Raw genomic sequence first — 57,671 nt, forward strand, 5'->3', positions numbered from 1 at the left:
GTAGGCAAAAGTATAGATTTTAGAAATAAGAGCTTAGAAATTAGATATTGGAAAGCATTATGCCGTAGGCTAAATACTTCAGGCAATCACTCATCACTCAAAACTCATCACTTATCCCTCGCCGTAGGCAAAAGGCTTAGAGCTTTATACAACAACTCATTACTTGCTACTGGCAATTTAAAACAATTGGTTCAACTCCTAGTTGCAGGCTTTAGTCCTGTAGCTACTAAACAAATAAATTATTAACAACTTTAAATTTAATTTTTATGAAAAAAACAATTATCAATTTAGCCGTATTCGCCGCAGTAGGCTTGAGTACACAAGTGTTTGGACAGCAAGAAAAAACACAAGGAGTCGTAGGGGTTAACATAGACAAACCGCACGCAACTTTAGAAGTTAAAACTTTTGATGAGAACGGAACCAGTGTAGAGGGTGTTTTGATCCCAAGAGTGAGCCGCCAAAGAGCCGCTAGTATGGGAACTACTGTTGCAGAATCTACGCTTATTTATGTAGACGATGTATCCAACGGAAGCCTTACTGGTACTACTTCTCTAGTAAATGAAAAAGGGTTTTATTTCTTTAAAGAAAAAGTTTGGCAAAAATTAGGAGGAAGTCCGTCTAATACTCGATATGTGTGGAACACGCGAACAGATAACGGAACCACTGTAACAATACTTCCTACTGATGATTTAGTTCGTCTAACCAATAACCAAGGAGGAACTATCAATATGCCTGATGTTATGAGTAATAAAGGAAGGCAGATTTGTTTTTATAATCAGGGTAACGCTAATTTTAGATTTGTGCCAGATATAGCGGTGGGACAATCACAATCAGCAGAGGCAACACTTTCATCTTGTTATATTTCAGATGGTACTAATTGGGTAAATATCACGGCATATTAATAAAATTTGAAATTAAAAATTATGAAAAAAACATATATTTTAATAGGAATATTGGGAATAACTTATTTTACCCAAGCACAGATAAGAACTAACGAAAATGTTAAGGGTGGAACGATAAATACATCTTCTTCTTTTCTAGACGCTTCTTCATCCACTACATGGAATGGTAGTCTAAATTTAGGAAAAGGTCTTGTATTTCCTCGTACAGATTTAGTAGCATTAACTACATTAGTTCAGTCGGGACCTAATGTGGCTAATAATTTTCCTACTCGTATGGACGGTATGGTGGTCTATAATACTGCGACGGGAGTTTCTGGGATTGGGAGTGTACAGGTGAAGCCAGGCTTTTACTACTACGAAAACAAAAGCAATAGTCTTAACGGCGGTACTTGGAAAGCCATGGGAGAAGGAGTAAGTGTAAAAGGAGAAGATGGCAAGACTTTGCTAAGCGGCACAACAGCTCCAAGTACAAGCACTGGAAAGATAGGCGATTTTTATATCAATACCACAACAAACCAAATCTACGGACCTAAAACTTCTTCTTCGTGGGGAGCTTCCACAAGTTTGATAGGACCAAGAGGTGCGACTGGTGCTACAGGAGCTAGAGGACCACAGGGCGTTGCTGGTCCAGCAGGACCAAAGGGCGATAAAGGCGAAAAAGGCGATGCAGGACCAAGAGGTTTAACAGGTATACAGGGTCCGCAAGGTCCTCGTGGAGTAGCAGGCCCTGTAGGAGCACAAGGCCCAAAAGGAGAGAGAGGTGCGACTGGAGCTGCTGGGGCAAGAGGTCCACAAGGTGTTGCTGGTCCAGCGGGTCCTAAGGGAGACAAAGGAGAGCCAGGAGCTAAGGGTGCTACTGGAGCCAGAGGCCCAGAGGGGCCATCAGGGGTGGTAAATGCTACTAGAGGGATTACCTACGACGCTAAAAGCAAAACCGTATCCTTGCCAGCTGGAACGAGTACAAGCCAAGTCTTAAAATGGAATGGCTCTACATGGGCACCAGCGACTGATGCGAATACCATTGTAGGAGCTGCGAATGGTTTAACCAAAAGTGGAAACAATATAGAGTTAGGCGGAACGCTTACGAAAGAAACGACCATTTATACAAATGACAAGCAATTGATTTTTAAGAAAAATAGTAGTGAGAAAAACAATCTAACTATTACTCAGAGTAGTATCATTTTTAATAATAATACTGGCTCGGATGTGGTAGCGTTAACTAAAATCACTAATGGGATATTGTTAATGAATTCACTTAAAAGCAGTATTAAATTAGAGCAGGAAAATATATCATTATATGGCAATGTAGGAATAGGAACAGACACACCAACTGCAAAGCTAGATGTAGATGGAAATATGAAGGTAAAGACGGATGCCGGCTCTTGGCTTACAGGGAAAACAGGAACTTCTGGGATTACGGGGTCAGGTCAAACTTCTAGTTCGTATCATCCATTTTTAAGACAAAAGACCTCTAGTGGACATGTTGTAAATATAGGCGGTTTGGGAGATGTGTTTGGTTTTTATGGCTATGATAAAGGAAGAACACAAAATGGCTATGACTATACAATGGTTATGAATTTAGCGAACGGAAACATAGGTATAGGAACAGATAAACCTTCTGAAAAGTTAGAAGTAAACGGCAAGATAAAAACCACGAGCCTCAAAGGTACTGGTGACCGCGTCGTGATGGCAGATGCTAATGGGGTGTTGAAAATAGGTAATGCGAGTTCTTTAGGTAAAACCTATACCGCGGGTACAGGTATTCAGATAAGTAGTTCAAATGTTATCTCTACAAAAAGTCCAGTAAGAGTAGTTACAGGTAGTACTACATTATCGGCTTCTGATAATGGGGGCTTTGTTTATGTTAACAGTTCTGCAGCAGCTAAGGTTACTGTACCATCTGCATTGCCTATTGGGTTTAGTTGTGTGGTAGTACAAGAAGGCGCAGGGCAAGTTACTATTGTAGGAAGTGGTGTTACACTAAGAACGGCACGAGGTACTAAAACGAGAACCAGATATTCTGCTGTAGGTGTAATTAAATATACCGGAAATGCAGCAACCGTTACAGGAGATGCTATTAAATAACAAATAATGACTTATGAAGAGATTAATATATATAGTAGCTTTGTTTTGTTGTGGTTTTAGTTCGGTAAAAGCACAAGTGGTGCTGGAGGCGTTGGATGCTCCAGATGCGGAATTTATTGTCCCAGACGGATGGGATGTTAATGTACAGCCCGTACGATATTTAGCCTCTGTTTATGATGATAATTATTATCCGTTTAATTCGCTTGATTTAAGTTCTCAGCCTGCCACGGCACAATTAGGAAAAAAAGATGCTAATGGCAAGAAAGATCCATTGCTCAATTATCAAGGGAAAATAGGGGACTTTAGAGGAGGGAGTGGTATTACTATGTTTACGCCAAATGAAGCATTACAAAAACATGTATACGCTGTAAATGTGACTTTCACTGCAAGCTCATCCAATGCAAAAGAATTAGAAATTCCCTCTACGATTGCCACGGCAAGAATACCAGCTAAGTATATAAAAAATTCCGATACAGATGTAGAAGTATATTTAAAATCTTATTTTTCTACAGAACCAACATCTCAAAATTCTTTAAGAGCTTCTGGCGATATTAGTATGCTCCTTTATATATCGGCTGAAAAGCCTATAGATCTTGTTCAGTTAGATATGAATAATGGCATAGGTAAAGATGGAAAAGGGATTCTATTGACTACTTTTGAAATTCCTAGATTAAATGAAACCACTACAACACTTGAAGATGTATTGTTTAACAGAAAATTAGAAGTAAGACTACTACCAGGGATACCAGACAGATATGCTAATCAGAAAACTAGAGATTATGCAGGAAATAGAGCGGAAAATGCTTATGAGCATGATATGTTTTATATGCCAATTTTAGGAACGGACGGAAAAATATGGCTTAATAATAATTTAGGTGCGAATTATTCTAAGCTAGAGGAACCTGTGTTTTATCCTTTTCAAAGAGCTAAAAATATTAGAGATAAAGATGCTTTTGGTTCCCATTTTGAGTGGGGGCGTATGCCAGATGGACATGAGTTATTATCTGGCTTAACTGATGAGAATGAAATTGAAGCGAAACTAAAAAAAATTGGATGGATTAAAAAGGAAGATTTAAAGGAATTTCATAACCCTTGTCCTACAGGCTATCATGCTCCGTCTATAAAAGAATACAAGACATATGTATATAGAGGTAAGATAAAAACAGTGTGGGATTGGCACGAAGATGTATTTAAGGGAAGTGGAAATGGAAGATTTGAAGGTCCTTTTTTCAATAGATACTTTCCTTATGTTAGAGATTTAGTAGGTGAGCTATATTTATGGACATCATCAAATGATTATGAAGATAGTTATGATAATAATACAGGGACTAAAGATGGGAGACATGCTGTAGTTGTTGCTTATTGGAATCTGGGGGGAGTCGTTAGGCATATAGTAAAACATGGTTGGCAGCCAAAAGATGCAGGATACGGCATACGTTGTATTAAAGATTGATAGTTTAACGTCTCTGTGAATAGTTATTTTTCTGTGGGGATAACCATTACTCGCTCTGCGTACGCAAACTCACCTACAGCTCGCTCAAGCGAAGCCTTACCGAGCAAGAGATGGGCAGTAGGCGGAGTGGTGCGCGTCCGAGGGATAAGCCTAGGGAGAAAGGGAGGCAAGCCCGTGTAGTCCTACGGTACGCAGTAGCCCATTTCACTTGCTCTTGATTTTTTTGCAACTTTTTTCATCAAGGAAAAAAGTTGGTTGAAAGAAGAAGTCTGCAAAAGTGGATTATGTGGAGCAAGCGTAAAGAAATGAGGAAAGTACCCCATGGGAATTAAGAAACAAAAAGAAGAATTATGAATATGAATTATAAATATAAACAATAAAATTATGAACAACTTAAAAGCATGGCTTCGTCCTAATCTTTTAACCAAAGACGACAAGGCAGATTTTATTGCCGTGCCGCTGATGAACGGGAGTCTTGGGCTGAAAGAAGTGGTCGAGGCGCTACAAAAAGAGGGTATGGAAATCCAAACCGAGACTGCCATAGACATCATCACACGCTTTAACCGCAAGGCATCGGAATTGGTACTCAATGGGTATAGCGTAAACACAGGCTTGGTGTATATGCGCCCAGCCATCAAAGGGGTGTTCTATGACAAGTCTTTTGACAAGGAAAAACACTCGGTGTATGTAAATGTAAACCAAGGGTTGGAGCTTAGAAAAGCCAGCGAGGACACCAAAGTAGAAATCCTTGGTGAACAAGCCAGCCCGATGAGCCTTTTCAGCATTACCGACAAGGCAACAAACAAAACCGACGGTACCCTCACCAAAGGTAAAAACGCCGAAATCAAAGGGACTTATATTAAGGTAGAGGGCAGCGACCCTAAAAATGGTGTGGTGTTTAAAAACTTAGACAACAGCCAAGAAACCAAGCTTCCAATGGAAAACATCGTTCTTAATGAGCCTTCAAGATTATTGATATTAGTTCCTGCAGATTTAGCGAGTGGTAACTATGAGGTGAGCGTAACCACGCAGTTTAGTAGTGGCAAGACGGTTCTAAAAACCCCACGCACGGAGACTTTATCTACTCCTGTAGTAATCGCTTAGAAATTGGGGAGGATTCTTACAATAGAAAATTTAATAAGGTTAATAAGTGAATTTCGGCTTTGGTCGTACGACCAAAGCCGAAATTTTGTTATCTATAGGGTTGGGTTTGCAGGATTATACGGGTAATTATGACCGTTAGTCCATTGGTTATTAAAGCTTTCAATTAGAGGTTAGTTTGTAAAGGGTGTCTTTGTCGTACGACAAAGACACCCTTTGCTTGCCGACAAACGATGCGTTTGTCGGTAAGCAAAGTCTCTAAGTGGAAAAATATAGGAGTATGCAGTAATGGATAGAAACAAAACCTTGCGCCACCACAAACTCTAAGCTTTTTTACCCGCTCTATTTAAGTGAAAAAATCCCCAGACCGCTTTGCGTCTGGGGATTTTTGGAATTTATATTATGGAAGATTATTTTTGTAATTCTTTCAAGAAATCTTCGTGAGAGATTTTTTCTTCTTTTTTAGTGGCTTTTTCTAAGATCACATCTTTTAACTTAGCCATAGCAACTTCAGAAGAAATTTGTCTTACTTGCTCTTGGTTTTTCAACATTTCCACAGCATATTTCTGAATTTCTTCATCAGATAAATGGTGGATACCATAGATCGCCAATTGGTTTCTTACCAACTGTTCTGCTTGGGCAAGTACATCGGCATAGTCAATAGTAATACCATTATCGTTCATCAATTTACTTTCGATGATTTGATATTTAATTTGGTCTTTTTCAGCATCGAAAATTTCTTTTGCTTGTGCCTCGTTGGTAATGTTTTGGTTAGAGAACATTAACCATTTTACTAAAAAGGCTTCAGGAAGCTGGACTTCTTCTTTTTCAGTAATTTGTTCTAATACTTTGTTTACAAAGTGAACATCGGCATTTTGTTGGAAGTACTCGTCTAACTCTGATTTTACTTTTGCTTTCAATTCTTCTTCAGATTTTACGGTATCTTTACCATACACATTGTCGAATAAGTCTTGATTCAACTCAGCAAGATTCAATTTATAAATGTCTTTTACGGTAACTTCCACTTCATTGTGGTGTAGGTGTTCTGCTTCGTCTTTAGAGAGTCCTAAGCCTTTAGCCAATTCTTCGTCTTTAGTTAAGTCTTCTTTAGATACTTTTACGCTTTCGTCTTTTTTAAGTTTTTTAACTAAAGCGAAAGCAGGTTTATTTTCAGCGTTGATTACTGCATGCTTAGGTGCGTGGTTATGCTCGCCTTCTGCGTCTTCTTCTACCACTTGTTTTACCTCTACGGCGATGTAAGAGTCTTTAGTCGCTTTATCTTGAGGATCTCTTTCTGCAAATCGCTTCTGCATATTTTCTATGCTGGTGTTGATTTCCTTATCAGAGGCTTCAATATTATAGTGTGGTGCTTCGTATTTTGCCAAATCAATAGTAAATTCAGGCTCGAAACCTACCTCAAATGGTAGTTCAATTTGCTCTTGGTTGGTATCCAATTCTTCTACTGGAACAGGTACTGGCTGACCTACCAATCTTAGTTTTTTCTCAGTAATATAGTTGTTAAGACCTTCTGAAACTTGCTTATTGATTTCTTCGTAAGTAAGTCCCGCTTCATACTGTCTGCGGATCATTCCTAGAGGGGCTTTCCCTTTTCTAAATCCAGGAATAGTCGCATTCTTTGCGTAGTTAATCAGTTGTTTTTCAACTTTGTCTTTATAGTCTTTCTTATCCAAAGTAACGGTAAGCAATGCACTTACCTCGTCGTGATTTTTAATCGTAACCTTCATTAGTTCATTTTTTTATGAGTGCAAAAATAAGAAATTTTTATGTTTTTATCAGTATATAATATAAAAAATCTGCTCCTTAAAAAATAAGAAGCAGACCAACAAATAAAATGTATTATGGAATTTTATTTGATATTATAAACTGCGTTGATGTCTTCTTCGCCACCTTTAGCGCTTCCAGCTTCGTTGCCATTGGCATCGGCTACACTTACAGATGCAGGTTTGTGGTGAAGTTTAATATTGACTTTAGCGCCATCTTTCGGTGCAGAATTTACAGTCCATTGGGTTTTAAGTCCAATTTTAGTCCCATCTTTTCTCGTGGTATTAGCATCGTCTGTTCTTTTGATATTAACGCTCACCTCAGCAAAACGATAAGTAAAGAAGTGGTCTTCTTTTTCCTCAATGATTTCTTCGGTAACATTGTGGGTGTGGTCCTCGTGCGGCTCTTCTAGAGAAAGGGTAACATCATAAACATTTCCATTTTTTAGGATAATGTCTTTGCTGGCATCTTCTCCTTTAAATGTGGTCACTTGTACATCGTTAGCATCAGCTTTGTTGACGATAGTTGCCGTTAGATACTGTACTTCATCATGATTGTGAACATCTTCTGGAATTTTGTGGTCATCGCTTCTACAAGAGTTTAATGCGAAAACTGTAGCTAATGATAATGCGAATGGTTTTAAAAATGATAGTTTCATAATGTTTGTGTTTTTTAATTAGTTTAATGTTTGTTTTAAAAATGATAATTAATGGTAAGGGTTACATTTCTACCCAGTGCATCAGAGAAAAACCTTAGTCGATTAAGATAATCTCGATAAACGGTATTGAATAGATTGTGAACCCTTAGATTCAACTTAAGATGTTGGTTAAAAGCGATTCCTGTATTGAGGTTTACCAATTGATACCCCGCTGGTGGTGTACTTAAATCTAACCATTCTGTGCGTACGGTATTATTCTCGTAAACATCATAGGGAATAGCTCTTAAGGGAAATCTTTGTTGTTTAAATATAATTAAATGCTCTACGCCGATATGCCAAGGGTTCTTAGTTTTAGATTGATAAGTCAATGTATTTTTTACCTGCATTGGTGGCATCAAAATTAAAGGTTCGTTGTGGGTGTCGTCTTGTCCGTAGACATAACTAAACGCTGCATTCCATTGCCATTGAGGATTTATTTTTGCAAAAGCCTCGGCATCTACACCCCACATTTTGGCTTTAATTTGCTGATACTGCCATACAGGAAAATTCCCTTTAATGGTACTTTGCACACCATTAGGCGTTTGATTAATAAACGAATCCGACCATAAGATATAAGGACTCACGCTGACCCCTAGTTTTTGATTATTAAAATCTAAATGTAATTGGGCTTGATAGGTGTTTTCCTTTTGTAAAGAAAGGTCGCCTTGTTCTATAATCGCTGCCGCATGGTGCAAGCCATCGGCGAAAAGTTCTGCCGCATTGGGCGTTCGGCTATTGTGTACGATATTCAACTTAGCATTGAGGTATTTCATCATTTGATAATGAACTCCCACCGATGCCGAAATATTATGATAATACAACTGTGGATGGACTAAAGTTTTAACGCCTTTTTCTTCTAATACAAACTGAGGATAGCGAGAACTAAACTTTGCCCAGTCTTTATTGAGATAATATTTATACGCATCATAATAGTTGAAATCGTACCGAGCCCCGATTTCTGTATGCCATTTTCGTTGATGGTATTTTAAAATCGAGAACACGCCTGCTTCATACTTTTCGTAATCGGGAATTAATCGAGAACGCTCGGTTTTTGGGTCGGGATAGTTGACTTGATAACCACCAGATACACCGCTTTCTAATGTCCAGCCTTGTCTTTGTAACAAATGTGTTAAACTAAGATTTTGGGTGGTCAATAGTAAATCCGTAGCGGGTTTTGGGTTGTAATGGCCTCTACGAATATCAAATTCATAGCGGTGATTTTGCTGATAAGCATATGCCAAACTGAATTTTCCCCAAGCGCCAAAGCGTTTATAGGCCTCAATTTTAGCCGTCTGATGGCTGACTTCTTGTTTAGGGTTTTCAATGTTATAACTGAAGTTTCCCGTATAGAACGCCAATCCATGATTGATGGCATCGGCAAAATTGCCTGCATTGCTGATGTGTGCCCCTTTATAGATTCCAAAATTTTGGTGGATTAGGCTGTATTTAGCACTTATGCCATATTCATATTCCTTTTTTTGGATGGCAATATGGAAGGCATTTTCTTCCGTTCCAGTATTTTGTAAACTATAATGTGGGGTTTGCAAATCGCCTAGCTTTTTGGCAGACCCTTGCGTCCGCACCGACCAACCATTTTGCCAGGTTTTTGCTACATCAGTATTTAGGGCTAATCCTTTACCATTACTAATTCCAGAAAGGCTAACTTTACCTATAATAGTATCTTTTTTTGGATAGTTTGGCGATTCCAAAAGCACTGCGCCACCTATAGCATCGCCACCGTATTTTAAGGCTTCGGCACCTCTTACTAAGTCGATGTGTTCATAGGCGTTTGTATCTACATTAGGCGCGTGTTCTACACCCCATTCTTGTTCTGCCATTCGTACGCCATTATTCAAAACTAAAATTCTACTGCCATAGAGTCCATGGATAACAGGTTTAGAAATATTATTCCCCGTTTTCAGTGTATGAACCCCAGAAATATTGGATAATATATTCCCCAAATTTTCTGTCGTTTTTTCCTCTAATGCTGTTTTATCTAAAGTTTTAATGATTGCCGTACTTCGGTTTTGATGGAGTCCGTGTAATACTACGGTTTTTATCTCTTGGGTATGGTGTTCTAAATAGATATTGATGTGTAGCGATTGGGCTACACGAATGGTTTTAGTATAAGGCTGGCACTCACTATGGGTAACATGGATTTGGTATTGTCCTTCTTTTGCGGAAAAACTAAAAAATCCTTTAGTATTCGTGTGTGCGACTACTTTTCCATCAAGTTGAATGGTAGCATGGCTTAGTGCGGAATTGTCGTGTAAGTCTTTGACTTGACCTTCCACACGATACTGCTGTGCGTAGAAACTATTACTCCATACGAGTAACAGACCTATCCAAAAAAGTTTCATTGAATTAATATATAAAATGTTAAGAACCCTTGTCCTATTGAAATAGAACAATATAATTATTGAGTGATATTAGGCTATCGTAGGTGGGGCTCTTAGCGAGAAATAGATTTTTTCTGATACTAAATGTTCTAAAGTATAGGCATCAGAAATTTTATGATAAGCGACGACTTCTAAAGTATTGAATTCCGTTTTTTCAGGGATTAAAGAATGCCCAGTGGAAAAAAAGTGACAAATTAAACAGTCGTCTAATGTTTTAGATATTTGAGTCTTTACCGCGTGGGTATGGTCTTTAGTGTAAGATGCTAATTCTAAATTGTCAATGCCACTATCGTGATGCTGGTGCAAAACACTAGACAATACCAACAGCAATGCATAGAAACTAGAAAGTACAATGCTCACCTGGTTTTTAATATGTCGTGTTTTACTAAACATCTGTGCAAAGGTAGAGAATGCATTTATAAAATCTAAATACTTTAACATTTTTTATAATTAAAGTAATGGGACGATTTATGTTCAAAGATAATATTTGAATGTGAAAATTCCGCACTTTATCAAAAATTAAGCCAATTTTTTTTACATTTGCAGTTAGAGATTTTAAAATACAATGGAAAAACAAACGATAAAAGACATATTAAGCGATTACAAAAGTTTATTACATCATGATATTACCGTGCAAGGATGGGTAAGAGCTTTCCGTTCTAACCGATTTATTGCACTTAATGATGGTTCTACAATTAACAACCTTCAAGTGGTGGTAGACTTTGAACAATTTGATGAAGATACCATTAAGAAAATTAATACCGCAGCTTCGCTAAAGGTAACGGGCGAAGTTGTAGAAAGCCAAGGCGCAGGGCAGTCGGTAGAGATTGTGGCGAAGAAAATAGAATTATTAGGCGACCATTATTTTGATGAGCTGCAGTCAACGATTCTTCAGCCTAAAAAACACTCTTTAGAAAAATTAAGAGAGCAGGCACACCTTCGCTTTAGAACCAATTTATTTTCTGCCGTATTTAGAGTAAGAAGTGCGGTGAGTTTTGCGATTCATCAATTCTTTAATGAAAATCAATTCTATTATATCAATACACCCATTATCACAGGCGCCGATGCAGAAGGAGCAGGTGAGATGTTTGGGGTGAGCAATTTTGACCTTAACCATATTCCAAAGGATGAAAATGGTGCGGTAGATTATGCTCAAGATTTTTTTGGTAAAAAAACTAACCTTACCGTATCTGGTCAGCTAGAGGCAGAAACAGCGGCAATGGGCTTAGGTAGAGTGTACACTTTTGGACCAACATTCCGTGCGGAAAATTCTAATACTACGCGCCACCTTGCTGAATTCTGGATGGTAGAGCCAGAAGTGGCTTTTAATAATTTGGATGATAATATTGATTTAGCAGAGCGTTTCTTAAAATATGTGATTCAATATGTGCTAGACCATTGTCAGGATGATTTGGCATTTTTGGATAAGCGTTTTGCAGACGAGCAAAAACAAAAACCAGAAAAAGATAGAGCGAAAGAAGGCTTAATAGAAAAGCTTGAAAATATTGTAAAAAAACGCTTTAAGCGCGTAAGTTATACCGAAGCGATAGAAATTTTGCTTCACTCTAAAGAAAATAAGAAAAAGAAATTCCAGTTTCCTGTAGAGGAGTGGGGCGCCGATTTACAATCGGAACACGAACGCTATTTAGTAGAAAAACACTTTGAGTGTCCAGTAGTATTATTCGATTATCCAAAAGATATTAAAGCATTCTATATGCGTTTGAATGAAGATGGCAAAACAGTAGCGGCGATGGATGTACTATTCCCAGGTATTGGCGAAATTATTGGAGGTTCGCAGAGAGAGGAGCGCCTAGATGTTCTAAAACAAAAAATGAACGAAATGAATGTAGATGAACACGAACTTTGGTGGTATATGGATACCCGAAAGTTTGGTTCTGTACCGCACGCAGGCTTTGGCTTAGGCTTGGAACGCTTGGTACTTTTTGTAACGGGAATGACGAATATCCGCGATGTGATTCCTTTCCCTAGAACCCCTAAAAATGCAGAGTTCTAAATTATGCTGAAACAAAACTTACAAATGAAATTGGGGCAAAAATTAGCCCCTCAACAAATACAACTGATGAAACTCATCCAGTTGCACACCCTTGATTTTGAAAAAGAACTGGAGCGAGAATTGGAGGAAAATCCAGCCCTAGAAAAAGATGGGGACGAGGAAGCATCAGAGGATGATTATGCAGAAATTTCAGAATTAAATGATGAAGATTCGGAAACCATAGAAACGGATTTTGATGTAGACGAATATCTTTTTGACGATGAACCGTCTTATAAAACGGCATCTAGCAACTATTCCCCAGATGATGAGGAATTTGACCAGCAAAGTTTGCTTACCGAAGGACAAACCATCTACGATTATTTGATGGAACAAATTCACCTAAGACGCATTTCTGGGGACGATTTAAAAATTGCAGAATACATCATCGGTAACTTGGATAACGACGGCTACCTTCGTAGGGAAGTAAAATCTTTGGTAGATGATTTGGCATTTTCTCAAGGAATTTACACTACGGAGGCGCATGTCTTAGATATTTTACTTAAAAGGGTTCAGAAGTTAGACCCGCCAGGGGTTGGGGCAAGAGATTTGCAAGAATGCTTATTGCTTCAAATTCGATTTAAGCTCAATACCAATCCTGATGAGTATACCGAACTGGCAGAGGAAATATTAGAAACCCAATTTGATGCGCTGACGAATAAACATTACAAAAAGATAATGCAACGCCTCAGTTGTTCGGAAGAGGAACTGAAAGAGGCGATTGATGAAATCAGCCACCTTTCCCCACGATTGGGCGGTAATTTTGATACGCAAACCATTACCATTAACCAAGAAATTATTCCAGATTTTACCATTCAGGTTAAGGATAATAAGGTGATTCCATTACTCAATAGTAAAAATGCACCACAATTGCGAGTATCCAACGAATACCGCGATATTTTGGATACCTATTCCCAAGATAAAGATTCTAAAGAGCATAAAAAAGCGGCGTTATTCATTAAGCAAAAGTTGGATGCGGCTAAATGGTATATAGATGCCGTTAATCAAAGACAAAATACGCTGATGCAAACCATTTCGGCGATTATTAAATTGCAACACGACTATTTCTTAACGGGCGACGATAAGTCTTTAAAGCCGATGATTCTAAAAGATGTAGCCGATATTACTGGGTTTGATATTTCTACCATTTCTCGTGTGGTAAAAAGTAAGTATGCGGATACTCCAAACGGAATTTTATTACTAAAGGATTTATTTTCGGATAGTTTGACCAATGAAGATGGTGAGGAGGTGTCTACTAAAGAAATAAAAACTTACCTTCAAGAGGTGGTAGACAACGAAAATAAACGCAAACCTTATACCGATGATGCTTTGGTAAAAATTCTAAAAGAAAAAGGCTACAATATTGCCAGAAGAACTATTGCCAAATATAGAGACCAACTGAATATTCCAGTGGCAAGATTAAGGAAAGAGTTGTAAAAATTTAAAAAGCCAGTTCAATAAAATATTGAACTGGCTTTTTGGTAGTAATTACATCCAGTATTTACTACTATCATGAGGTGCGTCAAAGGATTTATCCCAATCATCAAAGGCTTCATCATAAGAGATGTTAAATTCTTTAGCAATATCTTTTACTAAGTCTTCCGAAGTATAGCCTGTTGAATCCCCGCCTGGGTGTTCCCCATAGACTCTTACTGGGATTTTGATATTTAAATCCTGAACCCCTAATATTCTTTTGCTTGGGTTATAGAATGGATAAGGGTTACCATTATCGTCTAGTTTAGACCCTTTTATAACATGTACTAATACTACATTTAAGTCATATTGTAGATATTTTTCTTTAATAGTAAAGTACCCTTTTAAACCTATTGGATCTTTCTCGTCTCTAAGTTGTCCACCGAATCTGAACATTTGATCCCAAGGATTGGTATCTCTATATAAATAGTCTAAAAGAGTATTGGTAGGTTTTTCTACCCCTTTCCCTTCTAAAGTTTTAATGTTTTTAGCCATAAAAAAATGCTGGTGAATAGGTGCCATTTCTGCAGTTACAAATTCTCCATTGATAGCTTCTCCTTTTTTATTGTAATAAGTGATTTCTAAAGCATATTGTGTATCTTTTATAAAGCGAATAGGCTGGTCAGTACTTACTTTAAGATCACCTTTTTCATCTACCTCGTACGAGATTTCTTGTACCGATTTAAAGTATTTTATTTCTGGGTTAATCGGATCGCCATGGAAATTTTTCCCATGTAGATGTCCTTTTGTAAATTTAAAAGTAACTTTAGACCACTCTTCGTGTCCTTTATCGGTTACTTCATTTGTGGGCTTTATAGGATCGTCATCTCTATTACAAGATTGTAACCCTAATAAACTTAGTACAGTTAGTAGTACTACGAACAATTGGTTTAAAGAAATTAATCTTTTCATAATGTAAAAATTTATAAAGTTAAAAATTAATGATTGTTTTAAATTGTATATCCAGTCCTTTACCATGTATAAAATAGCGGTAGTGATCGGTATAATTTTTATAAAGTTGATTCGTTAGATTATCTATTTTTAATAGAAAAAAGCAAGTATTCTTTTTATTATAATAAATTTCGGTACCTATATTTATTCCTAACAAATGGTATGCGTTTGGCGAATCTGTTACCAAATCTTGTTTCTTATCAAAACGATTTTGTTTTGCTTGATAATAATGGCTTAGTGCTATATAGAGGTCTTTAGTTTTGTTATTTGGAATATTCCAAGTAAAATTTTGATTGATGGTTAATGGCGGAATCATAGGTAGATAGCCATTGGTTTTTGTATCATTAGCCATTACTAAAGATGCATTGGCTTCATATTTAATATTACGAATAGGCGTCCACTCTAGAGAAATATCTCCACCTCTAAAGTAAGCATTTGTTTGTTTAGTTTGAAATAGAGCTGCTGGTCCAGAAAATAATTGCTTATACTGTTTATTCGGTACATGATAAATGTAATTTTTAATAGGTTGAATAAACACTGAAGCACCTATGCCGAAAGTTTCTGCTTTGTACTCTATTTTATTAGTGATTTTTAACCCTCTTTCTGAATCCAGTTGCTGGTCACCTATATAATAAATAGGAAGCCCATGTTGTTTACCATTAACATATAATTCATAGGGTTCTGGACTCCTCCATGCCATACCTATATCTGCAAAATACTGCCATTGATTATTAATTTGATATTTTACAGCGAGTTGATAAGAGGTATTGGTGAATTTTCTCCTACTTCCATATAATTGCCCTAGCCAATTGTACCCCAAAGCATTAGTAGTTCTATAATCATAGCGAGCTCCTAACGAGACTCCAAGTTTATTAGTTTGGTATTCTGAAATAAGGAATATACCATAATTATGTAATTTATAGTTGGGAATGGAAGGAACAACACCAGTACCAGGCTTATTATAATTATTTTGATATTGGTACTGAATTCCAATTTTGGGACTAAACCATTGGTAATGATGTGTCCATATTCCTTCGATAAAATGGGAGGTGAGTACCATATCTTGTGCAGGTATTTCGGTTCTATCCATTCTTCTAACCTCAAATTCTTTTCTTATATTCTTTTGGAAACTATATAAGAGTTCTATCTTATCATTAGTATTTATGTTCCATTCGTTATCTGATTTTACTACCCAATGTTCTACATTTTGTTTTGGTGCAGTAATTTGGCTTGAAAATGCCAGTGTTCTACTTGGGCGTCCTAATAAGATTCGATTTTCAAACTCTTCTATATTGCCAGTCAAGGCTCCATAGAACACTCCATTTTCCAAAGAAAATCGGTTGATAGATATTTGACTTTTGAATTGAGAAGATTTATATGCCAATGCCAAAGCGGTATTAAGTTGTTTTAAGCCCGTATTATTAACATAGTATTCTCTTGTTTTATAATCTCCAGCAGTATAATAACTTTGCTGTAAACGCCAAGCATAACGATTCTTAAATCCACCTTCTAGTGTAGCATTCATTTGTGTTTTATTGGCATTAGAACCACCAGATACTTCTGCACTACCACTAATAAATTTATGGTAAGTAAATGGCTTCGGTTCAAATAAGATAACACCACCCAGTGCCCCAGCACCATAGCGAACACTCTTAGCTCCTTTCAGGATTTTAATATTTTGAAAAGCCGAAACATCTACCTCTGTTGCATGCTGATCAGACCAATCTTGTCCCACTAATTTTACCCCATCAGTAAGGACTAAAATTCTATTATTTCTAAGCCCTTCTATAATTGGTTTAGACTGATGTGCGCCTACTTGTAATAAGTTGATGCCAGGTTGTGTAGATACTACATCTGCCAATGTACCACCCGTATATGTTTTTCTTTGTTTTAATTTAATTACAGACTCTATTGAGCCTTTTTGTTTTATATGCACGGTATCTATCGCTACAGTTTTTCCATCTTTCGGTTGTGTTTGGGAGTAGTAAATACCAAAAGAGAAAAGGAAAAGATACACTAAAATTGTTTTAATGAAGTCCACCTTTTTGAATTTTTGTAAAACATTTAGCACCTATTCTAAACATAGGAATAGACCTAAATTTATTGTAAAAGTCAACAATTGATTTTTAATGATTAAAATAAACTCCTCAATATCTTTTATTGATTAAATAAGATGATGAGAGTATAGATAATCATCACATTTTAGGTTATATGTGTTGAGAAAATTCAGGGGGACCCCTATAGTCTATTGATAAAGGTATCTTGTAAGTAATATTAAGCCATACTAAAGCATAATTAGTGTGTGGTTCAATATAATCTAATACTTGAAACTCTTGTGGGAGACTAAGGATATAAGGAGAAAAATAAAAATGATCCTTTTGATAGTTCCCTTTTTCAATATGAGAATGATGATGGCAAATTCCTAAAGAACATTTATTCTCTTGGTTTATTTGATATTCTGTAGTCTCATGTCCTAATAAAATATCGCGAGTATAAGAGTAATTTTCGGAAAAGAAAGTTCTAATGAATACCGTGAAAAATAGTATCCAAACAAAAAATATCTTGTATTTTCTTTTACTGCGATTCATATTCGTGGTACAAATATAAGTGATTTTTTTATAATATCTAATATCACAACTGAAGGAATGGATGCAAAAGGACTGGTAAGTGTTTGTTTTTTTAGACTCCCCAAAGACCCAATATGAATTAAATTATTTTCGTGTTCGTATTTGTTGTTACAGAAAAACGATAACAAAGACGATAAGCCGGATTCTGTATCTATTAAAATAGGTGCCTGTTATTTATCTACGCAAACCATTACTGATTTGTTCTAGCTGCTTACCCCTCGGCATTGGACGAGCCACCCTTAATTGCCGATATACTTAGCATTGCACCGCATAGAGTTTACCGGATTTCACTACAGCCGAACTGTACTTGCTTTCTGTTGCACTGGTCCTCATATCACTATGGATGGCGGTTAGCCACTATGCTGCCCTATGGTGTCCGGACTTTCCTCTTGATGCCTATGCACCAAGCAACAGGCTGTCTTTGTTATCTCGGCAAAGATAAATATTTGTTAAGAAATTCTATTAGAAATTACGAAAAATATAGCATTAATATGAATAGAATTTAATATAAGATTCATTTTTAGTTAAAATACAATAGTCGCTTAGCGGTGTATATTTGCACAAAAACCAATGAAGAAATTAGTTTGTTCTATTTTGCTGTGCGCATCGGTATGGCTCTCTGCCCAAACGGGAACGCTATCGGGGAATATTAACGATAATTCTAAAATTGCACTTCCTGGTGCAAAACTCATCCTAAAACCGGGTAATCACTACACAGCATCAGATGAAAATGGGGATTTTGTATTTCTGAATGTTCCAACTGGAGATTACGAATTGGTTGCCGACTACTTGGGGTATGGGGGTAAAACATTTAAAGTGCATATTAGCGATAATAAAAATACGCATCAGTTGATTGTATTTAATGAAAAACTAACTTCAAAAGAAAAGGTTAAAAATATAAAAAAAGTCCAAATTATAGGTTTTTCTAGACAAAGCCAAGCAAGAGCACTTAGTAAACAAAAAAGTAATGCCAATATCTCGAATGTGGTATCTTCCGACCAAGTGGGGAAGTTTCCAGATGCTAATATAGGTGACGCACTAAAAAGAGTGCCAGGGATTACCATGCAAAATGACCAAGGTGAAGCTAGAAATATCATCGTAAGAGGACTATCCCCAGAACTAAATTCGGTAACGCTGAATGGTAGCCGTATTCCTTCTGCAGAAGGGGATAACAGGAATGTGCAAATGGATTTAATCCCTTCGGATATGATTCAGATGATAGAGGTAAATAAAACCCTTACGCCTGACCAAGATGCTGATGCGATTGGTGGTTCTGTGGACTTAATTACCAAATCAGCGTCTAGTAAAGAACGAATTTCTATATCTACCGCATCAGGATATAATCCTATTCGTAGTAAGGCCTTGTTTACAAATAGTTTTTTGTATAGCAATCGTTTTTTTAACCATAGCCTAGGTTGGGTCATTAATGGCTCTTATAATAACAATACTTATGGTTCGGATAATGTGGAAGCACAGTGGACAAGCAAAAAAGGTAGAGAATATATTTCAGAATTAGATATTAGAAAATACGATGTAAAAAGAGAACGCAAAAGCATCGGTACAGATATCGATTGGAAACCGAATAATAGAAATAGTTTGAGGATTTCTGCGATGTACAATTGGAGAGACGATTGGGAAAATCGTTATCGTGTGAGAATGAAAAAAATTGCACCCACCAAAAATGGATATGAAGGCAGAATAGAGCGACAAACCAAAGGCGGTATCGCTAATAATAAAAATAAAGGCGCGAGGTTAGAAAGGCAAATCATGCAGAACTACTCCATTAAAGGAGAACATCTATTCGGAAGCAAGGTAGAGCTTAATTGGAATGCCTCTTATTCTAAAGCAGAAGAACAACGCCCTAACGAACGCTATATTTCGTTCTATACAGATAAGAAAAACCTTATTGAATTTGATTCGGATTTTGGTACAGAACGAGAGCCACTGTATACTCCAACCTTGATACCAGATTTAAATCAATACAAATGGGATAAACTTTCCGAAGAAAACAAAATGACTTTTGAAGAAGAAATTACGGGTAAGTTTAACCTAAGAATGCCATTTTCTATTGTTTCTGGTGAGAAAGGAAGACTAAGAATAGGAGGAAAGACCAGACTAAAATTTAAAAAACGAGATAATAATTTCTTCGACTATAAACCTACAGCATCCAATCCTATCTCGGATTTATCGGTGGTGGATAAGATATTTTGGAGTGGAAGCCACTGGCAGCCAGGTACTAAATATGAGCCTGGATATTTTGCTTCAAAGGATTATTTAGGACAATTGGATCTCGAAAATGCAACGCTTTTTGATAAGAAAGATCAGCCGTCCAAATATTTATCTGCTAACTATCGTGCAAAAGAAGATATCTACGCTGGGTATATAAGATGGGATCAAAATCTATCGCGTAATTTTTCTTTTATTACAGGACTTAGAATAGAAAATACACAAACCAATTATTTGGGGAATGTTATTCAAGATGAAGATAATCTGCAAGGCAGTCGAGAAATTACAAATAACTATACTAACTATTTGCCAAATATCAGTTTTAAATATACGCCAGAACGCTATACTGTTATTAGACTTGCCTATACCACTGCTATTGCCAGACCCAATTACTATCGCCTTTCGCCGTTTGTAAGCGTAATTCCTGGGGATAGAGATATTACAGCAGGAAATCCTAATTTGAAATCTTCTTATGCCCATAATTATGATGTGATGGCAGAATATTACTTTAAATCTGTAGGGTTAATTTCATTAGGTGGATTCTATAAGAAAATTAATAATTTCATCTACGATTATAGAGACCCTCAATATACTTATGATAAATTTCAAAATGATTTTCCAGATTTAAAAAATCAATTAGATCCTAATGAAACCTACACCTATCTACAAGCCAAAAATGGTGAAAGTGTTGCGGTCTATGGATTTGAAGCGGCATTCCAAAGACAGCTAGATTTTCTACCAGGGTTTCTATCCAATTTTGGTATTTACGCCAACTACACTTATACCCAATCTAAAACCAAAGGAATCTACACCTCAGATGGCATAATGCGTGAAGATCTTATGCTACCGGGAACAGCACCCAATATGTTCAATGCATCACTATCTTGGGAAAATAAAGTATTCCAAGCCAGAGTTTCTCTCAATCATACTTCTGCGTACCTTGATGAGTTAGGCGATAATGAGTTTAATGACCGCTATTACGATAAGCAAACATTTGTAGATGCCAACGCGTCTTATGCCGTTAATGATTGGATGCGTATATTTGTAGAAGCAAACAACCTTACCAATCAACCGTTGAGGTATTACCAAGGTGTAGAAAGCAGAACCATGCAAATTGAATATTATAGACCACGCTATACGATGGGAGTTAAGTTTGATTTTTAACCAATCCAATGATCTATAAAAATTTTAAAATATAACTGATACAACAATATTTACAAGATGAACAAATTTTTTAAGGCGATAAGCATTCTAGCTATTTTAAATGGATTGCAACATTGCACTGTTAATCAATCGGCACAAAATAAAGTAAAACCCAGTGTTATTACTCAAAAAGTAAACCACGATACCGATGATCCTGCCATATGGATTAATCCAAAAGACGCTTCCAAAAGCCTTATTGTAGGAACTGATAAAGATACCGATGGTGGACTATTTGTATTTGACTTAGATGGAAAAATAGTCAATAAAGTGCTAGGTATTAAAAGACCTAATAATGTAGATATAGAATATGGCTTTGTCCTAAATGGTAAACCGATGGATATTGCACTAACTACGGAAAGAGAAACGAATAAAGTGCGTATTTTTGAACTGCCAAGTATGAGAGAAGTGGGTAGTTTTAGTGTCTTTGATGGTGAAACAGAAAGAAGTCCTATGGGGATTTCTATGTATAAAAATCCAAAAACTGGCAATATTTATGCTATTGTAGGAAGAAAATCAGGTCCATTAGATAATTATTTGTGGCAATATCAACTGGTTGAAAATCAAGGTAAAATTGATGGTAAGTTGGTAAGAAAATTTGGTAAATATAGTGGGGGAAAAGAAATAGAAGCTATTGCTGTGGATGATGCATTAGGCTATATTTATTATTCCGATGAAAAGTATGGCGTTCATAAATACTATGCAGACCCAGAAAAAGGAAATCAGGAATTGGCTGTTTTCGGAATTGGGGATTTTGTTTCGGATGTAGAAGGACTTTCTATTTATCCTACATCGGCTACCGAAGGGTATATTTTGGTTTCTAACCAGCAGGCGGATACCTTTAATGTGTATCGGCGAGAAAACCCTACCGCAGGAAGAATTGCAGAAATTCCAGTATCTACTTTAGAAAGCGATGGCTCAGAATCTTCTGCCACTTATTTTAATGATAAATTTCCAAAAGGTATTTTTGTAGCGATGAGTAGTGGGAAAGTATTCCACATCTACGATTGGCGAGATATAGAACAAAGAATTTTATCAGCACAAAAACCTTAGCAGAGTGACTAACTAAACATCCCTACTTAGAAAATTTAAGTAGGGATTTTTTTATTCTATTCCTCAAAACTTTTAAATCCTACACTTAAGCGCTGATTCAGATTTTGAAGGTGGTCAATTTTCTTTAATAAATGATGGATGACTTCCAGTCCTGCAATATTGATATCTAAATCATAATGCCAGTTGGCAAATTTTTCCAAAGCCCCTAAATCATCATAAATAATGTATTTAACATTGTTCTCGATATAAGGTGTAATCAATCCTGAATCCTCTAAAGCCTCAATAAAATGGAGGTCTATTTTATATAATTGTACACAATCTTGTGTTGTAATTTTATCTTTCATTGTTAAAGGGTGTTTTTAAGTTGTTCTACCAATTCTTTTTGCTTGTCGCTTAAGTTGGTAGGGAGTACCACATTATAAGTTACAAATAAGTCGCCATGCTGATTTTCTTTTTTGTATATAGGAAATCCTTTACCTTTTAGGCGTACCTTGGTGCCGTTTTGGGTTTCTGGTTTCACTTTCAAGTTTACGCTACCGTCTAAAGTTTGGACGAGTACATCGCCACCCAATAAGGCAGTATAAAGGTCAATATCTACGCTTGTATAGAGGTCGTTACCTTTTCTTTCAAATTGCTTGTCCTCATCGATATGGAAGGTAATGTATAAGTCGCCTTTAGGACCACCATTGATGCCTTCATGACCGTAATTTTTTAGTTTAATTTTTAGTCCTTCGTAAACGCCAGCAGGAATGGTAATTCTCACTTTTTTACCATTAATTTCAAAGGTTCTTTGGTGTGGTGTTGCAGCTTTTTTTAGCGAGATGGTAAGCTCCGCAGCGATGTCTTGACCTTTAAATTTCCCCGATGCTCTACCGCGACTACTTCTGCCAAAACCATTGCTACCGCCACCAAACATACTTTGGAAGAAGTCTGAAAAATCACCTTGGTCGCCAAAATCTTCTCCAGAAAATCCTTGTCCGCTATAACTTTGGTATTGTTGTTGCTGTTGCTGAGCTTTTTCGTATTCTTCGCCGTGTTTCCAGTGTTCGCCATACTTATCGTATTTCGCCCGATTGTCGGCATCGCTGAGCACTTCATTAGCTTCGTTGATTTCCTTAAACTTTTTTTCTGCCTCTTTGTCATTCGGATTTAGGTCGGGGTGGTATTTCCTTGCCAGTTTCCGATAGGCTTTTTTTATGTCATCTTGGGACGCGTTTTTGTCTACGCCCAGTATATTATAATAATCTATATATGCCATATATTCTTAATATTTTATTCAAATTTAGTTAAAATGTTTTGATTTTTAAGGCGCTAATTCTATGCCAAAAGAATTAATTAACTATATTTGTCAGTCATCAAACACCAAATATTATGGGAAAAGCCAGTATCAATTTCCAATTCCGATGCCATGAAAACTTTGACGAAATGCAGCCCGATGCAATGGGTAAATTTTGTGATAAATGTTCAAATGTCTAAAAATGATAGTGTAGAATCGGTCATTTTGTTGGAAGGCGAGGAGGTAAAGTAACCTTTAAAACCTATATTTCCAAAATTCCTTATTTTAGCCGTTTCAATGTAATAGCAATCGATTGACTTTAGAAACTTCCATAGAATTTGTAAAAGGAATAGGCTCCGAGCGTGCTAAACTCATCAAAAATACTTTAGGATTAGCAACGGTTGAGGATTTGCTGACCTTTTACCCTATCCGTTATTTGGATAAAAGTAAAGTCTATACCATTGCAGAATTACAGAGAAATTCAGAGGTAGAACTTCAACTTAAAGGACAGATTACGGAACTTAAAGAAGTGGTTTATGGCAAAGGTCAGAAACGCTTAACGGCTAAATTTAAAGATAAGACGGGTGTCATAGATTTAGTGTGGTTCCGCTATACTAAATGGATGGTGGAGCAAATCCCATTGAACAAAGAATTGTATATTTTTGGTAAAATCAATTGGTTTAATGGCGTGTTTTCTATGCCGCATCCAGAGATTGAGGTCGATGAAAAAAAAGCACTTTTAGGAACGCTACTACCCGTCTATTCAGGGAGTGAGAAATTAGCTAAAAGAGGGATTAATAACAAATTTTTTAAAAATATCATATTTGAATTATTAAAGCAATTGCCTCAACTCATTTATGAAAATATTCCCGAAAATATATTAGACAAACTCCAATTGATGCCTCGTGTAGCGGCGTATCAAACTATACATTTTCCTAAAAATCAAGCAGTCATAAAGGAGGCAGAACGCCGATTGAAGTTTGAAGAAGCCTTTTTCTTTCAACTAGGTTATGGGTTTAAAAAGCAATTTCAGCAAACGCATAATGTAGGGACGCCTTTTCCCATCGTGGGGGAAGCATTCAATAATTTTTATCAACATCATTTACCTTTTGATTTAACGAATGCTCAAAAGCGTGTACTTAAAGAAATTCGCCACGATTTAAAAAATCCTATCCAAATGAACCGCCTTCTACAAGGCGATGTAGGTTCGGGTAAAACAATGGTGGCCCTATTATCTATGCTTTTAGCGATTGATAATGGTATGCAAGCCTGCATGATGGCACCTACGGAAATATTGGCGCAGCAACATTTTAATAGCATTAAAGACTTATTAAAAGAAACCGATATTGAGGTAAAGTTACTCACAGGTTCTACAAAAACTTCGGAAAGAAAGGAAATTCACGAAAAACTATTGAATGGTACATTGTCTATTTTGGTGGGAACACACGCAGTTTTAGAGGATGTGGTGCAGTTTAAAAATTTGGGCTTAGCGATTATTGATGAGCAACATCGTTTTGGTGTGGCACAGCGGGCTAAACTTTGGGGTAAAAATAAAATTCCGCCACATATTTTAATTATGACGGCTACGCCTATCCCTAGAACTTTGGCGATGAGTTTCTATTCTGATTTAGAAGTTTCGGTCATTGATGAATTACCTATGGGAAGAAAACCGATTATTACTGCGCATCGTAGAGAAAAAGACCGTTGGTCGGTTTATCAATTTGCGAGAGAGGAACTGGCAAAAGGAAGGCAAGTTTATTTTGTATATCCATTAATTGAAGAATCAGAAACTTTAGACTATAAAAATCTAGAGGCGGGATTAGAGCAAGTGGTGGATTTCTTTAAAAACTATGAAACGGTAATGCTTCATGGCAAAATGAAACCTCAAGAAAAAGAAGATGCCATGCAATATTTTGCATCTGGAAAAGCACAAATAATGGTGGCTACTACTGTGATTGAAGTTGGGGTAAATGTACCCAATGCTTCCGTAATGGTCATCGAAAGTGCTGAACGCTTTGGGTTGTCTCAACTGCATCAATTAAGAGGGCGTGTAGGGCGAGGCGCAGAGCAGAGTTATTGTATTTTAATGACTTCGGATAAACTTTCCACAGAAGGAAGAAAACGCATTAAAACAATGTGCCAAACCAATGATGGCTTTAAAATTTCTGAAGTGGATATGGAGTTGAGAGGTCCAGGTGATATTTTAGGAACGCAGCAGAGCGGTATTGTAGATTTTAAAAAATTAGACCTTTCAAAAGATGCCACGATTATCAAACAAGCCAAATATTTAGTGGAATTATTAGTAAAGGCTGACCCAAATTTGCAACATCCTGCTCATCAAGGGCTTCGGGCATACTATACCAAACAATATAAAGGCAAAAATAGATGGAGCAAAATCAGTTAAGTTTTTGCTCCATAAAAGTTATACTATCTTAATGTATTAATTTGCTGTTCTATCCGCAGTCTTATAGACTTGGAAATTGAAAACAAAAGTTCTATCATTTAGAGAATAACCTGCATAGTTAAAATGTGGATCTCTTGCAAAAGCCGCTTTAGATGGCACTATAATCACCCCTTGAAGATTGTAGTCAGCGTCATCATTTAAGTCAAAGCTTTTGAAATGTTGTAGTGCTTCATTAAAGCCTTCTATTTCATAGAAATTTCTATTTTTTCCAGATTTATCTAAAACAGATTGTTTTACATAGAAAAATGAAGGGTCTTCTTGTGGAACACCTGTACCATCTATGGTATTATAGAATGGATAACCACTTCTTAATTTTACAACACCACTTTCGTTTTTAGTTGCTAGGTAAGTGTAAGTTCGATGCATAAGGGTGATTTGGTCATTAGCCTTAATCGTTTTACCCGCTGTGGGCTGTGCATTGGTTCTTACGACATACACTGTACCATTGGACAAAGTTTGTGGCTGATAGTCGGAAAGTGGTTTTTCATTGTCATCAGCAGTATCTTTTTCGTCGAAAGCTACGATATTACCTTTGCTATCAAAATAATGTTCTTTTAGAAATGTAGTGATTGCTTCGGTGTCGTACTCATTTTGAGTTTGTAGGTCTACGGTTTCCACTTTTTTTTCTTCCTCATCTTTTCTACACGAAGTGGCGATAAGCCCTAAAGATAATACACTTAAAATAATATTCTTTTTCATAATTTTTTTTAATTAGAAACAAATGGTTAAATTGCCATTCTATTTTTATTTACAAGGACAAAAATATAAATAAAATATGAGAATTGATAAATTTTTATGGAGTGTTCGCTTTTTTAAGACCAGAAGTATCGCTTCAGACGAGATAAAAAAGAATAGAGTTTCGGTATCAGGGCAAGTGGTAAAGCCGTCTAAAGAAGTGGTAGAAGGCGACGAAATTACCATTAGAAAGAATCAAATTAATTATAAAATTAAAGTCATTCAACTTCCTAAAAGTAGGATAGGGGCTAAGTTGGTGCCTTTGCACATAAAAGATATTACCAATAAAGAACAATACGAAATCTTAAAAATGCGAAAGATGTCCCAAGACTATTACCGAAGAAAAGGTGAGGGTAGACCGACTAAAAAAGACCGAAGAGAGATGTCATCATTCGTAGAAAATGAGGGCAATGATTTTTCAGAAGAAGATTGGGATAATTTCTTTAATGCTCAAGATGAGGAATTAGATTTTTAATTTCTTCCACAAGACTTTCGGGGCTTTTACGATCTGTGTCGATTATGTATTGCGCCTGACTATAATAAGGCTGTCTTTCAAAAAGATGTTTGGCTATAAATTCGGGTAAATCCTCATCACTAAGGTGGGCAATCATAGGGCGTTGTGCTTTTTCGGATCGTAATCGATTAAATAGTGTGCCCACAGAAGTTCTAAGGTAGATACTTGTAGAATGTTGGTTGATGGTAGACATATTATCATAATATGCTGGAGTGCCACCGCCAAGACTCAATACGATGTTGTTTTTCGTAGAGAGGTGATGCTCTAAAGTTTGTTTTTCTAGTTTACGAAAGAAAATCTCGCCTTTTTCCTTAAAAATTTCTGGGATAGGGGCTCCATAAGATTTAGAAATTTCTTCATCTAAGTCAATTAACGAAAAATTGATAGAATGACTTAAGGTTTTAGAAATGTGAGATTTACCGCATCCCATATAGCCGAGTAGGGTAATAATCATAATTTATTTTTAAACAAAATTGCAGAAAAATTTTGAGATAACAAAAAAATCTGTATCTTTGCACCACTTTTGAAAAACACAAATGCACTTTGTTTTTTGCATGAGTAAAGACTCGGTAGCTCAGCTGGTAGAGCAATACACTTTTAATGTATGGGTCCTGGGTTCGAGCCCCAGCCGAGTCACTTTTTTTAAGCCTGTGTGGTGAAATTGGTAGACACGCCATCTTGAGGGGGTGGTATCCTAAGGATGTGCTGGTTCGAATCCAGTCGCAGGCACACAGAGACTTTAAATTACAACTAGTACAAAACACTAGACTCGGTAGCTCAGTTGGTAGAGCAATACACTTTTAATGTATGGGTCCTGGGTTCGAGCCCCAGCCGAGTCACAATTTGCTGAAAAGTAAATTTTTTTCATATTAATATTTTGTGATTTGGTGTTCAAAAGCCTTCCCAATAGGAAGGCTTTTGATTTTTTATTAGTCCAAATGTCTGTTATCAATAAGTCTTACATCACCTACATGAACCACAATGAACGCTCTGTAACTTCTGTCTTTATAGAAGAAATCGGTTTCTTTTAAGGTAGCTTCATCGGCTATTGTAAAATATTCTAATGCAAAGCCTTTTTTGTTTTTAAAAATATCTGTGACACGGTCTTTGATTTCTGGAATACTAATCACTCTAAACCAATCGTTTACCAATTCTAAAGTTTCATATATGATTTTTGCATCTTGCTTTTCTTGCTCAGAAAGTCTTTGGTTTCTAGAGCTCATCGCCAGTCCATTGGATTCTCTATGGATCGGTGCCCCATGTATGGTGATTGGTAGATTTAATTTTTCTACTAGAGTTTCAATAATTTTTAGCTGCTGGAAATCTTTTTCACCAAAATAGGCGTTGTCGGGTTGTATTTGTCGGAAGAGTTCTTCCACCACAGTGCCTACACCATCGAAATGTCCTGGGCGCATTTTGCCTTCCATTTCGTGTTCTAAACCATCAAATTCGTAAGATTTAGAAACGGCATTTTCGGGGTAGATATCTTCAACGCTTGGAGTGTATACGGCATCTACCAAACCAGATTGTTCTAACTGCTCTAAATCTTGCTCCAGAGTTCTAGGATATTTTTCTAAATCTTCGGGATTGTTGAACTGGGTAGGATTTACAAAAATAGAGGAAATAACGATGTCGTTTTCTGGTCTGGCTGCTTGGTATAGCGAGAGGTGTCCTTGGTGTAAGGCACCCATAGTGGGTGCAAAACCAATAGTTTTAGATTGAGATTTAAGGTCTTTTATATAAGCCAATAAATCGGTTTTATTTTGGATAACTTTCATGTAATTGATTTTGCCAAAATTATAAAAAAATGTTAATACAATCATATTAGTTTAAAATTTTGTATTTTTGCATAATAACAATCTTTTATTTAAAGAGTAAAAAGTAAATTATGCCAGACAAGAAAATTTTATATGTTACCACACAGATGAACCCCTATCAAGAAGAAAGTTCAATGTCGGATGCGGTAAACAAAATGGCTCTTAAAATGCACAATGATGGCAATGATGTCCGTGTATTTATGCCGCGTTTTGGCTATATCAGCGAAAGGAAATTTCAACTTCACGAAGTCATCAGACTTTCAGGAATGAATATCATCATCAATGATTTAGATCAACCTTTAATTATTAAAGTCGCTTCTCTACCAGGTGAGCGATTACAAGTTTATTTTATAGATAATGAAGATTATTTCAAAAGAAAATTTGACTATGTAGACGAGGAAGGTACGCCTTTTGAAGATAATGACGAAAGAGCCATGTTTTTTGCTAGAGGCGTTATAGAAACCATTAAAAAATTAAATTGGGTGCCAGATGTGGTGCATCTACACGGTTGGATGTCTGCCTTTGTGCCGATTTACCTTAAACATTATTATAAAAACGATTCTTATTTTAACGATACGAAATTCGTTCTTTCAGTATACAATGAGGAAGATTTAGCATTGACTAAAGATATTTTAGAAAAATTCAAATTTGATAATATGTCTAAAGTTAAAGCTTTAAAATCGCCAAGTTTCCATAGTTTTATTGAAGAAGGAATGAATTTGGTAGATATTGTAGTAAAAGGCGATGAGTTTCTAGTGGACGAATTATACGAGCGATTTGATAAGGCAAAAGCTGAAAAATCGGAATATGTAAATCCAGAGGAAATTGATACGGTCTATAGCTAAGTAATAAATACATTTAGAAAATCAATGATAAAACAAGCAAAAAATATTCTAAAATTTGCCGCAGTAGTAAGTTTTGGAAGTATAGCATTAGTGAGTTGTGAGTCGGAAATAGACAATCTAGGCGAGCAATTCTTTTTAGGGAACGAGGCAGAGGGTGTGGTAAAGGATTATGAAGTAGTTGCCTATAACCTTAATCACAATGATACTATTCAGTCCGATGCTTCTAAGTTAGTACAAGCTACACTAGGAGCATTTAGTGAGTCTGAATTTGGATTGCAGAAGTCAAGTTATGTAACTCAGGTGCGACTTACCGACTATAATCCTAATTTTGGCACTAACGCTAAGGTGGATTCTGTAACCTTAGAGCTTCAGCCACTTTATGAAAAGGATTCTGCTACCACCATAACCAAAGATGATGAGAAATTTGATGGTGTAGATGCTAAAAAAGTCTTTACCTCTTTTCCTATAAAAAAGTATGGCAAACATAAAAAGCCTATGACCATAAAGGTAGAAGAAGTGAATGATTTTCTATACGCTAAGGATAAAACCTATTTTTCTAATCAGCAAGTGAATGTGGGCAGTACATTAGCCAACTATAATTTTGATGGAACTATTACTGAGGTAAAAATCACAGCTAAAAGTGATAATAAAGATTTGTTTTCTAGAACGGCAGCTATACGAGTGCCTTTAGATAAAAATTTCTTTCAAACTAAAATTATAGACCAGCAAAATAGTGGCAATCTAAAAGATGTAGCGAGTTTCATTAGGTATTTCAAAGGGTTAAGAATTTCTGTTGCAGAAAATGATGGTTATATTTTTAACTTTTTACCTAATGCCACAGCGGTTAAAATCTACTATAAACACGAGGTAACCACCGATGATAAAACGGAACAAAAACCTGCGGTTTATACATTGGATTTAGGTGCAGATAATACGCATTTTAACCAAATTCAATACCAAAGACCTTCTCAATATACTACCGCAATGGCGAATATTAATACGACAAATGGTGATGAGAAACTCTATATGCAAGGTATGGGTGGGGCAGGTGCTGTGGTAAAGATTCCAGCCACTACCATTGCTGAGCTAAAAAAGCTTTATAAGGACAAGAAAGTAGCAGTACTATCGGCTAAAGTGAGATTATATAGTGACAAGTCTGTTTGGGATAATTCATATGCTAAACCTTCAAATTTCCTTGTAAAATATGCTAATCTTAATGAATTTTTAGCAGATGTTACAGCATTTTCTGGATTAAATAATTTTAGTCTGGTGAAAGCTTATAATCTAAAGGAAAATCCAGCTTACTATGATATTACAATCACACAAACGATAAAAGATATCATAGAAAAAGAACAAATGAATAGAGATTTAGAAATTAATGTAGGGAATTATCTACTTAATGCTAAAGGTGGTTTGGTAGGACAAAAGTATAATTCTAGAGCCTATGCTACGGAAAGAGTCGTATTGATTGGTTCTAATACTACTAATGATAAAAAAGCTCAATTAAAAATTACTTACGCTAAAAAATAGAAAGAAATATGTGTGGAATTGTAGGATATACAGGACATAGAGACGCTTACGAGGTGGTTGTAAACGGTCTTAAAAGATTAGAATACCGTGGTTATGACAGTGCGGGGATTGTTTTAGAAGATACCAATCAAGAATTTGAGGTAAAAAAAACTAAAGGTAAAGTTTCAGATTTAGAAGCCATTGCCGAGTCTTTAAAAGGCACTTCTCACTTAGGAATGGGGCATACACGATGGGCAACACATGGTGTACCTAGTGATAGAAATTCCCACCCACATATTTCGAATAATGGTAAAGTGGCTATCGTTCATAATGGAATTATCGAAAATTATGACACTATTAAAACGGTGCTTAAAGACCAAGGCTTTACTTTTGCATCAGAGACTGATACAGAAGTATTGGTTAATCTGATTCAGTATTTTTTGGATAAACAATCTCATTTGGATTTTCCAGAAGCAGTTCGCTCTACTTTGAATGAGGTGCATGGGGCTTACGCTATAACGGTTATGCATAAAGATCATCCTCAAGAGTTGGTGGTAGCGCGCTTAGGTTCGCCACTAGCAATTGGATTGGGGGATAGAGAATATTTTATTGCTTCGGATGCATCTCCATTTGTGGAATTTACAAAAGAGGCGATTTATCTAGAAGAAGGTCACATGGCTACCATTTCCTTAGACAAGGGGGTTGACATTAGAACCATTAAAGACAATTCTAAAATTAGCCCAGAAGTTCAAGAATTGAAACTGAACCTTGAACAAATAGAAAAAGGTGGCTACGAACACTTTATGTTAAAGGAAATTTTTGAACAGCCTAAGTCTATCCATGATACAATGCGTGGGCGTTTGCTAGTAGACGAAGGTATCATAAAAATGGCGGGCATTTGGGATCATTTAGAAAAATTAAATAATGCTCATCGCATCATCATTATTGCATGTGGTACTTCTTGGCATGCAGGGTTAATTGGGGAGTATCTGATTGAGGAATTTGCTAGAGTGCCTGTAGAGGTGGAATACGCTTCTGAATTTAGATACAGAAATCCAATCATTACCGATAAAGATGTGGTTATTGCCATTTCCCAATCTGGAGAAACAGCTGATACCATGGCAGCAATAAAAATGGCGCGAGAAAAAGGCGCGTTTATCTTTGGTATTTGTAATGTGGTAGATTCTTCTATTGCGAGATTTTCGGATGCTGGTGCTTATACCCATGCAGGTCCAGAAATTGGGGTGGCTTCTACTAAGGCGTTTACTGCACAATTAACCATCTTGACTTTAATTGCCTTAAAATTAGGTAAGCATAAGGGTAATATTGGTAATCAAGAATTTATGCGTTTAATTACAGAATTAGATGCATTGCCGAAGAAAGTGGAGGAGGTATTAAAAGATACTCACGATAATGTAAAAACCATGGCACATGATTTTGTAGATGCCACTAATTTCCTTTATTTAGGTAGAGGATATAATTTCCCAGCTGCTTTAGAAGGCGCTTTAAAATTAAAGGAAATATCTTATATCCACGCAGAAGGTTATCCTGCAGCAGAAATGAAACATGGACCTATTGCGTTGATTGATGAAAATATGCCAATTGTCATTATTGCTCCTAAGAATAAGCATTACGACAAAGTGGTAAGTAATGTACAAGAAATTAAAGCAAGAAAAGGAAAAGTCATTGCCGTGGTGAGTAAAGGAGACGAACAAGTGGCTTCTATGGCAGATTATGTGATAGAAATTCCAGAAACTTCGGAGTGTTACTCGCCAATTGTTGCTTCTGTACCATTACAGTTATTGGCTTATTATATTGCAGTTTATAGAGGGGCTAATGTAGACCAACCTAGAAACTTAGCTAAGTCTGTAACTGTGGAATAAAGATAAATTTAATAGACTTTTATAATTGACTTACTCTAATAAGTTAAAATAGAAATCTATTTTTTTGATACTAAGGAAAATATTTAGATTAAATTTTCGTTTAGCAAATAAAACTGAGCATTTAATTTTAAAAAAAGTTTATCTTTACCCACTTTAAAGACGACTAAAATTATTAATAAAAATTACATCATAAGATGAAAAAAATATTTTTTGCACTTCTTTCCGTTTCATTGGCGGTTTCCTCATGTTCTCGAGGTAAAAACTCTTCTGGTAAACCTGGGAGTAATGGAGAATTGATCCCTAAAACCAAAGCTAAATCCTTTGTGGCAGAGCGCCCCTATGGTATGGTCGCTATTCCAGGTGGTTCTTTTGTAATGGGTATGGCAGATATGGATTATACCAATATGCCAGAAAAAGCACCATTGAAAACCGTAACGGTATCGTCTTTTTTTATGGACGAAACTGAAGTTACCAATGCGGAGTATAGAGAATTCATTAACTATGTGAGAGACTCTATCGCTAGAACACTACTAGCTGAGGCTGCAGGGGATGTGTCTTCTGGAGGTGGTAATGGAACTGGGATTGCAGATTATGCCTATTTGGCTAAAAAAGATGGTAATGCAAATGCTTATCAAGAATATTTAGAATCTCAAGGCGGTAGAGGTGGTTACGATGAATCTAAAAGATTAGATTGGAGTGTGCCATTAAAATGGAATACTTCGGACTATCCTGATGTTCAGTATGCAGAGGTTTTAGAATCTATGTATTTGCCACCAGCTGAGCGTATTAATAACGAAAGGTTACTAGATACTAGAAAATTACAATACGCTTACCAATGGGAAGATTTGGAATCGGCAGTGAAAGATGGTAAAAGAAGTTCAAAATATCTTAAAAAAGAAAGTATCGCAGTATATCCAGATACCACAGTTTGGATTAAGGATTTTAATTATGCTTATAACGAGCCTTTATATGATGGCTATTTTTGGCATAAGGCTTATAAAAATTATCCAGTAGTAGGCGTAACTTGGGACCAAGCCAGAGCGTTCTGCGATTTTAAAACTAAGTTGAAAAGTGATTACAATAAATCTCTAAAAAAGAGAAAAGAAAAACCAATGGCATTCCGTTTACCGACTGAGGCAGAATGGGAATATGCCGCTAGAGGAGGTAAAGAAAATGCAACTTACCCTTGGGGTGGTCCATATTTAATGGATGATAGAGGGTGCTATTTGGCCAACTTTAAACCTAAAAGAGGGAACTATATAGAAGATGAGAAAAAGGGAACTTATACCTATACTGCACCAGTAAAATCTTTTTCTAAAAATGGATTTGGACTTTATGATATGGCTGGAAATGTAGCAGAATGGACAGAGTCCCCATATAATAATGCAACTTATCAGTTTTCATCAACTTTGAATCCTCACTTGTCGAATCAAGTTTATAGAGATGTGAAAAAATCTGTAAGAGGTGGTTCTTGGAAAGATGTAGGCTATTTATTGATGACAGGGTATAGAGATTGGGAAAGAAAAGACTCGGCGAGAAGTTACATTGGTTTTAGAACCGTACAAGACATTCCAGAAGGAACGGCAAGATTTAAAAGAAAATCAAAATAACACTTAAACAAAATATTTATTATATACTATGAAATTAAGCGACAAAACTTTGAACTTCATCTACTCGGTAGGTGCTTCAATCGTAATTTTAGGTGCATTTTTTAAAATGACACATACCACTTTTGGCGGATTAGTAAATCCTAACTGGATTCTTGGGGCAGGGTTGATTACAGAGGCATTAATTTTCTTGCTTTATGCGTTCAATCCACCAGTAGAAGAGGAAAAATATGCTTGGGAAAATGTATATCCCGAATTAGTAGATCCTAATGCTCAGCCAAAACCAAGAAGAAATTTAGTAGCTCAGACTGAAGAAGTAAAACAACTTGAGGTTTCGCTTTCAGATAAATTAGACCAAATGCTTTCTGAAGCTAAGTTGGATGTACAGTTGTTTGAAAAACTAAAATCAGGGATTGATAAATTCTCATCTTCTGTAGAGCAAATCAATCAAACGGTAGATGTTACCGCGTCTACTCAAAAATACAATGATCAATTGACTCTAGCAGCGAGCCATTTAGAAAGTATGAATGCATTGTATGCTTTACAATTGGAACATGGCAAAGCACAATCAGAATATCATCAAAAATATGTAGCGGATTTACAAAAATCAGCTCAGCAATCTGAGAAGTTTAACGAGGAGTTAAATGGCTTAACGGCAAACCTTAATAGCCTTAATAGAGTCTATGGCGGTATGCTAAGTGCAATGAAAGGATAGATTTTCTTTTACAAATCAGTTTAATTAAATTTTAACTCTAAAAAACTAAGATGGCAAAAGAAAAACTTTCCCCGCGTCAGAAGATGATTAACTTGATGTATCTGGTATTCATTGCAATGTTAGCCATGCAGATAGATCAAGAAATCATACGCTCGTACAATGATACTAAGGATTCCTTAAGAGCCAGTACAGCACTTACGCAATCCAAAAATAAAATATTTGAAGAAACACTTCGTCAAAAAGCAGAAAATTCGCCAGATTCTTTCTCACAACCTTATGAGCAATACAAGCAACTCAAAGAGAAAATTGATGATTTGGTTAAGTTTATTGAAGGATCTAAAACAGAAATGAGAAAATTCGCTGGTGACAGCGACAATGCTAAAGACTTCGATTTTAATGCACTCAATAATACTGATGCATCTACCTTATATTTCTTTGATAATGCAAATGAGGCTAGCCCAAGTCAAAATGCACAAAAACTAAAATCTTTAATGGAAGCCGTAAAGCAGTTGACTTTACAAGTGTTTCCAAAAAACTCTCAGAATACTGCTATTATAGAAAGAGCTAATGCTTCTTTCAATACAGGAAAAGTGAATGATAAAGATTGGATGGTAGCGAAGTTTTACAATCAGCCTTTGGTAGCAGCTTTAGCAAATTTAGAAATTTTACAATCGGAAGCAAGAAATCTTCAGTCCGATGCTTTGGCGAATATGCTTAAAGAAAAAGTAGATGCTGATATTAAATTCAATGCATTTGAAGCGATTGTAGCAGCACCTACCGTAATTTTACAAGATGATAAAGTAGATGCTAAAGTAGTAGTGGGAACTTATGCAAACTCTATTCCGGGTATGACTTTTTCAGGTGTAGATAGACAATCTAATGGACAAGGTTTTAAATCTTTAAATACTAGCAATGTTGGAGACTTTAGTTTTAGTGGGCAAATTTCATTTTTGGATGCAAATAACAAAGAAATAAAACTTCCGTTTTCACACAATTACCGTGTAATAGCTGGTCCTAAAGAAGTAGCGTTGCAAAGTGGTGCGGTAGTTTCTGCTGATAAAATGAATGTCCTTTATAGAGGAGTAGATAATCCTGTATCAGCAACAATGCTTGGTGTGGATAATTCTGCGGTAAAACTTTCTGCCGCAGGAGCTTCTGTATCCGGTGGTAGAGGTAAGTGGGTGATTAGACCTAGTGCTGGAAATATGGTTAACATTACTGTATCTGGAACATTGCCTAATGGTAAAGTTACTACAGCCTCTTTTCCATTCCGTGTGAAGAGTGTTCCTGCGCCACAAGGGCAGATCAGAGGGCAAAATGTGGTCTCTATGCCTGCAAGTTCAATTAAGAACCAAACGATTTCTGCGGCAATTCCAGATTTTGAATTTCCAGTAAGTTTTGCGGTTACAGGCTTTAGAGTAAAAGTGCCAGGGAAAGCGGCCTCGTTTATCAGTGGTAATAATTTGAGTTCTATTGCAGGACAAACAGCAAACTTAAGAGCTGGTGATGTGGTGTATGTGTATGATATCCAAGCAACAGCCTCTGGACTTGGTGGACAAATGCTTAAAAATATTTCTCCAGTGGTGATTAATGTTCAATAGAACCACCACTTGAGATGGAAATTAATCATTCTAAATAGGACAACAAAACTATTTAGTTTAAAATAAAAATATACAAATGAAAAAAATCATTTTTAGTGCTTTAGTGTGCTGTTCTGGTTTGGTTTTTGCTCAAAATATTTTGAATGCAAAATCGCCAGAAGAGTTTCGCCAATTGAGAGAAGAAAATAAAGTCCAAAAAGGGGATTCTATTTTCTCAACTAAGGTAGAGCCTTTGGAGTACGGTTTTATAGAAGATAAAGATATTTTGAGAAGTATGGTGGTTTGGGAAATCATTGATATGAATGAAAAAATCAACCAGCCATTTTACCATAATTCGGATGGTTTAGTCTCTCAAAATAAGTCGCTATATCAATTACTTTTAGATGGTATTAATAGCGGTAAGATAAAAGAAGTCTATGATGATGAAATGTTTACCGTAAGATTAACACCAGAGCAAATCCAGCAGAGAATGAGCCGTGTGGTAACTTCGGATTGGTTGATTGATAAAATTAATAGTGGTGAAACCGTATCAGAAGAGGATAAAAAGGCAGGTACCGATGTTTACGAAACTAAATCTGAGCAAGTAAGATTGCTTAAGATTAAAGGGATGTGGTATATCGACAGACGAGATGGACAAATGAAGTACCGTCTACTCGGTATTGCTGCGATGGGACCTGATCCACAAACTATGGGACAACAGTTTGCCGATAAAGAAGAATTAATTGATTTATTTTGGGTATTCTATCCAGATGCTAGAGAATTGACGGCTAATGCTGTTGTTTTCAATAATAAAAATCTTTCTTCTGATATCAGTTTTGATGATATTTTGAATGCAAGACGATTTTCTTCTATCATCTATAAATCTGAAAATGGACTAGGTAATGGGGTAATCAAAGATTATATTCCAAACGATGCTGAAGCTCAATTAGAGGAAAGTGATAGAATCAAAAATCAAATTCTTGAAATGGAAAATGATATGTGGAATTACTAATAGTTGATTCTACCATTTAAATTAAAAACGGTCTTAAAAATAGTTTTAAGACCGTTTTTTTAGTTTTTAATATTTATGGATTAATCTTCATACATAATATATTTTTGTCGGATACGCTCAAAGTTTTGTAAATCTTTTTGCCAAGATTTTCGAATTTCGTCTTCGGAAGCACCATTTAATATTTGGTATCTTAGTTGGTCGGTACCGGCTAATTTATCGAACCATAGGTTTTTTATGAAGAAAGGTTTTCTAGAGTTTTTATAATTTTGATAGGCTTTAATGATCCATTCAAGGTTAAGTTGCCTTAAGTCTTCTGGATAATTTTTTAGGTTTTCACCATAGCATACCTCACCATTAAATAATGGATTTTTAGCTCCAAAGTTAGGCTCGGGTACAAATTTGTAGTCCATTTTTTTAGTCCAAGGTGAGCCGTAGATTTGGAATGGCAAGTCGGTGCCGCGTCCTACCGAAACTTCGGTTCCTTCAAAAAAACATAGTGAAGGGTAGAGGTTGATAGATTTTTCGTTAGGTAGATTAGGGGATGGTCTTTTCAAAAGTGGATAGCGTTTGGTCTTATGATAATTGTGCATCGGAATGACGGTATAGTTCGCCTTAACACCATTCTTTAACCAACCTTCGCCATTGACCATATTCCCGTATTCCCCAATTGTAAGTCCATAGATGACTGGAACGGGATGTAAGCCTACGAAGCTCGTCCATCTGGATTTCATAACGGGTCCATCTGTATAGCCATCGTGAGGGTTGGGACGGTCTAATACGATAACTTCTACGCCTTGTTCTGCTGCGGATTCCATTACATAGGCAAGGGTAGAAATGTAGGTGTAAAAGCGGACACCCACATCTTGAATATCAAATACGATAACATCTAAATCTTTGATTTGTGAAGGCGTAGGTTTTTTATTATTTCCGTAAAGAGAAATGATAGGAAGTCCCGTTTTAGTATCAATGCCATTTTTTACATGCTCGCCAGCATCGGCATCGCCACGGAAACCATGTTCTGGAGCAAATACCCTTTTTACATCGATATGGTTGTCTAATAAAAAATCAACGGTACTAATGGTATCTATTTTAATGCCTATTTCACATCCATTTTTGGTTACTAATACTTGATGTTTTACTTTTTTTAATATTAGTCCCGTTTGATTGGTTACCACGCCTACTTTTTTGTTTTGAAGTAAAGGTAGATAGAGTTCTGGCTGGTCGGCACCCGTTTTAAATTGATTGGTTTCTTGAGACTTGTATTGGTTTTGAAGTCCAATGCCAAAATAAATTAGGCAGATAAGCAGTAAATTTTTAAATTTGAAGTTTAAATACATAGTTTTGAAATTTCCATTATATTTTTCTCGCAAGATAGCATTTTCCAAAGATAATAAAAATAATCTTTCGTGTGTGATTGTCTTTATTGGTAGATTATCCGTAGCGTTGGGCGTTATTGTATCTTTAATTACAGTAGCAACGGGGCTTGGGTCCAAAGAAGCCATTAAAACCCGTATGGGTGATTTTGCGGGACATATTTCCATTAAATCTACAAAAACTAATACCTCTTATAATTCTTCGGTTTTAGATTTAAAAGAGTTGAAAAAAAATGATATCCAAGCATTGCCAGAGGTAGAAGGGTTGCAATCTTATGCCACGGTGAGTGGGATTTTAAGAACTGAAAAGAGTTTTTCGGGAATTATACTAAAGGGTGTTGCCAAAGATTTTAATACAGAACGCTTTAAAAAATTCATGGTCAGTGGTAGCATTCCTGATTTTAATGAAGAAGGTTATAACAATCAAGTGATATTGCCTGAAAAAATAGCGATAGATTTAAACCTGAAGCCTAAAGATAGCATTGTGGCTATTTTCTCTAAAGAAGACCAAAAGCCCATTTATAGAAAGTTTGAAGTGGCAGGGCTTTACAAAACCGATATCAAGTTGATAGACGATTTGTATATCATTGGCGATATCAACCATGTGCGAAAAATTCAAGATATGGGGAAAACGGATATTGGTGGTTTAAATGTATTTCTTGATAATACCAACACGATGGATGAAGTGCTTCCTAAAATAGATGCCTTAATAGGTTATAAAAACTATGCCGAGAAAATAACCGATAGATTCCCACAAATTGTAGACTGGATTAATATTTTTGATACCAATATTTCTTTGATTATCAGTATTATGATGGTGGTGGTCATCATTAATATTATTATGGTATTACTGATTCTAATTATTGAAAGAACCAATTCTATCGGTATGCTCAAGACTTTAGGGGCAACCAATGGACAAATCCGAACAATCTTTATCAATTATACCTTGTTGATTATGGTGCCAGGTTTACTGATTGGAAATGCAATAGGGATAGGTTTATTATTAATCCAAAAATTCTTTGGCGTAGTGAAACTTAACCCAGAAAATTATTATGTTAGTGAGGTACCCGTAGAGCTGGATCCCATTTATATTTTTATGATTTCTTTCGGAATTTTACTGATTTCTGCAATAGCTTTGATTTTACCGAGTTATCTCATCAGTAAAATTTCCCCTGTGAAAGCCATTAGGTATAACTAAACTACCTTATCTTTTTTCCTGAAAAAATATGGTATGCCAAATAGATAAGGGGTAATGACATAATGCCTAAATATAAAGCGTTTGTTAATGCCGCTACTGGATATAGGGCGAATACAAAACCTAGCCCAAATGCCGCACCACCTAAGTGGGCAGAGTGACCTAAATTGTCCCATTGTTTAGGGTTGAGCATCATATAAACGGAGTAACCAAAATAAAGTGTTCCAAATAGCCAGCCGGGTAGAAAGTTGACTTCTATTTCGTTGGGTGCCATGCCAATAGCGGCAAAAATAATTCCTGAAACCGCACCAGATGCCCCAATCGCGGAATACCATGGTTGGTGTTTGTATATATAAAGACTGAATAAATTCCCTAGCAACATAGAACCAAAATATAAGGCTAAAAATCCACCAGTGCCAAAGTAATATTCTACTATACCTTGGAAGAAATAGAGCGATAGCATATTGAAAAATAAATGCATCCAATCGGCGTGGAGGAATCCTGAACTTAGCAGACGAATATATTCTTTCTTCCGCGTAATGGCAGCGACATTAAATTTATACTTTTCAAAAAATGCTCTATCCTTAAAGCCTTGATAGGAAATGACAGTCGTGATAGCAATGATAATGATACAAATCGTACTCATAAATTTTACCTTTTAATGTTTCGGGTTTACCCTTCAAAAAGATTGCCAATGATGCCCTCTTCTGGAATTTCATCATCATCTAGAGGTTCAGGCTGTTCTTCTTCCTCTTCTTCAATAATTTCTGGAATGGTAATATTGATGCTTTTCACCTTATCTTTAATGAATTGATTCCCCATCGCTTTAATGCCTTTCACGGAGATGAATTCGTCAATATCGACTACTTCGTTGTCTTTATCTTTTTTGGAAAATACAATCTCGGCGGTACAGCCATCTCGTGTGCCTACAAATTCTATAAACGATTTTGGATGCTCACTCGGCATAAAATGTTGTGGATTAGTGTGGTTATCTAGCAAAAATCGTTTGATATAATAGATATCTTTTTCGCCATCATAATAAATACAGGCAACGGGTTGCTCTGGACGCCATTTTTCTAAGACCAGATACTCATCATCAAAGCGATTCATCAAATCAAAGGTCATTAGCTTAGCTTCACCTTGGGTGTTGATTGTCAATATTTTATCGTCGCCTTTAAAACTTCCAAGCAAGGTGCCACGCGCTTCAGCATTAAGGCGGCGTACGGTTTCATCAAACCAAATCTTCCTCGGTGCAAGGGTAGAAACACCTTCTTCTTTTAAATCAACTTTTTTTACGGCGTATTTTGTTACCAGATTACCTCTGGAATTTCTTCCTTTAATGGCTAAATCTGCAAAATCAATTTCGATTTTATGTTTACGGATTCGGGCATTCGGTTTTAATAGTACGCTCACGACTTCTGCTTCGCCATTAGGATTGGCAGAAAAATAAAGCACTTCTGAGCCTTTTTTGTCAGAGGCTAATGGATATTCAGTATTTCTGGTTATAGAAGTTACCGAGAATCGTTTCATATAGTAAGGTCCCGTTTTGCCTTGTCTATAAATCATATTATAGACTGTGCGTTTGTCACCTTTCTTAAATATGCCTACATGGATGATATCCTTACCCACAAAGGTTTTGGAATCCACTTTGGTCACTTGCATTACGCCATCTTTTCTAAAGATAATGATGTCGTCAATATCCGAACAATCGAAAACATACTCATTTTTCTTCAATGAAGTTCCAATGAAACCTTCGGTTCTATTCACATAGAATTTTTCATTGGCTACGGCGACTTTCGTTGCATCAATGGTGTCGAATACTCTAAGTTCGGTGCGGCGTTCTCTACCATTGCCGTATTTCTTTTTAATGCCTTGGAAATAGGCTACAGCATAGTCTACCAAATGTTCTAAATGGTGTTTTACTTGCTCCATTTTGCCTTCTAAAGCGGTAATGTTTTCCAATGCTTTATCTCTATCATATCTAGAAATACGCATGAAAGGCAACTCCGTAAGTCGGATGATATCTTCTACTTTTACCTCTCTCATAAGGTTTTTAGTAAAAGGTTTTAAGGCTTTGTCAATGGCTTCATACACGGCCTCTTTAGAATCTTTACCTTTAATTTCTTGATAGATTTCATTTTCGATAAAGATTTTTTCTAATGAAGCAAAATGCCATTTGTCTTCAAGTTCGCCTAACTCAATTTCTAATTCTCTTTTTAGGAGCGATACGGTATGGTCGGTATTTTGTTTAAGAATATCAGAAACGCTAAGAAACATCGGTTTATCGCCCACAATAACACATGCGTTCGGCGATAGAGAGATTTCACAATCGGTAAAGGCATAGAGGGCATCAATCATCTTGTCTGGCGAAACATCGTTGTTAAGATGAATATTGATTTCTACTTCATCCGAAGTATTATCCTCTATTTTTTTGATTTTAATTTTACCTTTATCATTCGCCTTTAGAATGCTATCAATCAGGTCGCTTGTCGTTTTGGAATAGGGTAATTCTGTAATGCAAAGGGTATGTTTATCTTTTTGAATAATTCTGGCTCTCGCCCTTAATCTACCCCCTCTTTCACCGTCGTTGTAGTTGGTAACATCTAGCATACCACCCGTTGCAAAATCGGGAAATATTTGAAACTTTTTACCTTTAAGATAGACAATCGACGCATCAATGAGTTCATTAAAGTTGTGTGGCATTACCTTAGTAGATAAGCCCACACCAATTCCCTCAACGCCTTGGGCTAAAAGTAAAGGAAATTTTACGGGTAAGTCTACGGGCTCATTATTTCTACCGTCGTAAGATTTAGTCCAGTGGGTTGTTTTAGGATTAAAAACCACCTCTAATGCAAAAGGGGTGAGTCTTGCCTCAATATATCTCGCGGCAGCAGCAGAATCGCCAGTGTAAATATTGCCCCAGTTCCCCTGAGTGTCTATTAATAAATCCTTTTGACCAATCTGAACCATAGCATCGGTAATGGATGCATCACCATGGGGGTGGTATTTCATAGTATTTCCCACGATATTGGCAACTTTGTTGTAGCGTCCATCTTCTAATTCTCGCATCGAGTGCATAATACGCCTTTGTACAGGTTTAAATCCATCAAAAATTGAGGGAATGGCACGATCGAGAATTACATAAGAGGCATAATCCAAAAACCAATCTCTATATAAACCTGAAACTTTCTTTAGGCTTTCACCTTCCGGCATGTGTTGTTCTTCTGTCATAGGGTGCGTTGTTCTTTTATTGAGGCTGTTTCTTTATTCTGTTTGATTACTTTGTTTAAAGAAATCTTTAAATCTCTAATCTCTTTTTTTCCAAGATAAGAAATATCGTATTTTAAAATCGTTTTGTTACTTTTTTTACTTGAAATTTTAATATACAGTTTTTTGAATAAAATTGTATTTACAATTTCGTAGGATAGCAGTTTGTATTTTGGAAATTCATCTTTAGCATCTTTGAATAGAATGGGAACAATACTTCGATTATAAAAATTAAGCGTTTCGCCATCGCTATCGTATTCGAACACTTGCTTACCTCTAAGGTAAAATATTAGATGCAATACGATGGGTGGAAATAACAATAATCTATCAATCAAAGGTTTAAAAATATTAATGTCATTGAATTTTAAGATATAAGCAAATATGCCAATCAGTAACCATACATTAATAAAAGTAAAGATAAATTGATAAATAGGGATGTTTTTTTTGTTACTGAGCCTCATAATAATTTATTTTTCAGGTATTAAATCAGCGTCCTCTACAACTAGGTTTTCAAGGATAAACTGCTGGCGGTCAGGGGTGTTTTTACCCATATAAAATTCTAAAATCTCAGCAATGGTTTGGTCTTTACCTACTACCACTGGCTCTAATCTTATATCTTTACCAATGAAATGTTTAAACTCGTCAGGCGAAATTTCCCCTAACCCTTTAAATCGTGTTATTTCTGGATTTTTACCCAATTCTGCTAAAGCGCTGAGTCGTTCTTCATCGGTATAGCAGTAGCGGGTTTCTTTTTTATTTCTTACCCTAAACAAAGGCGTTTGCAGAATATATAAATGTCCATTTTTAATTAAATCTGGAAAGAATTGTAGAAAAAAAGTAATCATCAATAGTCGAATGTGCATACCGTCTACATCGGCATCGGTAGCGATGATGACTTGGTTGTACCTTAAATCTTCCAAACTATCCTCAATATTTAGTGCCGCTTGTAGCAAGTTGAACTCTTCATTTTCGTACACCACTTTTTTGGTCAAACCATAGCAATTTAGGGGTTTCCCTTTTAATGAAAATACGGCTTGCGTTTCCACATCTCTCGACTTGGTAATAGACCCAGATGCGGAATCTCCCTCAGTAATGAAAATTTGCGTTTCCGATTTGCGCTCGGCTTTTTGTTCGTTATAGTGTTGACGGCAGTCGCGGAGTTTTTTATTGTGTAGTGATACCTTTTTAGCCCGCTCTCTAGCCAATTTTTGAATACCTGATAACTCTTTCCTTTCCTTTTCGGAAACGAGAATTTTTTTATGTAGAGCTTCTGCCACCTCAGGATTTTTATGGAGGAAATTATCGAGTTTAGTTTTAAGAAAATCGATAACAAAAGTTCTTACCGTGGGTCCATTAGGTCCAATATCGTTAGACCCGAGTTTGGTTTTAGTTTGAGATTCAAAAACAGGTTCTTCTACGCTGATGGATATAGCAGCGGTAATGGATTTCCTAATGTCCGAAGCATCAAAGTTTTTGTTAAAAAATTCTCTAACAGTTTTTACATAGGCTTCTCTAAATGCGTTGAGGTGCGTTCCCCCTTGGGTGGTGTTTTGCCCATTAACGAATGAAAAATAAGTTTCCGTTTGGGACTTATCCGAATGGGTAATGGCCACCTCTATATCATCCCCTCTTAGATGGATAATAGGGTAGAGGACTTCGTTTTCCATCTCTTCTTCCAAAAGGTCTTTTAGTCCATTTTCGGAATAGAAGGTTTCACCATTAAAAATGATTTTAAGTCCGGGGTTAAGGTAGGCGTAGTTTCTCAACATACGCTCGATGTATTCTTTTCTGAACTTGAAGTTTAAGAATATATCTTGGTCTGGCACAAAGGTAATTTCTGTACCATTTCTACCAGAATCTTGTTGTTCGGGAAAATTTTCGGTAATGTTACCTCGTCTAAATTCAGCAATTTTAGCTTGATTATCGCGGACGGATTTTACCTTAAAGTATTCTGATAAGGCATTAACGGCTTTAGTACCTACACCATTAAGTCCCACCGATTTTTTAAAGGCTTTGCTATCGTACTTTCCTCCCGTATTCATTTTGGAAACGGCATCTACCACTTTACCCAAAGGAATCCCACGACCATAATCGCGAACGATTACTTTTTTATCGTCTATTTTAATTTCGATGCGCTTACCGGCTTTCATTCGGAATTCGTCGATGGAGTTATCTAGAATTTCTTTTAATAAAATATAGATACCATCATCAGCAGAAGAGCCATCGCCTAGTTTACCAATGTACATCCCTGGTCTTAGGCGGATATGTTCTTGCCAATCTAAAGTTCTAATGTTGTCTTCTGAATAGTTTACCTGTTGCAATGCGTCGCTCATAAAATTGGTACTAAAAAGTCTATAAATACAATAACCCACAAATTTAAGGAAACCTTATCTAAGATAAAAATTTTTGTGGTGGTTTTTGAGATGCTACAGTTTGGTATTTTAATTTTAAAGTTATAGTATCAAAAATAAAATAAAAAATGCAGCAAGCTTTAACTTACTGCATTAGTGCTTTAGTAGCGGGGACACGACTCGAACGTGCGACCTCCGGGTTATGAGCCCGACGAGCTACCTACTGCTCTACCCCGCGATATTGTGGTGCAAATATACGGCGATATTTTTAAATAGCAAATTTATTCACCTAAAAATTTTTGTATATATTTTTTAACATTGATAATCAGTTAAATAAATTATTATTTGTGATAAAAAACTATTTTGGTAGTTGTATTATTAGAAAATTACCCTATATTTGTAAAAACTAAATAAATAGTCGTTATGAGAAAATTACAACTTACAAAAGCGGAAGAACAAGTAATGCGCTACCTTTGGAATATTGACAAGGGTTTTCTAAAGGATATTCTAGAACAATATCCAGAGCCTAAACCGCATAGCAATACGGTAGCGACCATCCTTAAAGTTTTAAAAGAGAAAAAATTTGTGAATTATCAAGTGTTTGGTAGGCAGCACGAGTATTATCCATTAGTTTCTCAAAAGGATTATAGTAAAAATTCTTTAGGTGGTTTAGTAAACAAGTATTTCGGCGGGTCATATAAAGAAGCGGTATCGTTCTTGGTAGAAGAAAATCAAATGTCCGTAGACGATTTAGAATTATTACTAAAAGAACTTAAAAATGATTAGTCATGGAGGCGCTGTTCTATATCGTAAAGGTAATAGTTGGCTCGGGGCTGATGTATGGCTATTATCTGGTATTCTTAAAGGATAAAACTTTTCATCATTACAATCGCTTTTATCTATTGGCTACGGTGGTAATAAGTTTACTATTGCCGTTGATAAAAGTGAAGTATTTTACGATAAAAGTCCATCCTAAATTATATACCTTATTGAGTTATAATACTCAAACGGCGAGTGCAAGTTCAGAGCATGGTGGCGTGGATTACCTTGCGATTTTGTTTAGCGTTATGGCTTTGATAGCTTTATATCATTTGGCTAAGATGGGAATAGGGATTTTTAAGGTGTATCAGTTAAAGCAACAGTACCCTAAACAAGATTTGGAGGGGGTTCAATTTTACCAAACAGATTTGTCTACGGCACCATTTTCTTATTTCAAAAATCTATTTTGGAAAGAATCGATTGCATTAAATTCGGATGTGGGCAGGCAAATACTTAAGCATGAAATGGTGCATATTACCCAGAGGCACTCTTTGGATAAATTCTTATTGTCATTGGTGCAGGCGGTGTTTTGGTTTAATCCTATTTTTTATTTTCTGAAGAAAGAACTTTATCTGATTCATGAGTATTTGGCGGATAAGCAGTCGGTGCAAAATACCGATACTAGATTGTTTGCAGAGATGTTATTGACTAGTCATTTTTCTACCAATCCATCGGTTTTAGCCAATCCGTTATTTTCTTCGGATATTAAAAAGCGATTGATGATGCTCAAAAAATCGCATACCAAATTTGCGTATTTAAGAAAAGTGGCGGCATTACCAATGGTGTTTATATTGACTTTTGCATATGCAGTGAATACTCAAAATAATGAGATTAAAGAACTCAATGCCATAGTTGATGAAGCTGTAAGTGCCGAGGATACCATTCGTCTTAATTCTATTCAAGATATTAGCGATGCCATAGAGCAACAGCATGATATTATAGATCAACATCGAAGCACGATAAATCAAGAATACAAAAAAATCTCTAAACTTCGTCAAAAAATAGAGGATAAGAGAGCGGAACTATTGACAATTGAAAATACTAAAGGTAGGGATTCAAATGCTTTTATAGAAAAAGGTAACGAATTAGCCAAGCTATATCAAAAAGTAGATGCAATCTATAATTCACCTCAATATACAACGGCTACTAAAGAAATTGAGACGGCTTATGAACTTATAAATGCCTATTATCAAAGAAAAGATGAAGTTCGTAATGCCATGAGAAAAGTGGAGCAAGAGAAAAGAGAAAAAGAACTGGCTCAGCGTGAAAAGCAAAGAGCAAAAGAATTGTTCCAAAGACAGCAAGAATTGAAAAATCGTCCTTTAGAATTAAAGCAAAGAGTTAAAGAGTTAAACGAAAATTTTTCGGAGGTTGAGATGGCTGAAATTGAAAAGATTGCGGCAGAAGCAGAGAAGATAGCTGAAGAATCTATAAAAGCTGCTGCGAAAGCTGAAAAAGTTGCTATTAAAGCTACTAACGCTTCCAAAGAGGCTGAGAGAGCGGCAAAAGAAGCCGAAGTTATATTAAATTCTAAAAAGGTTAAAAAAGGTTTAAAATTGATAGAAATTTCTTCTGACCAATTAAAAGCGAATCCTAAGTATATGGATATTACCTTACTGAATGCTAAAGATGGTGGAAAAGTACAATTGTATGTTAATGGAAAAAAGGTGGAGGATTTAGAGGCTTTTGCTTTAGATAAAAATACACTCAAAAAAATTAATATAAAACAATCTAAAAAGAATAAGGAGGTTTGGATTTTCACAAAATAAATTAATTATGAAAAACATTATAACATTATTTTTAGTAGGGTTTTTTAGCATATTCAATGCACAAAATCAGAAATTTATCTATGAGTTTAGTTATGTAACCGATTCTACAAAAAGAGATGAGGTGAAAACAGAATTGATGAATTTAGATGTTACGCCTGAAGGTTCAAAATTTTATTCCTATATTAAAATACCAAATAGATTCTACCATGCGTGCCGATATCAAAAAACAATTGCAAGGTATAAGTGGTAATGCTAAAATTTCATCGGTGAATTTAAAAAAGCCTAATGTTGAAGGTGGTAATATTTCTTATATGGTAGAGAAAATCTATCCAGATTATAAAGTGTTTTATCATGATAAACTGGGTTCAGATGCTTATAAAGTCTTAGAGGATAGAACTATGGAGTGGACTATATTGCCTGATAAAACAAAAGTTGGTGAATGGGAAGCGCAGAAGGCAACAACTAATTTTGCTGGAAGACAATGGACGGCTTGGTTTACTACGGATATACCTATTCCAGATGGTCCAAATTTCATGGTTTACCAGGACTTATTGTAAAAATGCAGGATTCAAAAAATGATTTCAACTTTGAATTAAAAGCTACAGAACCAATTAAAGGAGTGTTACCAGACCTATTGAATAATAAAGAGGTTTCCGTTAATAGAACACAATTTGTGAAACTTTTTAGAGAATACCGCAAAGACCCAGTAAAGTCATTAAGAATGCTTTTAAATTCTAATTCAAGTGCCGGTGGCTATGTGAAATTCCAACAAAATGGACGAGAGATTTCTTCAGATGAGATGTTAAGAAGAATAGAAAAGAAGAAAAAATTAAATTTTAAATCTAAAAAATATCTTTATAGAACAAGATTGGTTAGAAAATTAATAAAAAAACCGAAAGTATTAGATGCTTTCGGTTTTTTGTATTGTTTTGTGATTATTTTTCAGTATCGTATTTGTCCACTACTTTCTGGGAAACCCCTGTATTGCTAAACCCACCATCGTGGAAGAGGTTTTGCATTGTTACTTTTCGTGTAAGGTCAGAGAACATGGCCACACAATAGTTAGCACACTCAAGAGCGGTTGCATTACCTAGTGGTGACATGTCTTCAGCATAGCCTAAGAAGCCACCAAAACCTTTCACACCGCTACCCGCAGTTGTAGGTGTTGGCGATTGAGAAATGGTATTGACCCTTACTTTTCTTTCACCCCAGTAGTATCCAAAACTTCTGGCAATACTTTCAAGGTAAGATTTATTATCTGCCATATCATTATAGTCTGGGAATGTTCTTTGTGCGGCAATATAGGTCAGTGCAAGGATAGAGCCCCATTCGTTCATACAATCCTTATCCCAAGCGGTTTTCATAACTTTGTGGAACGATACGGCAGATACATCCCAACCTTTTTCAAGAAAATTATAGTTGATATCCGTATAGGCTTTTCCTTTTCTTAAATTAACAGACATTCCGATAGAGTGTAGGATAAAGTCTAGTTTTCCAAATTTTTCTATCGCAATATCAAATAGTTTTTCTAGATCATCCATAGAAGTGGCATCGGCACCTACTACTTCAGAGCCAGTTTTTTCTGCCAGCGCGTTGAGTTCGCCCATTCTCATAGCGATAGGGGCATTGGATAGAATAAACTCTGCGCCTTCTTCGTGGCAACGCTCAGCCACTTTCCAAGCGATAGATTGCTCATTTAGCGCACCAAATATAATTCCTTTTTTTCCTTTTAATAATCCGTTTGACATAATTTTATATTTTAAACAAATGTAATAAAAATCCACCATCAAACAAAAAAGAGTTAGAAATTAATTTCTAACCCTTTTATTATATGAAGAAAAACTTATACTTAGTCTTAGTTTGTGGCTTTTCTGATTTCTGCTTTTACATCTTCAGAAAAATCTTTTGTTTTTTCCCAAGCGTCTGATACGGCATCTTTGGTATCTTCCCAAGCGTCTGCCATTTTATCTTTCATTCTTTCGAAGAATCCTTCTTCAGTTGGTTCTTCATTTTTTTCTTTTTGCTCTCGGATGTATTCTTTTACATCATTTGCATATTTATTAGTTTTACATTTTACATCGTTCGCAACTTCTTCAATTTTGTTTTCTGCTTTATTTACTGCTTTTTCAGCATCGTTTAAATTACTCATAATAGTTTATTGTTTTAAGTTAATTGATTTCAATGTTGCAATTTTAATTCCAAAAATCCGATGTAAAGGTTAAATATTTGTTAAAATAAAATCTTCCCGTTCATTATCTAAGGGTTAAGTTTTCGATTTTAAATAAATAATAAAAACACTTTAGCAACCAAATAATTTTTCATACTTTTGTATCAAGGTTAGAACAACCCCTGAAATGCTAAAAGACTTAGACCATCGTTTTTCAGATTTAGAGCAAAAGGTAGTTCAGTTAAAACATGACTATCAGCAACTTAAATCGGATTATGATCAACTTTTAGAGAGCCACAGCCTATTGAAGCAGAAGTTAGATGAAGAAAAAAAGGCTCATCAGGAATTAATTGAAGAATATAAAGATATAAAATTAGTCTCTGCAATATCGGGAAATCCCAATTACAATCGTTTGATGAAAAATCATATCAACCGTTTGATTAAAGAGATTGACGCTTGCATAGCACAACTTCAAAATAGTAATTTATAATGGAAATGCGAAGAATCAATATTACCATTGCTGGTCGTAGATATCCATTAAATGTGCCTTCCGAAGAAGAAGAAACTTTGCGGAAAGTAGGGAAGGAGATAGAAGCGATGATTAAAGATTTTGAAGCCAACTATGCGATAAAAGATAAACAAGATGTTTTGGCAATGTGTGCCCTTAAATTAGGGACTAACGCCCAATTGGCAAAGCTGAATGGAGACAAAAATTTAGAATATGTTCAGAAGAAAATTGATGCATTGCATCAGGTTTTGGATGAATAAAACGATAAAGATATAATCGATATCTTACCTTCGACCTACAATTGTTCTAACACATTAAGGTAAACTCAACGCTGATAAAATTACCGAGTAAATGCTTTCTGAATGGCGTGCCGTATTTTGCGGATTACAGACAGAAGAACTTAGCTCAAATCGTGTTGATTAGGAGTTTACTCTTTAATCATATAGAATGATTGTAGGTTTTTTTGTGAATAATATAAAATAAAGTATATATAAAATGACAACATCTGTAATTATAGGAATCTTAGTAGGATTGGTGGTTGGTGCTATCGTCAGCATGCTGTTCTCTAAAAGTTCCCTCAACTCAAAAGCAAAATTCATTATTGAAGATGCTAAAAAGAACGCGGAAAATATTTTAGAAAAAGCGAATGTTCAAGCCGAGAGTATTAAAAAAGAAAAAAACATCCAAGCCAAAGAGCGTTTTTTAGAGCTTAAATCTGAACATGATGCCCATATTCAGCAACGCGAAAAGAAAATGCAAGACGCTGAAAAAAGGATTAAGGACAAAGAACATAAACTGAATGATGAACTTAGCAAAACGGGAAAACTAGAGAAAGAACTCGATAAAAAACTCAACGACCTTTCTAGAAAAGAAGAACAAATCGATAGAAAACAAGCCGAACTCGCTGCTACAATTGCTAAAAAAGTAGATTTATTAGAAAAAGTTTCGGGGTACTCTGCAGAGGAAGCCAAAGAGGAATTGGTGGAAACTATGAAAGCAGAGGCTAAGACTAAAGCGCAGGCTTATGTTCAAAACATTATGGAGGAGGCACATCTGAATGCAAAAACCGAAGCTAAAAAAATTGTGATTCAAACCATCCAAAGAATAGGAACAGAGCAGGCGATTGAAAACTCGGTATCGGTATTTAATATAGAATCCGATGATGTGAAGGGTAGAATTATCGGTAGAGAAGGTAGAAATATCCGTGCGATAGAAGCGGCTACTGGTGTGGAAATTATTGTAGATGATACCCCAGAGGCGATTTTATTGTCTTGTTTTGACCCTGTAAGAAGAGAAATTGCAAGATTATCGTTGCACCGTTTGGTTACCGATGGTAGAATCCACCCTGCGAGAATTGAAGAAGTGGTAGATAAAACCCGAAAACAAATTGAAGAAGAAATAATTGAGGTTGGTAAACGCACCATTATAGATTTAGGAATTCATGGATTACACCCAGAATTGGTGAAAATCGTTGGGCGTATGAAATACCGTTCGTCTTACGGACAAAACTTATTGCAACACTCTAGAGAGGTAGCGAATATTGCAGCCACTATGGCAGCAGAATTAGGTTTAAATGTTAAACTAGCTAAGCGTGCTGGTTTGTTACACGATATTGGGAAAGTTCCAGAGCAAGAATCAGAACTTCCTCACGCACTTTTAGGAATGCAATGGGCGGAGAAATTTGGAGAAAATCCAGAAGTGGTTAATGCAATTGGTGCACACCACGATGAAATAGAAATGACTTCGCTATTATCTCCAATTATTCAAGTTGCAGATGGTATTTCGGGGGCAAGACCAGGGGCAAGACGCCAAGTGCTAGAATCTTATATCCAAAGATTAAAAGATTTAGAAGCGGCGGCATTAAGTTTTGATGGCGTGTCTAGTGCGTACGCCATTCAAGCGGGTAGAGAACTTAGGGTAATGGTAGAAAGTGGCAAGGTGAATGATAATGTAGCTGCCCAATTGTCTTACGATATTTCTGAAAAAATCCAAAATGAATTGACATATCCTGGTCAAGTAAAGATTACCGTAATCAGAGAAACCAGAGCAGTCAATATTGCCAGATAAGTATTGGTTTTATAAAAAAATTACCCCTCCAAATTATTGCAACTCGGAGGGGTTTTTATGTCGGTTATTATCTAGGGTATTTTACTAGTAATGCTTGCAAAATAGCCCAAGTTTCAGCATCTAAAATACCATTGTGTATTTCGGGTCTAAAATGGTATTGGAACGCTTCTATAACCTTTGAGGTTTGGTCGTCCCAAACTCCTGTGGTATTAATATCATAGCCGAAATTTTTAAACGCATTCTGAACTTTAAATATGAATGGGGCTGCATTATAATTAAAATCTACCTCACCCGTTGCCGTAGCATAAAAATTTTGTTTCGTAGGCTCATCGTACCACATCCCAATATGATACTCATTGTAGAGTCTTTTCCAAGGAAATAATGGACCTGGGTCTTGCTTTCTAATAGGCGCTACATCAGAATGTCCTAAAACATTAGTTGGCGGAATGTTATAGCGTTCTACAATGTCTTTCGCCAAAGCGGCTACTTTTCTAAATTGATGCTCTGGAAATGGGAAAAATTGTCTTTCGCCATTAGCATTTTTTATAAAACCTTTATTTACGATTTCTATCCCGATAGAATTATCATTCATCCCCGTTGTATTACGCCAATAACTGATGCCAGAATGGTAGGCTCTTTTATTTTCGTCTACCAATTGCCAAATCTCGTGGTCGTTGATGTCGCTCACTAAATAATGGGCGCTTACATTTTTTTGTGTTAAGGCTCTTACGGAAACTTCGTTGTCTATGGCGGTATAATGAAGGATTAAATAGCGCTGTCTAAAGTTTTGGGCTACTGATGGAAAATGTTCATAGGAAATTTTATAGCCTTTAGGGTTTGCGGAAACAACGGAGCCATAACTTGTGGTATTGTCGTTTTTATTAATGTCACCAATGTTGTCTTTGAAAAAGATTAAATTCCCTTGGTGATTAATTTTTGGAGTGCTAGGTTTAGGTTTTTGAGTAGAAGCTACTGTTTTTTTAGGTTGAGAATTTTGATGTGTCACATTTTTTTGTGAACCACATGAAATATTTAATATTCCTAAACCTGTGATAAATAATATCTTACGCATAAATGATTTGAATTTTTAAATTAAGGTGTCAAAGATAATGATATTTTTTTACATATTTTTTTGGTACTTTTAAAAAAACATTCTATATTTGCACTCGCAATTACAGAACAGAAGATAGTTGAATCATACATAATCGGAGGGTTGCCGGAGTGGTTAACGGAGCAGTTTGCTAAACTGTCGACTCGCAAGGGTCGCATGGGTTCGAATCCCATACCCTCCGCAACTAGTACAATATTCGGGGCGTAGCGTAGTCCGGTCATCGCGCCTGGTTTGGGACCAGGAGGTCGCAGGTTCGAATCCTGCCGCCCCGACTATTTTTTTACAACGCAATGGGTGCGTAGCTCAGCTGGATAGAGCATCTGCCTTCTAAGCAGACGGTCCCAGGTTCGAATCCTGGCGCGCTCACTTAAGCCATCTCATTTTTTGAGGTGGCTTTTTTTATTATTGAGTTTTGAGTTTGCTTATTGCTTTTAGAGTATAACCGACTACTTTTTTAATTTCATATCGTACTTTCGTATTCATATCCATATAATATAATACTTATTTTTTAATCGTGCTTTTGTTTTACACTTATCGCCCGCTGCTTTCGGCTTAAAATAATCGTTTTTAAAGTCTAAAATTTTTTGTATTTTGGCAAAGTAAAATTTTAAATATAAAAGAATAAAAATGAAAGAAGTATTTATAGTATCAGCAGTAAGAACACCAATGGGTAGTTTTTTAGGTAGTTTGGCTAATGTGCCAGCAACTCAACTGGGAGCTACGGCGATTAAAGGCGCGTTAGAAAAAATTAATCTAGATTCTAAAGCGGTAGATGAGGTCTATATGGGCAATGTGCTACAAGCTGGAGAGGGGCAAGCCCCTGCAAGACAAGCGGCTTTAGGAGCGGGACTTTCTAAAGAAGTGCCTTGTACAACTATTAATAAGGTATGTGCATCAGGTATGAAAGCGGTAATGATGGCGGCACAAGCCATTAAAAGTGGTGATGCCGATGTAGTAGTTGCAGGAGGAATGGAAAATATGAGCTCGGTACCACACTATTATCATGCTAGAAAATCGGTGAAATTGGGTGATGTAAAAATGCAAGATGGAATGGTGCTGGACGGCTTAACCGATGTTTATAATAAAGTGCATATGGGTGTTTGTGCAGAAAAGTGTGCCGCGGAATACCAATTTTCTAGAGAAGCACAAGACGAATTTGCAATACAATCTTATAAAAGAGCAGCTAAGGCTTGGAAAGAAGGAAAGTTTAAAGAGGAAATAGTTCCCGTAGAAATTCCTCAGCGTAAAGGTGAGCCTATTGTCTTTTCTGAAGACGAAGAATATAAAAATGTTAATTTCGATAGAATAGGAAGTTTACCAACGGTATTCCAAAGAGATAATGGTACGGTAACGGCAGCCAATGCTTCTACACTTAATGACGGTGCATCGGCTTTGGTATTGATGTCTAAAGAAAAAATGGAAGAGCTAGGATTGAAGCCTTTAGCCAAAGTTTTAGGTTACGCAGATGCCGCTCAAGAGCCAGAATGGTTTACAACAGCACCTGCGAAAGCACTTCCTAAGGCATTAGCCAAAGCAGGGGTTTCACAATCGGATGTAGATTTCTTCGAGTTTAATGAAGCGTTTTCTGTGGTAGGTTTAGCCAATAATAAAATTTTAGGCTTAGATGATGCTAAGGTTAATGTTAATGGTGGTGCAGTGGCTTTAGGGCATCCGCTTGGAAATTCAGGGGCTAGAATTATCGTGACATTAATTAATGTTTTAAAACAAAATAATGGTAAAATAGGTGCCGCAGCGATTTGTAATGGTGGCGGTGGCGCTTCGGCTATTGTGATTGAAAAGTGCTAATTTATCCCCTATAAATCAGAACATTGATAAACCATTAAGATAATTTATAAATCATTGTATAAATTCTTAATGGTTTATTTATATTTGTCCCATAAAATCTAAAAGACCATGTCTGATATTTCTAAAACAAAACCACAGTCTCAACTCAAAAATAATCCTAAGATTATGCGAGCTTGGGCGGTTTACGATTGGGCTAATTCCGTCTATTCTTTAGTTATTACCTCTACGATTTTCCCAATTTATTACAGCATTATTACTACGGCTTACGAAAAGAATGAATATGTAGCCAAAACGGGCGATTGGATAAAAGTTCCAGTCCGTAATACCATTAAAATTTTTGGCAATCAATACCACCCTGATGCCGTATACGGCTATTCGCTGACGATATCATTTTTAATTGTAGTGATTTTGTCTCCCATTTTATCTTCCCTAGCCGATACCATTGGAAATAAAAAATCATTTTTGCAGTTTTTCTGTTATCTTGGTGCCACTTCTTGTATGGGGCTAGCACTATTTGTAAATATGAATACGGTATTTTTAGGACTTTTATTTAGTATTACTGCGAGTGTTGGGTTTTGGGGAAGTTTGGTATTTTACAATTCTTTTTTACCAGACATTGCTACGCCTGACAAGCAAGATGCACTTTCCGCAAAAGGCTATGTCTTTGGATATATCGGTTCTGTGATTTTGGTGGTGATATGTTTGGTGTTAATCCAAGTTGTGGCACAAACTCCAAAGCAGGCATTACTGATGACGCGTTTAAGTTTCCTATTAACGGGAGCTTGGTGGTTTGGATTTTCGTATTATACCTTTAAACACTTGCCCACTTTTGGATTTATAAAAGACCAATTGCCGAAGGATTTGGTATTACTTAACCTTAAAAATGTCTTTAAAAACCATAAGCAGAGTGGGGGATTTCTTAATGTATTAAAGGAAAATATCATCTTTTATAAGGAAATTGTACGAGAGAGCTTTAGAGAATTGTATAAAGTTGGGGCTAAATTATTTGAAACACCGAATTTAAAATACTTTCTGGCGAGTTTTTTCTTTTATAGTGTGGGGATGCAGACTATTTTTCTCATGGCGACTTTATTTGGGAAAAGCGAGATTAATCTAGCTCAAGATAAATTGATTCTTACTTTATTAGTTATTCAGATAGAAGCGGTAGTAGGGGCGGTATTTTTCTCTAGACTTTCCAGAAAAATCGGTAATAAAAATGTGATTTCTATCGCGGTAATTTTATGGATTTTGGCGTGTGTTTCTGCCTATTTTCTGAATAAAG

Annotated in this window: 47 protein-coding genes, 7 tRNA genes, 1 other RNA gene and 1 pseudogene (1 of these 56 running past the window's edge); 35 read left to right on the top strand and 21 right to left on the bottom strand. The window is 36.1% G+C overall.

Going from position 1 to position 57,671, the window contains the following annotated elements:
- The 5 genes and pseudogenes from C237_RS14795 to C237_RS0112120 form a co-directional block, all read left to right on the top strand.
- Nucleotides 1-246, top strand: a pseudogene (locus C237_RS14795) (hypothetical protein); the annotation flags it as partial.
- A 20-nt stretch (nucleotides 247-266) separates the two neighbouring features.
- Nucleotides 267-902 carry a hypothetical protein gene (locus C237_RS14060; RefSeq protein WP_018676724.1) on the top strand — a complete coding sequence of 212 codons (636 nt, stop codon included), beginning with the start codon at nucleotides 267-269 and terminating at the stop codon, nucleotides 900-902.
- A 21-nt stretch (nucleotides 903-923) separates the two neighbouring features.
- On the top strand, nucleotides 924-2,987 hold the full coding sequence (locus tag C237_RS14065) for a collagen-like domain-containing protein (protein ID WP_018676725.1): 2,064 nt from the start codon (nucleotides 924-926) through the stop codon (nucleotides 2,985-2,987).
- A gap of 13 nt (nucleotides 2,988-3,000) precedes the next feature.
- Complete coding sequence (locus tag C237_RS0112115) at nucleotides 3,001-4,440, top strand: hypothetical protein (RefSeq protein ID WP_018676726.1); 1,440 nt, start codon at nucleotides 3,001-3,003, stop codon at nucleotides 4,438-4,440.
- Nucleotides 4,441-4,824: 384 nt separating this feature from the next.
- A complete protein-coding gene (locus C237_RS0112120; protein WP_018676727.1) occupies nucleotides 4,825-5,544 on the top strand; it encodes a DNA-binding domain-containing protein in 720 nt (239 codons plus the stop codon).
- A gap of 407 nt (nucleotides 5,545-5,951) precedes the next feature.
- Here C237_RS0112120 and C237_RS0112125 read toward each other — a convergent pair whose 3' ends face one another.
- The 4 genes from C237_RS0112125 to C237_RS0112140 form a co-directional block, all read right to left on the bottom strand.
- Nucleotides 5,952-7,286 carry a trigger factor gene (locus C237_RS0112125; protein WP_018676728.1) on the bottom strand — a complete coding sequence of 445 codons (1,335 nt, stop codon included), beginning with the start codon at nucleotides 7,284-7,286 and terminating at the stop codon, nucleotides 5,952-5,954.
- A gap of 122 nt (nucleotides 7,287-7,408) precedes the next feature.
- Nucleotides 7,409-7,981, bottom strand: coding sequence for a hypothetical protein (locus C237_RS0112130; protein ID WP_018676729.1), 573 nt, complete (start codon nucleotides 7,979-7,981; stop codon nucleotides 7,409-7,411).
- Nucleotides 7,982-8,016: 35 nt separating this feature from the next.
- A complete protein-coding gene (locus C237_RS0112135) occupies nucleotides 8,017-10,380 on the bottom strand; it encodes a TonB-dependent receptor (RefSeq protein ID WP_018676730.1) in 2,364 nt (787 codons plus the stop codon).
- 69 nt (nucleotides 10,381-10,449) lie between these two features.
- The gene (locus C237_RS0112140) at nucleotides 10,450-10,860 is read right to left on the bottom strand and encodes a hypothetical protein (protein ID WP_018676731.1); all 411 of its coding nucleotides are present in this window, start codon (nucleotides 10,858-10,860) and stop codon (nucleotides 10,450-10,452) included.
- Nucleotides 10,861-10,984: 124 nt separating this feature from the next.
- Here C237_RS0112140 and asnS point away from each other — a divergent pair, with 124 nt between their 5' ends.
- Together asnS and rpoN are read left to right on the top strand one after the other, a co-directional pair.
- Nucleotides 10,985-12,433, top strand: a complete 1,449-nt coding sequence (gene asnS, locus C237_RS0112145; protein WP_018676732.1) for an asparagine--tRNA ligase — start codon at nucleotides 10,985-10,987, stop codon at nucleotides 12,431-12,433.
- Between the two features lie 3 nt (nucleotides 12,434-12,436).
- Entirely contained in the window at nucleotides 12,437-13,906 is a 1,470-nt protein-coding gene (rpoN, locus tag C237_RS0112150; RefSeq protein WP_026315684.1) for an RNA polymerase factor sigma-54, read from the top strand.
- A 51-nt stretch (nucleotides 13,907-13,957) separates the two neighbouring features.
- Here rpoN and C237_RS0112155 read toward each other — a convergent pair whose 3' ends face one another.
- The 3 genes from C237_RS0112155 to rnpB all read right to left on the bottom strand — a co-directional run bounded on the left by C237_RS0112155 (nucleotide 13,958) and on the right by rnpB (nucleotide 17,947).
- A complete protein-coding gene (locus C237_RS0112155; RefSeq protein ID WP_026315685.1) occupies nucleotides 13,958-14,854 on the bottom strand; it encodes a hypothetical protein in 897 nt (298 codons plus the stop codon).
- A gap of 19 nt (nucleotides 14,855-14,873) precedes the next feature.
- A complete protein-coding gene (locus C237_RS0112160; RefSeq protein WP_033399042.1) occupies nucleotides 14,874-16,934 on the bottom strand; it encodes a TonB-dependent receptor in 2,061 nt (686 codons plus the stop codon).
- Nucleotides 16,935-17,638: 704 nt separating this feature from the next.
- An RNA gene (gene rnpB / locus C237_RS14090) (RNase P RNA component class A) lies at nucleotides 17,639-17,947 on the bottom strand.
- A gap of 143 nt (nucleotides 17,948-18,090) precedes the next feature.
- On the opposite strand from rnpB, the gene C237_RS0112170 reads away from it, so the two are divergent.
- Both C237_RS0112170 and C237_RS0112175 read left to right on the top strand, forming a co-directional pair.
- Nucleotides 18,091-20,910: a TonB-dependent receptor gene (locus tag C237_RS0112170; protein WP_018676737.1), complete on the top strand. Its 2,820-nt coding sequence runs from the start codon at nucleotides 18,091-18,093 to the stop codon at nucleotides 20,908-20,910.
- A gap of 57 nt (nucleotides 20,911-20,967) precedes the next feature.
- Nucleotides 20,968-21,999: a phytase gene (locus C237_RS0112175; RefSeq protein ID WP_018676738.1), complete on the top strand. Its 1,032-nt coding sequence runs from the start codon at nucleotides 20,968-20,970 to the stop codon at nucleotides 21,997-21,999.
- 56 nt (nucleotides 22,000-22,055) lie between these two features.
- On the opposite strand, the gene C237_RS0112180 is transcribed toward C237_RS0112175, so the two are convergent.
- Both C237_RS0112180 and C237_RS0112185 read right to left on the bottom strand, forming a co-directional pair.
- Entirely contained in the window at nucleotides 22,056-22,343 is a 288-nt protein-coding gene (locus C237_RS0112180; RefSeq protein ID WP_018676739.1) for a chaperone modulator CbpM, read from the bottom strand.
- A 2-nt stretch (nucleotides 22,344-22,345) separates the two neighbouring features.
- Nucleotides 22,346-23,257: a DnaJ C-terminal domain-containing protein gene (locus tag C237_RS0112185; RefSeq protein ID WP_018676740.1), complete on the bottom strand. Its 912-nt coding sequence runs from the start codon at nucleotides 23,255-23,257 to the stop codon at nucleotides 22,346-22,348.
- 87 nt (nucleotides 23,258-23,344) lie between these two features.
- On the opposite strand from C237_RS0112185, the gene C237_RS14685 reads away from it, so the two are divergent.
- Both C237_RS14685 and recG read left to right on the top strand, forming a co-directional pair.
- Nucleotides 23,345-23,527, top strand: coding sequence for a hypothetical protein (locus C237_RS14685; protein WP_156809765.1), 183 nt, complete (start codon nucleotides 23,345-23,347; stop codon nucleotides 23,525-23,527).
- A 61-nt stretch (nucleotides 23,528-23,588) separates the two neighbouring features.
- On the top strand, nucleotides 23,589-25,679 hold the full coding sequence (gene recG, locus C237_RS0112195; RefSeq protein ID WP_018676742.1) for an ATP-dependent DNA helicase RecG: 2,091 nt from the start codon (nucleotides 23,589-23,591) through the stop codon (nucleotides 25,677-25,679).
- 36 nt (nucleotides 25,680-25,715) lie between these two features.
- Here the strand turns inward: recG and C237_RS0112200 are convergent, their stop codons facing one another.
- Nucleotides 25,716-26,438 carry a hypothetical protein gene (locus tag C237_RS0112200; protein ID WP_018676743.1) on the bottom strand — a complete coding sequence of 241 codons (723 nt, stop codon included), beginning with the start codon at nucleotides 26,436-26,438 and terminating at the stop codon, nucleotides 25,716-25,718.
- Between the two features lie 76 nt (nucleotides 26,439-26,514).
- Between C237_RS0112200 and C237_RS0112205 the strand changes: the two genes are divergently transcribed.
- On the top strand, nucleotides 26,515-26,949 hold the full coding sequence (locus C237_RS0112205) for an RNA-binding S4 domain-containing protein (protein ID WP_018676744.1): 435 nt from the start codon (nucleotides 26,515-26,517) through the stop codon (nucleotides 26,947-26,949).
- On the opposite strand, the gene C237_RS0112210 is transcribed toward C237_RS0112205, so the two are convergent.
- A complete protein-coding gene (locus C237_RS0112210) occupies nucleotides 26,918-27,442 on the bottom strand; it encodes a shikimate kinase (protein ID WP_018676745.1) in 525 nt (174 codons plus the stop codon). The two genes, C237_RS0112205 and C237_RS0112210, sit on opposite strands and share 32 nt — an antisense overlap.
- A 109-nt stretch (nucleotides 27,443-27,551) precedes the next feature.
- Here C237_RS0112210 and C237_RS0112215 point away from each other — a divergent pair.
- The 3 genes from C237_RS0112215 (at nucleotide 27,552) to C237_RS0112225 (ending at nucleotide 27,827) form a co-directional block, all read left to right on the top strand.
- A tRNA-Lys gene (locus tag C237_RS0112215) sits at nucleotides 27,552-27,624 on the top strand.
- Between the two features lie 10 nt (nucleotides 27,625-27,634).
- A tRNA-Leu gene (locus tag C237_RS0112220) sits at nucleotides 27,635-27,717 on the top strand.
- Nucleotides 27,718-27,754: 37 nt separating this feature from the next.
- A tRNA-Lys gene (locus C237_RS0112225) sits at nucleotides 27,755-27,827 on the top strand.
- Between the two features lie 90 nt (nucleotides 27,828-27,917).
- On the opposite strand, the gene panC is transcribed toward C237_RS0112225, so the two are convergent.
- A complete protein-coding gene (panC, locus tag C237_RS0112230; RefSeq protein WP_026315686.1) occupies nucleotides 27,918-28,766 on the bottom strand; it encodes a pantoate--beta-alanine ligase in 849 nt (282 codons plus the stop codon).
- Between the two features lie 110 nt (nucleotides 28,767-28,876).
- On the opposite strand from panC, the gene C237_RS0112235 reads away from it, so the two are divergent.
- The 7 genes from C237_RS0112235 (at nucleotide 28,877) to porN (ending at nucleotide 37,956) form a co-directional block, all read left to right on the top strand.
- Nucleotides 28,877-29,650 (top strand): glycogen/starch synthase, encoded by a 774-nt coding sequence (locus C237_RS0112235; RefSeq protein ID WP_018676747.1) that lies wholly within the window; start codon nucleotides 28,877-28,879, stop codon nucleotides 29,648-29,650.
- Between the two features lie 24 nt (nucleotides 29,651-29,674).
- Nucleotides 29,675-31,180 (top strand): DUF4270 domain-containing protein, encoded by a 1,506-nt coding sequence (locus tag C237_RS0112240; RefSeq protein WP_018676748.1) that lies wholly within the window; start codon nucleotides 29,675-29,677, stop codon nucleotides 31,178-31,180.
- A gap of 8 nt (nucleotides 31,181-31,188) precedes the next feature.
- On the top strand, nucleotides 31,189-33,042 hold the full coding sequence (gene glmS / locus C237_RS0112245) for a glutamine--fructose-6-phosphate transaminase (isomerizing) (protein ID WP_018676749.1): 1,854 nt from the start codon (nucleotides 31,189-31,191) through the stop codon (nucleotides 33,040-33,042).
- A gap of 194 nt (nucleotides 33,043-33,236) precedes the next feature.
- Nucleotides 33,237-34,652, top strand: a complete 1,416-nt coding sequence (gene porK, locus C237_RS0112250) for a T9SS ring complex lipoprotein PorK/GldK (RefSeq protein ID WP_026315687.1) — start codon at nucleotides 33,237-33,239, stop codon at nucleotides 34,650-34,652.
- Nucleotides 34,653-34,680: 28 nt separating this feature from the next.
- Complete coding sequence (gene porL, locus C237_RS0112255) at nucleotides 34,681-35,364, top strand: type IX secretion system motor protein PorL/GldL (RefSeq protein WP_018676751.1); 684 nt, start codon at nucleotides 34,681-34,683, stop codon at nucleotides 35,362-35,364.
- A 50-nt stretch (nucleotides 35,365-35,414) separates the two neighbouring features.
- Nucleotides 35,415-36,965, top strand: a complete 1,551-nt coding sequence (gene porM, locus C237_RS0112260) for a type IX secretion system motor protein PorM/GldM (RefSeq protein ID WP_018676752.1) — start codon at nucleotides 35,415-35,417, stop codon at nucleotides 36,963-36,965.
- A gap of 76 nt (nucleotides 36,966-37,041) precedes the next feature.
- Complete coding sequence (porN, locus tag C237_RS0112265; RefSeq protein WP_018676753.1) at nucleotides 37,042-37,956, top strand: type IX secretion system ring subunit PorN/GldN; 915 nt, start codon at nucleotides 37,042-37,044, stop codon at nucleotides 37,954-37,956.
- An 80-nt stretch (nucleotides 37,957-38,036) separates the two neighbouring features.
- Here the strand turns inward: porN and C237_RS0112270 are convergent, their stop codons facing one another.
- Nucleotides 38,037-39,293, bottom strand: a complete 1,257-nt coding sequence (locus tag C237_RS0112270) for an exo-beta-N-acetylmuramidase NamZ family protein (protein WP_026315688.1) — start codon at nucleotides 39,291-39,293, stop codon at nucleotides 38,037-38,039.
- A gap of 4 nt (nucleotides 39,294-39,297) precedes the next feature.
- Here C237_RS0112270 and C237_RS0112275 point away from each other — a divergent pair, with 4 nt between their 5' ends.
- Entirely contained in the window at nucleotides 39,298-40,527 is a 1,230-nt protein-coding gene (locus tag C237_RS0112275; RefSeq protein ID WP_018676755.1) for an ABC transporter permease, read from the top strand.
- A 1-nt stretch (nucleotide 40,528) separates the two neighbouring features.
- Here the strand turns inward: C237_RS0112275 and C237_RS0112280 are convergent, their stop codons facing one another.
- The 5 genes from C237_RS0112280 to C237_RS0112300 form a co-directional block, all read right to left on the bottom strand.
- Nucleotides 40,529-41,170: a rhomboid family intramembrane serine protease gene (locus C237_RS0112280; protein ID WP_018676756.1), complete on the bottom strand. Its 642-nt coding sequence runs from the start codon at nucleotides 41,168-41,170 to the stop codon at nucleotides 40,529-40,531.
- Between the two features lie 26 nt (nucleotides 41,171-41,196).
- Nucleotides 41,197-43,755, bottom strand: coding sequence for a DNA gyrase/topoisomerase IV subunit A (locus C237_RS0112285; RefSeq protein WP_018676757.1), 2,559 nt, complete (start codon nucleotides 43,753-43,755; stop codon nucleotides 41,197-41,199).
- Nucleotides 43,752-44,252, bottom strand: coding sequence for a hypothetical protein (locus C237_RS0112290; RefSeq protein ID WP_018676758.1), 501 nt, complete (start codon nucleotides 44,250-44,252; stop codon nucleotides 43,752-43,754). The genes C237_RS0112285 and C237_RS0112290 overlap by 4 nt, the downstream gene beginning before the upstream one ends.
- A 6-nt stretch (nucleotides 44,253-44,258) precedes the next feature.
- Nucleotides 44,259-46,124, bottom strand: coding sequence for a DNA topoisomerase IV subunit B (locus tag C237_RS0112295; RefSeq protein WP_018676759.1), 1,866 nt, complete (start codon nucleotides 46,122-46,124; stop codon nucleotides 44,259-44,261).
- A gap of 183 nt (nucleotides 46,125-46,307) precedes the next feature.
- Nucleotides 46,308-46,380: transfer RNA gene (locus C237_RS0112300), tRNA-Met, on the bottom strand.
- A 185-nt stretch (nucleotides 46,381-46,565) separates the two neighbouring features.
- On the opposite strand from C237_RS0112300, the gene C237_RS0112305 reads away from it, so the two are divergent.
- The 4 genes from C237_RS0112305 to C237_RS14080 all read left to right on the top strand — a co-directional run bounded on the left by C237_RS0112305 (nucleotide 46,566) and on the right by C237_RS14080 (nucleotide 49,721).
- On the top strand, nucleotides 46,566-46,928 hold the full coding sequence (locus tag C237_RS0112305) for a BlaI/MecI/CopY family transcriptional regulator (RefSeq protein ID WP_018676760.1): 363 nt from the start codon (nucleotides 46,566-46,568) through the stop codon (nucleotides 46,926-46,928).
- A 2-nt stretch (nucleotides 46,929-46,930) separates the two neighbouring features.
- Nucleotides 46,931-48,730, top strand: a complete 1,800-nt coding sequence (locus C237_RS14070; RefSeq protein ID WP_018676761.1) for a M56 family metallopeptidase — start codon at nucleotides 46,931-46,933, stop codon at nucleotides 48,728-48,730.
- Nucleotides 48,731-48,876: 146 nt separating this feature from the next.
- On the top strand, nucleotides 48,877-49,287 hold the full coding sequence (locus C237_RS14075; RefSeq protein WP_051081523.1) for a GLPGLI family protein: 411 nt from the start codon (nucleotides 48,877-48,879) through the stop codon (nucleotides 49,285-49,287).
- Nucleotides 49,288-49,289: 2 nt separating this feature from the next.
- On the top strand, nucleotides 49,290-49,721 hold the full coding sequence (locus C237_RS14080; protein ID WP_026315691.1) for a hypothetical protein: 432 nt from the start codon (nucleotides 49,290-49,292) through the stop codon (nucleotides 49,719-49,721).
- Here the strand turns inward: C237_RS14080 and C237_RS0112330 are convergent.
- Both C237_RS0112330 and C237_RS0112335 read right to left on the bottom strand, forming a co-directional pair.
- Nucleotides 49,666-50,478 (bottom strand): enoyl-ACP reductase FabI, encoded by an 813-nt coding sequence (locus C237_RS0112330; protein ID WP_026315692.1) that lies wholly within the window; start codon nucleotides 50,476-50,478, stop codon nucleotides 49,666-49,668. The two genes, C237_RS14080 and C237_RS0112330, sit on opposite strands and share 56 nt — an antisense overlap.
- 107 nt (nucleotides 50,479-50,585) lie before the next feature.
- Nucleotides 50,586-50,879, bottom strand: coding sequence for a hypothetical protein (locus tag C237_RS0112335; protein ID WP_018676763.1), 294 nt, complete (start codon nucleotides 50,877-50,879; stop codon nucleotides 50,586-50,588).
- Between the two features lie 205 nt (nucleotides 50,880-51,084).
- Here C237_RS0112335 and C237_RS0112340 point away from each other — a divergent pair, with 205 nt between their 5' ends.
- The 3 genes from C237_RS0112340 (at nucleotide 51,085) to rny (ending at nucleotide 53,472) form a co-directional block, all read left to right on the top strand.
- Nucleotides 51,085-51,387 carry a hypothetical protein gene (locus C237_RS0112340; protein ID WP_018676764.1) on the top strand — a complete coding sequence of 101 codons (303 nt, stop codon included), beginning with the start codon at nucleotides 51,085-51,087 and terminating at the stop codon, nucleotides 51,385-51,387.
- Nucleotides 51,387-51,665: a cell division protein ZapA gene (locus C237_RS0112345; RefSeq protein WP_018676765.1), complete on the top strand. Its 279-nt coding sequence runs from the start codon at nucleotides 51,387-51,389 to the stop codon at nucleotides 51,663-51,665. The genes C237_RS0112340 and C237_RS0112345 overlap by 1 nt, the downstream gene beginning before the upstream one ends.
- A 235-nt stretch (nucleotides 51,666-51,900) precedes the next feature.
- Entirely contained in the window at nucleotides 51,901-53,472 is a 1,572-nt protein-coding gene (rny, locus tag C237_RS0112350; protein ID WP_018676766.1) for a ribonuclease Y, read from the top strand.
- A gap of 67 nt (nucleotides 53,473-53,539) precedes the next feature.
- Here rny and C237_RS0112355 read toward each other — a convergent pair whose 3' ends face one another.
- Nucleotides 53,540-54,544 (bottom strand): N-acetylmuramoyl-L-alanine amidase, encoded by a 1,005-nt coding sequence (locus tag C237_RS0112355; RefSeq protein WP_018676767.1) that lies wholly within the window; start codon nucleotides 54,542-54,544, stop codon nucleotides 53,540-53,542.
- 135 nt (nucleotides 54,545-54,679) lie between these two features.
- On the opposite strand from C237_RS0112355, the gene C237_RS0112360 reads away from it, so the two are divergent.
- The 5 genes from C237_RS0112360 to C237_RS0112380 form a co-directional block, all read left to right on the top strand.
- Nucleotides 54,680-54,764: transfer RNA gene (locus tag C237_RS0112360), tRNA-Ser, on the top strand.
- 16 nt (nucleotides 54,765-54,780) lie between these two features.
- A tRNA-Pro gene (locus C237_RS0112365) sits at nucleotides 54,781-54,855 on the top strand.
- Nucleotides 54,856-54,875: 20 nt separating this feature from the next.
- Nucleotides 54,876-54,949, top strand: a tRNA-Arg gene (locus C237_RS0112370).
- A 261-nt stretch (nucleotides 54,950-55,210) separates the two neighbouring features.
- Nucleotides 55,211-56,389: an acetyl-CoA C-acyltransferase gene (locus tag C237_RS0112375; protein WP_018676768.1), complete on the top strand. Its 1,179-nt coding sequence runs from the start codon at nucleotides 55,211-55,213 to the stop codon at nucleotides 56,387-56,389.
- Nucleotides 56,390-56,497: 108 nt separating this feature from the next.
- On the top strand, nucleotides 56,498-57,671 hold the 5' portion of the coding sequence (locus tag C237_RS0112380) for an MFS transporter (protein WP_018676769.1). Its footprint extends 305 nt past the window's final position; only the first 1,174 of its 1,479 coding nucleotides appear in the window; the start codon lies at nucleotides 56,498-56,500; the stop codon falls past the right edge of the window.

The organism is Riemerella columbina DSM 16469, assembly GCF_000374405.1.
Classification (GTDB): Bacteria; Bacteroidota; Bacteroidia; order Flavobacteriales; family Weeksellaceae; genus Riemerella; species Riemerella columbina.

Excerpts from the sequence above, each read along its gene's own strand:
- C237_RS0112340 (WP_018676764.1), top strand. The coding sequence starts at position 51,085 with ATGCTAAAAGACTTAGACCATCGTTTTTCAGATTTAGAGCAAAAGGTA.
- C237_RS14065 (WP_018676725.1), top strand. The coding sequence starts at position 924 with ATGAAAAAAACATATATTTTAATAGGAATATTGGGAATAACTTATTTT.
- porN (WP_018676753.1), top strand. The coding sequence starts at position 37,042 with ATGAAAAAAATCATTTTTAGTGCTTTAGTGTGCTGTTCTGGTTTGGTT.
- asnS (WP_018676732.1), top strand. The coding sequence starts at position 10,985 with ATGGAAAAACAAACGATAAAAGACATATTAAGCGATTACAAAAGTTTA.
- C237_RS0112210 (WP_018676745.1), bottom strand. The coding sequence starts at position 27,442 with ATGATTATTACCCTACTCGGCTATATGGGATGCGGTAAATCTCACATT.
- C237_RS0112235 (WP_018676747.1), top strand. The coding sequence starts at position 28,877 with ATGCCAGACAAGAAAATTTTATATGTTACCACACAGATGAACCCCTAT.
- C237_RS0112135 (WP_018676730.1), bottom strand. The coding sequence starts at position 10,380 with ATGAAACTTTTTTGGATAGGTCTGTTACTCGTATGGAGTAATAGTTTC.
- C237_RS0112140 (WP_018676731.1), bottom strand. The coding sequence starts at position 10,860 with ATGTTAAAGTATTTAGATTTTATAAATGCATTCTCTACCTTTGCACAG.
- C237_RS0112290 (WP_018676758.1), bottom strand. The coding sequence starts at position 44,252 with ATGAGGCTCAGTAACAAAAAAAACATCCCTATTTATCAATTTATCTTT.
- C237_RS0112175 (WP_018676738.1), top strand. The coding sequence starts at position 20,968 with ATGAACAAATTTTTTAAGGCGATAAGCATTCTAGCTATTTTAAATGGA.
- C237_RS0112305 (WP_018676760.1), top strand. The coding sequence starts at position 46,566 with ATGAGAAAATTACAACTTACAAAAGCGGAAGAACAAGTAATGCGCTAC.
- C237_RS0112335 (WP_018676763.1), bottom strand. The coding sequence starts at position 50,879 with ATGAGTAATTTAAACGATGCTGAAAAAGCAGTAAATAAAGCAGAAAAC.
- C237_RS0112170 (WP_018676737.1), top strand. The coding sequence starts at position 18,091 with ATGAAGAAATTAGTTTGTTCTATTTTGCTGTGCGCATCGGTATGGCTC.
- C237_RS0112155 (WP_026315685.1), bottom strand. The coding sequence starts at position 14,854 with ATGAAAAGATTAATTTCTTTAAACCAATTGTTCGTAGTACTACTAACT.
- C237_RS0112185 (WP_018676740.1), bottom strand. The coding sequence starts at position 23,257 with ATGGCATATATAGATTATTATAATATACTGGGCGTAGACAAAAACGCG.
- porM (WP_018676752.1), top strand. The coding sequence starts at position 35,415 with ATGGCAAAAGAAAAACTTTCCCCGCGTCAGAAGATGATTAACTTGATG.
- glmS (WP_018676749.1), top strand. The coding sequence starts at position 31,189 with ATGTGTGGAATTGTAGGATATACAGGACATAGAGACGCTTACGAGGTG.
- C237_RS0112355 (WP_018676767.1), bottom strand. The coding sequence starts at position 54,544 with ATGCGTAAGATATTATTTATCACAGGTTTAGGAATATTAAATATTTCA.
- rpoN (WP_026315684.1), top strand. The coding sequence starts at position 12,437 with ATGCTGAAACAAAACTTACAAATGAAATTGGGGCAAAAATTAGCCCCT.
- C237_RS14070 (WP_018676761.1), top strand. The coding sequence starts at position 46,931 with ATGGAGGCGCTGTTCTATATCGTAAAGGTAATAGTTGGCTCGGGGCTG.
- C237_RS0112240 (WP_018676748.1), top strand. The coding sequence starts at position 29,675 with ATGATAAAACAAGCAAAAAATATTCTAAAATTTGCCGCAGTAGTAAGT.
- C237_RS0112200 (WP_018676743.1), bottom strand. The coding sequence starts at position 26,438 with ATGAAAAAGAATATTATTTTAAGTGTATTATCTTTAGGGCTTATCGCC.
- C237_RS0112270 (WP_026315688.1), bottom strand. The coding sequence starts at position 39,293 with ATGTATTTAAACTTCAAATTTAAAAATTTACTGCTTATCTGCCTAATT.
- C237_RS0112115 (WP_018676726.1), top strand. The coding sequence starts at position 3,001 with ATGAAGAGATTAATATATATAGTAGCTTTGTTTTGTTGTGGTTTTAGT.
- panC (WP_026315686.1), bottom strand. The coding sequence starts at position 28,766 with ATGAAAGTTATCCAAAATAAAACCGATTTATTGGCTTATATAAAAGAC.
- C237_RS0112375 (WP_018676768.1), top strand. The coding sequence starts at position 55,211 with ATGAAAGAAGTATTTATAGTATCAGCAGTAAGAACACCAATGGGTAGT.
- C237_RS0112120 (WP_018676727.1), top strand. The coding sequence starts at position 4,825 with ATGAACAACTTAAAAGCATGGCTTCGTCCTAATCTTTTAACCAAAGAC.
- C237_RS0112330 (WP_026315692.1), bottom strand. The coding sequence starts at position 50,478 with ATGTCAAACGGATTATTAAAAGGAAAAAAAGGAATTATATTTGGTGCG.
- C237_RS0112295 (WP_018676759.1), bottom strand. The coding sequence starts at position 46,124 with ATGAGCGACGCATTGCAACAGGTAAACTATTCAGAAGACAACATTAGA.
- C237_RS14080 (WP_026315691.1), top strand. The coding sequence starts at position 49,290 with ATGCAGGATTCAAAAAATGATTTCAACTTTGAATTAAAAGCTACAGAA.
- C237_RS14060 (WP_018676724.1), top strand. The coding sequence starts at position 267 with ATGAAAAAAACAATTATCAATTTAGCCGTATTCGCCGCAGTAGGCTTG.
- porL (WP_018676751.1), top strand. The coding sequence starts at position 34,681 with ATGAAATTAAGCGACAAAACTTTGAACTTCATCTACTCGGTAGGTGCT.
- rny (WP_018676766.1), top strand. The coding sequence starts at position 51,901 with ATGACAACATCTGTAATTATAGGAATCTTAGTAGGATTGGTGGTTGGT.
- C237_RS0112205 (WP_018676744.1), top strand. The coding sequence starts at position 26,515 with ATGAGAATTGATAAATTTTTATGGAGTGTTCGCTTTTTTAAGACCAGA.
- C237_RS0112125 (WP_018676728.1), bottom strand. The coding sequence starts at position 7,286 with ATGAAGGTTACGATTAAAAATCACGACGAGGTAAGTGCATTGCTTACC.
- C237_RS14075 (WP_051081523.1), top strand. The coding sequence starts at position 48,877 with ATGTTACGCCTGAAGGTTCAAAATTTTATTCCTATATTAAAATACCAA.
- C237_RS0112285 (WP_018676757.1), bottom strand. The coding sequence starts at position 43,755 with ATGACAGAAGAACAACACATGCCGGAAGGTGAAAGCCTAAAGAAAGTT.
- porK (WP_026315687.1), top strand. The coding sequence starts at position 33,237 with ATGAAAAAAATATTTTTTGCACTTCTTTCCGTTTCATTGGCGGTTTCC.
- C237_RS0112280 (WP_018676756.1), bottom strand. The coding sequence starts at position 41,170 with ATGAGTACGATTTGTATCATTATCATTGCTATCACGACTGTCATTTCC.
- C237_RS0112345 (WP_018676765.1), top strand. The coding sequence starts at position 51,387 with ATGGAAATGCGAAGAATCAATATTACCATTGCTGGTCGTAGATATCCA.
- C237_RS0112180 (WP_018676739.1), bottom strand. The coding sequence starts at position 22,343 with ATGAAAGATAAAATTACAACACAAGATTGTGTACAATTATATAAAATA.
- C237_RS0112130 (WP_018676729.1), bottom strand. The coding sequence starts at position 7,981 with ATGAAACTATCATTTTTAAAACCATTCGCATTATCATTAGCTACAGTT.